This is a genomic window from Christiangramia sabulilitoris (assembly GCF_007050985.1).
In the GTDB taxonomy this organism is placed as follows: Bacteria; Bacteroidota; Bacteroidia; order Flavobacteriales; family Flavobacteriaceae; genus Christiangramia; species Christiangramia sabulilitoris.
Map to the genome: position 1 here is coordinate 1211103 of NZ_VHSF01000001.1, position 57671 is coordinate 1268773.

58 protein-coding genes and 1 tRNA gene (2 of these 59 cut by a window edge) are annotated in these 57671 nt (G+C 38.7%); 15 read left to right on the forward strand and 44 right to left on the reverse strand.

Annotation, left to right across the window (positions count from 1 at the left end):
- The 16 genes from FGM01_RS05500 to FGM01_RS05575 form a co-directional block, all read right to left on the reverse strand.
- On the reverse strand, positions 1–260 hold the 5' end (the start) of the coding sequence (locus tag FGM01_RS05500) for a sugar nucleotidyltransferase (RefSeq protein WP_143410117.1). 751 nt of this gene lie to the left of the window's left edge; only the first 260 of its 1011 coding nucleotides appear in the window; the start codon lies at positions 258–260; its stop codon lies off the left edge, out of view.
- 20 nt (positions 261–280) lie between these two features.
- The gene (gene dut / locus FGM01_RS05505) at positions 281–715 is read right to left on the reverse strand and encodes a dUTP diphosphatase (protein ID WP_143410118.1); all 435 of its coding nucleotides are present in this window, start codon (positions 713–715) and stop codon (positions 281–283) included.
- A 2-nt stretch (positions 716–717) separates the two neighbouring features.
- Positions 718–2160 (reverse strand): oligosaccharide flippase family protein, encoded by a 1443-nt coding sequence (locus FGM01_RS05510; RefSeq protein ID WP_143410119.1) that lies wholly within the window; start codon positions 2158–2160, stop codon positions 718–720.
- Positions 2161–2220: 60 nt separating this feature from the next.
- Positions 2221–2664 (reverse strand): hypothetical protein, encoded by a 444-nt coding sequence (locus tag FGM01_RS05515; RefSeq protein WP_143410120.1) that lies wholly within the window; start codon positions 2662–2664, stop codon positions 2221–2223.
- Between the two features lie 162 nt (positions 2665–2826).
- Positions 2827–3687, reverse strand: coding sequence for an ATP synthase F1 subunit gamma (gene atpG / locus FGM01_RS05520; protein ID WP_143410121.1), 861 nt, complete (start codon positions 3685–3687; stop codon positions 2827–2829).
- 115 nt (positions 3688–3802) lie between these two features.
- Positions 3803–5383 carry a F0F1 ATP synthase subunit alpha gene (gene atpA / locus FGM01_RS05525; RefSeq protein ID WP_143410122.1) on the reverse strand — a complete coding sequence of 527 codons (1581 nt, stop codon included), beginning with the start codon at positions 5381–5383 and terminating at the stop codon, positions 3803–3805.
- A gap of 45 nt (positions 5384–5428) precedes the next feature.
- Complete coding sequence (atpH, locus tag FGM01_RS05530; RefSeq protein WP_143410123.1) at positions 5429–5983, reverse strand: ATP synthase F1 subunit delta; 555 nt, start codon at positions 5981–5983, stop codon at positions 5429–5431.
- Positions 5984–5986: 3 nt separating this feature from the next.
- Complete coding sequence (locus tag FGM01_RS05535) at positions 5987–6481, reverse strand: F0F1 ATP synthase subunit B (RefSeq protein ID WP_143410124.1); 495 nt, start codon at positions 6479–6481, stop codon at positions 5987–5989.
- An 81-nt stretch (positions 6482–6562) separates the two neighbouring features.
- Positions 6563–6784: an ATP synthase F0 subunit C gene (gene atpE, locus FGM01_RS05540; protein ID WP_011711113.1), complete on the reverse strand. Its 222-nt coding sequence runs from the start codon at positions 6782–6784 to the stop codon at positions 6563–6565.
- A 23-nt stretch (positions 6785–6807) separates the two neighbouring features.
- Complete coding sequence (atpB, locus tag FGM01_RS05545) at positions 6808–7911, reverse strand: F0F1 ATP synthase subunit A (RefSeq protein ID WP_143410125.1); 1104 nt, start codon at positions 7909–7911, stop codon at positions 6808–6810.
- A gap of 135 nt (positions 7912–8046) precedes the next feature.
- Positions 8047–8430, reverse strand: coding sequence for a hypothetical protein (locus FGM01_RS05550; RefSeq protein WP_143410126.1), 384 nt, complete (start codon positions 8428–8430; stop codon positions 8047–8049).
- Entirely contained in the window at positions 8431–8646 is a 216-nt protein-coding gene (locus tag FGM01_RS05555) for an AtpZ/AtpI family protein (RefSeq protein ID WP_143410127.1), read from the reverse strand.
- Positions 8627–9025 (reverse strand): bactofilin family protein, encoded by a 399-nt coding sequence (locus tag FGM01_RS05560; protein WP_143410128.1) that lies wholly within the window; start codon positions 9023–9025, stop codon positions 8627–8629. The genes FGM01_RS05555 and FGM01_RS05560 overlap by 20 nt, the downstream gene beginning before the upstream one ends.
- An 11-nt stretch (positions 9026–9036) precedes the next feature.
- Positions 9037–11568 carry a type IX secretion system periplasmic lipoprotein PorW/SprE gene (gene porW / locus FGM01_RS05565; protein WP_143410129.1) on the reverse strand — a complete coding sequence of 844 codons (2532 nt, stop codon included), beginning with the start codon at positions 11566–11568 and terminating at the stop codon, positions 9037–9039.
- Between the two features lie 96 nt (positions 11569–11664).
- On the reverse strand, positions 11665–12375 hold the full coding sequence (locus FGM01_RS05570) for an ABC transporter ATP-binding protein (RefSeq protein WP_143410130.1): 711 nt from the start codon (positions 12373–12375) through the stop codon (positions 11665–11667).
- Between the two features lie 10 nt (positions 12376–12385).
- Positions 12386–13870, reverse strand: a complete 1485-nt coding sequence (locus FGM01_RS05575) for a DUF5687 family protein (RefSeq protein WP_143410131.1) — start codon at positions 13868–13870, stop codon at positions 12386–12388.
- Positions 13871–13965: 95 nt separating this feature from the next.
- Here FGM01_RS05575 and FGM01_RS05580 point away from each other — a divergent pair, with 95 nt between their 5' ends.
- Positions 13966–15015: a ferredoxin--NADP reductase gene (locus FGM01_RS05580; protein ID WP_143410132.1), complete on the forward strand. Its 1050-nt coding sequence runs from the start codon at positions 13966–13968 to the stop codon at positions 15013–15015.
- A gap of 3 nt (positions 15016–15018) precedes the next feature.
- Here FGM01_RS05580 and FGM01_RS05585 read toward each other — a convergent pair whose 3' ends face one another.
- The 3 genes from FGM01_RS05585 to FGM01_RS05595 form a co-directional block, all read right to left on the reverse strand.
- Positions 15019–16086, reverse strand: a complete 1068-nt coding sequence (locus tag FGM01_RS05585) for a glycosyltransferase family 9 protein (protein WP_243735764.1) — start codon at positions 16084–16086, stop codon at positions 15019–15021.
- A gap of 4 nt (positions 16087–16090) precedes the next feature.
- Entirely contained in the window at positions 16091–16699 is a 609-nt protein-coding gene (locus FGM01_RS05590) for a DUF4254 domain-containing protein (protein ID WP_143410133.1), read from the reverse strand.
- Between the two features lie 119 nt (positions 16700–16818).
- Entirely contained in the window at positions 16819–17742 is a 924-nt protein-coding gene (locus FGM01_RS05595; protein WP_143410134.1) for a DUF6427 family protein, read from the reverse strand.
- Between the two features lie 43 nt (positions 17743–17785).
- On the opposite strand from FGM01_RS05595, the gene FGM01_RS05600 reads away from it, so the two are divergent.
- Positions 17786–18016, forward strand: coding sequence for a DUF6341 family protein (locus tag FGM01_RS05600; protein WP_143410135.1), 231 nt, complete (start codon positions 17786–17788; stop codon positions 18014–18016).
- Here FGM01_RS05600 and purD read toward each other — a convergent pair.
- Positions 18008–19279 (reverse strand): phosphoribosylamine--glycine ligase, encoded by a 1272-nt coding sequence (gene purD / locus FGM01_RS05605; protein WP_143410136.1) that lies wholly within the window; start codon positions 19277–19279, stop codon positions 18008–18010. The genes FGM01_RS05600 and purD overlap by 9 nt on opposite strands.
- An 84-nt stretch (positions 19280–19363) precedes the next feature.
- Between purD and FGM01_RS05610 the strand changes: the two genes are divergently transcribed.
- Positions 19364–20674 (forward strand): phenylacetate--CoA ligase family protein, encoded by a 1311-nt coding sequence (locus FGM01_RS05610; protein WP_143410137.1) that lies wholly within the window; start codon positions 19364–19366, stop codon positions 20672–20674.
- On the opposite strand, the gene FGM01_RS05615 is transcribed toward FGM01_RS05610, so the two are convergent.
- The 7 genes from FGM01_RS05615 to FGM01_RS05645 are packed head-to-tail and all read right to left on the reverse strand — an operon-like array spanning position 20655 to position 27922.
- Positions 20655–21440: a glycosyltransferase family 2 protein gene (locus tag FGM01_RS05615; protein ID WP_143410138.1), complete on the reverse strand. Its 786-nt coding sequence runs from the start codon at positions 21438–21440 to the stop codon at positions 20655–20657. The two genes, FGM01_RS05610 and FGM01_RS05615, sit on opposite strands and share 20 nt — an antisense overlap.
- A 2-nt stretch (positions 21441–21442) precedes the next feature.
- Positions 21443–22432: a UDP-glucuronic acid decarboxylase family protein gene (locus FGM01_RS05620; RefSeq protein ID WP_143410139.1), complete on the reverse strand. Its 990-nt coding sequence runs from the start codon at positions 22430–22432 to the stop codon at positions 21443–21445.
- Between the two features lie 25 nt (positions 22433–22457).
- Complete coding sequence (gene rfbD, locus FGM01_RS05625; RefSeq protein WP_143410140.1) at positions 22458–23306, reverse strand: dTDP-4-dehydrorhamnose reductase; 849 nt, start codon at positions 23304–23306, stop codon at positions 22458–22460.
- Positions 23303–23848, reverse strand: a complete 546-nt coding sequence (gene rfbC / locus FGM01_RS05630; protein ID WP_143410141.1) for a dTDP-4-dehydrorhamnose 3,5-epimerase — start codon at positions 23846–23848, stop codon at positions 23303–23305. Before rfbC ends, rfbD begins: the two co-directional genes overlap by 4 nt.
- A 9-nt stretch (positions 23849–23857) precedes the next feature.
- A complete protein-coding gene (locus FGM01_RS05635; protein ID WP_143410142.1) occupies positions 23858–25546 on the reverse strand; it encodes a DUF6909 family protein in 1689 nt (562 codons plus the stop codon).
- A 9-nt stretch (positions 25547–25555) separates the two neighbouring features.
- Positions 25556–27049 carry a GH3 auxin-responsive promoter family protein gene (locus FGM01_RS05640; RefSeq protein WP_143410143.1) on the reverse strand — a complete coding sequence of 498 codons (1494 nt, stop codon included), beginning with the start codon at positions 27047–27049 and terminating at the stop codon, positions 25556–25558.
- Positions 27050–27052: 3 nt separating this feature from the next.
- Positions 27053–27922 (reverse strand): M23 family metallopeptidase, encoded by an 870-nt coding sequence (locus FGM01_RS05645; RefSeq protein ID WP_143410144.1) that lies wholly within the window; start codon positions 27920–27922, stop codon positions 27053–27055.
- A 156-nt stretch (positions 27923–28078) separates the two neighbouring features.
- Between FGM01_RS05645 and tatA the strand changes: the two genes are divergently transcribed.
- Positions 28079–28276, forward strand: a complete 198-nt coding sequence (gene tatA / locus FGM01_RS05650; protein ID WP_143410145.1) for a twin-arginine translocase TatA/TatE family subunit — start codon at positions 28079–28081, stop codon at positions 28274–28276.
- Between the two features lie 53 nt (positions 28277–28329).
- Here the strand turns inward: tatA and FGM01_RS05655 are convergent, their stop codons facing one another.
- From FGM01_RS05655 to FGM01_RS05665, 3 genes are read right to left on the reverse strand one after another with little or no spacing between them, the layout of a single operon-like run.
- Entirely contained in the window at positions 28330–29310 is a 981-nt protein-coding gene (locus tag FGM01_RS05655; RefSeq protein ID WP_143410146.1) for a DUF4837 family protein, read from the reverse strand.
- A 25-nt stretch (positions 29311–29335) separates the two neighbouring features.
- Positions 29336–30919 (reverse strand): lytic transglycosylase domain-containing protein, encoded by a 1584-nt coding sequence (locus FGM01_RS05660; protein ID WP_143410147.1) that lies wholly within the window; start codon positions 30917–30919, stop codon positions 29336–29338.
- Positions 30920–30967: 48 nt separating this feature from the next.
- A complete protein-coding gene (locus FGM01_RS05665; RefSeq protein ID WP_143410148.1) occupies positions 30968–32152 on the reverse strand; it encodes a phosphoglycerate kinase in 1185 nt (394 codons plus the stop codon).
- Positions 32153–32220: 68 nt separating this feature from the next.
- Here FGM01_RS05665 and FGM01_RS05670 point away from each other — a divergent pair, with 68 nt between their 5' ends.
- Positions 32221–33378, forward strand: coding sequence for a DNA polymerase III subunit (locus FGM01_RS05670; protein WP_143410149.1), 1158 nt, complete (start codon positions 32221–32223; stop codon positions 33376–33378).
- A gap of 3 nt (positions 33379–33381) precedes the next feature.
- On the forward strand, positions 33382–33777 hold the full coding sequence (locus FGM01_RS05675) for a DoxX family protein (RefSeq protein ID WP_143410150.1): 396 nt from the start codon (positions 33382–33384) through the stop codon (positions 33775–33777).
- A 76-nt stretch (positions 33778–33853) separates the two neighbouring features.
- Here the strand turns inward: FGM01_RS05675 and FGM01_RS05680 are convergent, their stop codons facing one another.
- The 5 genes from FGM01_RS05680 to FGM01_RS05700 form a co-directional block, all read right to left on the reverse strand.
- On the reverse strand, positions 33854–34402 hold the full coding sequence (locus FGM01_RS05680) for an OmpH/Skp family outer membrane protein (RefSeq protein WP_143410151.1): 549 nt from the start codon (positions 34400–34402) through the stop codon (positions 33854–33856).
- 212 nt (positions 34403–34614) lie between these two features.
- Complete coding sequence (locus FGM01_RS05685) at positions 34615–35433, reverse strand: class I SAM-dependent methyltransferase (protein ID WP_143410152.1); 819 nt, start codon at positions 35431–35433, stop codon at positions 34615–34617.
- Positions 35434–35521: 88 nt separating this feature from the next.
- Complete coding sequence (gene mnmG / locus FGM01_RS05690) at positions 35522–37393, reverse strand: tRNA uridine-5-carboxymethylaminomethyl(34) synthesis enzyme MnmG (RefSeq protein WP_143410153.1); 1872 nt, start codon at positions 37391–37393, stop codon at positions 35522–35524.
- Between the two features lie 20 nt (positions 37394–37413).
- On the reverse strand, positions 37414–37845 hold the full coding sequence (gene ybeY, locus FGM01_RS05695; RefSeq protein ID WP_143410154.1) for an rRNA maturation RNase YbeY: 432 nt from the start codon (positions 37843–37845) through the stop codon (positions 37414–37416).
- The gene (locus FGM01_RS05700) at positions 37826–41071 is read right to left on the reverse strand and encodes a DUF4175 family protein (RefSeq protein WP_143410155.1); all 3246 of its coding nucleotides are present in this window, start codon (positions 41069–41071) and stop codon (positions 37826–37828) included. The genes ybeY and FGM01_RS05700 overlap by 20 nt, the downstream gene beginning before the upstream one ends.
- A gap of 117 nt (positions 41072–41188) precedes the next feature.
- On the opposite strand from FGM01_RS05700, the gene gltX reads away from it, so the two are divergent.
- Positions 41189–42706, forward strand: coding sequence for a glutamate--tRNA ligase (gltX, locus tag FGM01_RS05705; protein WP_143410156.1), 1518 nt, complete (start codon positions 41189–41191; stop codon positions 42704–42706).
- Positions 42707–42825: 119 nt separating this feature from the next.
- A complete protein-coding gene (locus FGM01_RS05710) occupies positions 42826–43788 on the forward strand; it encodes an SPFH domain-containing protein (protein WP_143410157.1) in 963 nt (320 codons plus the stop codon).
- A 39-nt stretch (positions 43789–43827) separates the two neighbouring features.
- On the opposite strand, the gene FGM01_RS05715 is transcribed toward FGM01_RS05710, so the two are convergent.
- From FGM01_RS05715 to FGM01_RS05730, 4 genes are all read right to left on the reverse strand, one after another.
- Positions 43828–44064 carry a DUF6327 family protein gene (locus tag FGM01_RS05715; RefSeq protein ID WP_143410158.1) on the reverse strand — a complete coding sequence of 79 codons (237 nt, stop codon included), beginning with the start codon at positions 44062–44064 and terminating at the stop codon, positions 43828–43830.
- A complete protein-coding gene (locus FGM01_RS05720; RefSeq protein WP_143410159.1) occupies positions 44064–44423 on the reverse strand; it encodes a phage holin family protein in 360 nt (119 codons plus the stop codon). Before FGM01_RS05720 ends, FGM01_RS05715 begins: the two co-directional genes overlap by 1 nt.
- 6 nt (positions 44424–44429) lie before the next feature.
- Positions 44430–44801 (reverse strand): YtxH domain-containing protein, encoded by a 372-nt coding sequence (locus FGM01_RS05725; protein ID WP_143410160.1) that lies wholly within the window; start codon positions 44799–44801, stop codon positions 44430–44432.
- A 126-nt stretch (positions 44802–44927) separates the two neighbouring features.
- Complete coding sequence (locus FGM01_RS05730; protein WP_143410161.1) at positions 44928–46607, reverse strand: glutamine--tRNA ligase/YqeY domain fusion protein; 1680 nt, start codon at positions 46605–46607, stop codon at positions 44928–44930.
- A 180-nt stretch (positions 46608–46787) separates the two neighbouring features.
- Here FGM01_RS05730 and folB point away from each other — a divergent pair, with 180 nt between their 5' ends.
- Positions 46788–47144, forward strand: a complete 357-nt coding sequence (gene folB / locus FGM01_RS05735; RefSeq protein WP_143410162.1) for a dihydroneopterin aldolase — start codon at positions 46788–46790, stop codon at positions 47142–47144.
- A gap of 51 nt (positions 47145–47195) precedes the next feature.
- Positions 47196–47266: transfer RNA gene (locus FGM01_RS05740), tRNA-Cys, on the forward strand.
- Between the two features lie 380 nt (positions 47267–47646).
- On the opposite strand, the gene FGM01_RS05745 is transcribed toward FGM01_RS05740, so the two are convergent.
- Positions 47647–48375, reverse strand: a complete 729-nt coding sequence (locus FGM01_RS05745) for a LysE family translocator (RefSeq protein WP_143410163.1) — start codon at positions 48373–48375, stop codon at positions 47647–47649.
- Between the two features lie 95 nt (positions 48376–48470).
- On the reverse strand, positions 48471–50669 hold the full coding sequence (rnr, locus tag FGM01_RS05750) for a ribonuclease R (protein WP_143410164.1): 2199 nt from the start codon (positions 50667–50669) through the stop codon (positions 48471–48473).
- Between the two features lie 415 nt (positions 50670–51084).
- Here rnr and FGM01_RS05755 point away from each other — a divergent pair, with 415 nt between their 5' ends.
- The 3 genes from FGM01_RS05755 to FGM01_RS05765 all read left to right on the forward strand — a co-directional run bounded on the left by FGM01_RS05755 (position 51085) and on the right by FGM01_RS05765 (position 52734).
- A complete protein-coding gene (locus FGM01_RS05755) occupies positions 51085–51327 on the forward strand; it encodes a DUF2007 domain-containing protein (protein ID WP_143410165.1) in 243 nt (80 codons plus the stop codon).
- Between the two features lie 514 nt (positions 51328–51841).
- Positions 51842–52282: a ribose 5-phosphate isomerase B gene (rpiB, locus tag FGM01_RS05760; RefSeq protein ID WP_143410166.1), complete on the forward strand. Its 441-nt coding sequence runs from the start codon at positions 51842–51844 to the stop codon at positions 52280–52282.
- Between the two features lie 5 nt (positions 52283–52287).
- Positions 52288–52734, forward strand: coding sequence for a GNAT family N-acetyltransferase (locus FGM01_RS05765; protein ID WP_143410167.1), 447 nt, complete (start codon positions 52288–52290; stop codon positions 52732–52734).
- Here the strand turns inward: FGM01_RS05765 and FGM01_RS05770 are convergent.
- Genes FGM01_RS05770 through rnpA form a run of 3 tightly spaced genes read right to left on the reverse strand, consistent with a single transcriptional unit; the run spans position 52731 to position 55567 of the window.
- On the reverse strand, positions 52731–53549 hold the full coding sequence (locus tag FGM01_RS05770; RefSeq protein WP_143410168.1) for a sterol desaturase family protein: 819 nt from the start codon (positions 53547–53549) through the stop codon (positions 52731–52733). The two genes, FGM01_RS05765 and FGM01_RS05770, sit on opposite strands and share 4 nt — an antisense overlap.
- A 10-nt stretch (positions 53550–53559) precedes the next feature.
- Positions 53560–55194, reverse strand: coding sequence for a S41 family peptidase (locus FGM01_RS05775; protein ID WP_143410169.1), 1635 nt, complete (start codon positions 55192–55194; stop codon positions 53560–53562).
- Positions 55195–55198: 4 nt separating this feature from the next.
- Positions 55199–55567: a ribonuclease P protein component gene (rnpA, locus tag FGM01_RS05780; protein WP_143410170.1), complete on the reverse strand. Its 369-nt coding sequence runs from the start codon at positions 55565–55567 to the stop codon at positions 55199–55201.
- 117 nt (positions 55568–55684) lie between these two features.
- Between rnpA and FGM01_RS05785 the strand changes: the two genes are divergently transcribed.
- Complete coding sequence (locus tag FGM01_RS05785; RefSeq protein ID WP_143410171.1) at positions 55685–57541, forward strand: CBS domain-containing protein; 1857 nt, start codon at positions 55685–55687, stop codon at positions 57539–57541.
- A 26-nt stretch (positions 57542–57567) separates the two neighbouring features.
- Positions 57568–57671, forward strand: the beginning of a protein-coding gene (locus FGM01_RS05790; protein WP_166435195.1) for a succinylglutamate desuccinylase/aspartoacylase family protein. The gene runs 1069 nt beyond the window's last position; only the first 104 of its 1173 coding nucleotides appear in the window; it begins with the start codon at positions 57568–57570; the stop codon falls past the right edge of the window.

The following is a 57671-nucleotide window of genomic DNA, read 5'->3' on the forward strand; positions in this document are numbered from 1 at the left end:
GGTTTGTCCTGATAATAAATAGTTCCTTTAGCCCCAAGGCTATTGGCAATATTCATCAGGTCCTTTTCCACCTGCTCTCCAAAATCCTCTCCTATAATAAAAGCGACTTCATCTATTTTCTCGTCCAGTACCTTTGCAATATCTTCTACTAATCTATGAACAATAGGTTTACCCGCTATGGGAATTAACGGTTTTGGCACTGTTAAAGTATGTGGACGCAGTCGTGAACCACGACCTGCCATTGGTACAATAATTTTCATTTTATTTTTTTAATTTATATTTATTTGTGCCCGGTGCTACCAAAGCCTCCTGCTCCACGAGATGTTTCGCCAAGAATATCTACTTCCTGCCATGAAATATGCTCATGTTTGGCGATCACCATCTGGGCAATTCTTTCACCATCATTGATGATAAAATCCTCATTAGACAAATTTACAAGGATCACTCCTATCTCCCCGCGATAATCTGCATCAATTGTACCCGGAGCATTTAAAACAGTGATACCTTTTTTAGCAGCCAGACCACTTCTGGGTCTAACCTGGGCTTCATAACCCAGGGGTAATTCCATAAATAGACCTGTTTTCACAATTGCCCTTTCCAAAGGCTTCAAAGTTACCGGATCCTCAAGATTCGCGCGAAGATCCATACCGGCAGAAAAATCTGTTTCGTAGTGAGGCAATTTGTGTGCCGACTTATTTATAATTTTTATCTCCATAATTAAGATTTGATGATTTTCAGAATTTGATCCTTTTCAGAAAAATAGACGATTCCAAGGAATAGTAAAAGTAAAGGACTGGCAACTAAATAATTTCCGGGAAATATATAAAATGAGATGGCAGCAATAAGAGTTGACAGTAATAAATATCCCCCGATGCTTTTCATATCATAAGGCACCGGATAGTATTTTCTGCCAAGGAAATAAGAAACTACCATCATACTACCGTATGCTCCCAACGTGGCCCAGGCGGCTGCTATGAAACCCAAAACGGGGATGAGGGCAAGATTGAGCCCAATAGTGATTAAAGCTCCCAGGATTGATATGTACATCCCTGTGCGGGTTCTGTCGGTCAATTTGTACCAGACCGAGAGATTATGATAAATTCCAAGGAAAAGATTAGCCAAAAGAATGATTGGTACAATACTAATCGCCATCCAGTACTCAGGATCACGTATCACCAGGTTTTTAAAGAAATCAATAAAACATACCAGAACAAGGAAAATAAGACTGCCGGCAATGACGAAATATTTTAAGATATCTGCATAGATGTTTCTCGCATTCTTTTCTTCAGCATGATTAAAAAAGAACGGTTCTGCTCCCATTTTAAACGCCTGTACAAAAATGGTCATGAAAACAGCCAGTTTATAGCATCCGGCATAAGCCCCCATGGTCTCCGCAGAGATCATATCCTTGATTAAAAGTTTATCCAGGTTCTCATTGATCACAAAGGCAATTCCCGCTACCATAATAGGCCAGCCATATTTCCACATCTGTTGGAAAATCTTAATATCAAAACTGATCCTGGTTTTAAAGAAATAAGGTAATAACAGTAAAAAAGTAACCGCACTCGCAACGAGATTCGCGATAAAAATATATCCTACAATATCCCGTGGCCCATAATTATCCAGAACCAATTGCGGAGCAAATTGAGGATAATCCCTTACAAACCATAAAAAGTATAGGTTGAGAAGTACAACAAGTAAAATATTAATGATCTTGATCCCGGCAAATTTCAAAGGTCTGCCTGTAGCCCTTAAATAAGCGAAAGGGACTACTACCAGGGTATCGAGAACCAGAACGCTGAACAGCAGTTTAAAATAGAATGGATCGAGATCCATCAAGCCTATAAGTTCTTCCTGGAATACAAATATCCCTATGGCAAATAAGATGGTACTAAGACTTAATGCAATGAAAGCGGTTGAAAATACTTTCGTGTTTTCTTTAGAAGTACTAAAAAACCTGAAAAAAGCGGTTTCCATCCCGTAAGTGAGCATTACATTGAAAAATGCCGCCCAGACGTAGAAAACCGTATTAACCGAGTATTCCTCTGCCGGCAAGACATCGGTATGCAACGGTACCAGCACGAAGTTCATTAGTCGCGGGAATACCGTTGCAAAACCGTAAATAAGAGTGTCTTGAAAAAATCTTTTTAAAGTACTCAACAGGAGCGGGTTGGTTTACTACAAATATCTGAATAAATCAGGATTATAAAAGCTTTCGCTTTATTCCTTTTCCACAATTCCCGTAAGCTTATAATATTTGATTTTATCGTCCTGGGTGAATACAAGGATCGCTTCGTCTTTGTCTATAGAAAAAGGGCTTTCCTCTGGCATTTGAGGTGGTTGGTTCCCGTACTCTTCTTTTGGATCCTCGTGCATTACCATATCCTTACTACCCATCCTGAAATTGGCTACATATAAATTAGGTTGAGACTCACTTTTTTCCAGGTTAGACTTCATACCATGAAAATAAACCGCGTCCAGGCTTATTCTTTCATTCTGAATAGACCTAACCGGAATATTCAATTCGATACCATTGGAGTCGTAGGTATAGTAAACTTCATTAAACTGCGCCGGTGCCCTGTCCTGAAGGCCTTTATTGCTCATACAGGATGAAAACATGATCAAAGTAAAAATTCCGGTCATAAAAAATAAAATTCGGGTCATAACGATTGGTTTTAAAGATTCGAAGTTATAAAAACAAAACACGTACCAAATAAAAAAGCCCTCCATAATGAGGGCTTTTTTTATTCTTTTGGTCATCCAATATCAGGATCTCAATGATGCTGAATCATCCCGATAGCTATCGGGACAGCATGACGCAGAAAATTATCCATTCAATGCTTCAGCACCACCAACGATCTCAAGGATCTCATTGGTAATAGAAGCCTGTCTTGCTTTGTTATATGATAGTTTAAGATCATCACGAAGCTCTGTAGCATTCTCAGTCGCCTTGTGCATAGCCGTCATACGCGCACCATGTTCTGAGGCAAATGAATCCCGTAGCGCCTTAAAAAGCTGCATTTTTAGAGACTTCGGAATAAGATCCTTAACAATTTCTAATTTAGAAGGCTCAAAAATATAATCCAACTGTTTGTTCTCTTCAGATTCAAATCGCTCGATAGGCAAAAATTGTTCGTGTTTAACAATTTGTGTGGCTGCATTTTTAAATTGATTGTATACAAGCACGATCTTATCATACTTCTCATCAAGGAAAAGTTGCATCAACTCCTCAGCTATCGCAGATGAATTTTCAAAGCTTAAATCGTCGTAGATTTCATTATTGTTCTTACGTACATCATAATCCTTCTTCAGAATATCGTTGGCCTTTTTTCCAAGGGTATAGACATCTACATTTTTGGCATTATAATCATTCTTGGCCTTGTACTTAACCGCTTTAATAATATTAGTGTTAAAAGCACCAGCCAGTCCCTTATTAGATGAAATAGCAACGATCAAAACATTTCTAACTTCGCGTTCCTCGGCATATTTGCTTCCCGCATCATCATCTAGAGTAGCACTTAAATCCTGTAGCAACTGAGTTAGTTTTTCAGAATATGGACGCATCTGAGTAATCGCATCCTGGGCTTTGTTCAATTTTGCAGCCGATACCATTTTCATGGCTTTGGTAATCTGCATCGTTGAAGATACCGAAGTGATCCTGCTACGTAATTCTTTTAAGTTTGCCATTTTTATTTAGTATTGAGTATTGAGTGAATCTTTGTGCCGATCCACTCAATACTTTTATAATTTTCAAATTAAATACATGACCAGAGATTCAAGCCTCAGGGCTGTGTACTCAATACTAGTTCTTGTACTTAGATGAAAGTTCTTTAGCAGCCTGAGTTAAAGTATCAATTACTTCATCAGTTAATTTTCCTGCTTTAAGAGTATCCAGTGTATCTCTGTGCTTGGCATCAAGATATTCCAGATAGTCTCTTTCAAACTCTTTTACCTTTTCTACCGGTACATCTCTAAGAAGGTTCTTGGAACCTGCATAAATGATCGCGATCTGGTCTTCTACGGGGTAAGGATCGTTTTGTCCCTGTTTCAGGATCTCCACGTTACGCTTACCTTTTTCGATCACATTCATCGTTGCAGCATCAAGATCAGATCCAAACTTAGCAAATGCTTCAAGTTCACGATACTGAGCCTGGTCAAGTTTTAAAGTACCCGCAACCTTCTTCATCGACTTGATCTGAGCGTTACCACCTACACGAGATACAGAGATACCCACATCGATCGCAGGACGTACACCCGAGTTAAAAAGATCTGATGTTAAGAAGATCTGCCCATCTGTAATCGAAATTACGTTGGTTGGAATATATGCTGAAACGTCACCCGCCTGAGTTTCGATAATTGGAAGAGCGGTAAGTGATCCGCCACCTTTTACCTTGTCTTTAAGACTGTCTGGAAGGTCGTTCATTTGTTTTGCAATATCATCATCGTTGATCACCTTCGCAGCACGCTCAAGTAGTCTTGAGTGAAGGAAGAATACATCCCCAGGATATGCCTCACGTCCCGGTGGACGACGAAGTAACAGGGAAACCTCACGATATGCAACCGCCTGCTTAGAAAGATCATCATAAACGATCAAGGCAGGACGACCTGTATCTCTAAAGTATTCACCTATCGCAGCCCCTGCGAATGGAGCATAAACCTGCATTGGAGCAGGATCTGATGCATTTGCAGCAACAATGGTAGTATAGGCTAATGCACCTTTATCCTCAAGAGTCTTGGCGATCGCCGCAACAGTGGAAGCTTTTTGTCCAATAGCTACATATATACAATAAACCGGCTCACCGGCATCATAAAATTCTTTCTGGTTAAGAATGGTATCAATACATACAACTGTCTTACCAGTCTGACGGTCACCAATCACCAATTCACGCTGTCCTCTTCCTACCGGTACCATTGCATCGATAGATTTGATACCCGTTTGAAGTGGTTCAGTTACCGGCTGACGGTAAATTACCCCGGGAGCTTTACGCTCAAGTGGCATTTCAAAAGTCTCACCTTCAATTGCACCTTTACCATCAATTGGAGCACCAAGAGTATCAACCACACGGCCTACAATTCCTTCCCCAACATTGATAGAAGCAATTCGCTGAGTTCTTTTCACAGTAGAACCTTCTTTGATCTCCTTTGCAGGACCCAAAAGTACTACCCCAACGTTATCTTCTTCCAGGTTCAAAACGATCCCTTCCAGACCGCTTTCAAACTGTACCAATTCTCCATATTGAGCATTAGCCAGTCCGAAAATGTTAGCAATACCGTCACCTACGGTTAGAACGGTACCTACTTCATCTAAAGAGGCCTTGGATTCAAAACCTGATAATTGTTGTTTTAATATTGCTGATACTTCAGCAGGATTTACTTCTGCCATAATTATTCAAGATAAAATGGTAGGCCTGAGGCATACCGGTTTTAATTAAATTTTTGAAACGTATGTATTGTTTGTCAATTCCCTTTTTAGCCTGGTAAGATTACGGGATACACTTGCATCATATTGCAAATCCCCTACTCTTAGCACAAAACCACCAATGATGCTATCATCAACGATGTTTTTTAAGCTGGCTTCTGAACCTGTTAATTCCTTTACCTTGGCAAGGATCACAGCTTCAAGTTCTTTATCCAGAGGTACTGCAGTAGTGACAACTGCCTGCCGTACATTGTTCAATTCATTATACTGGATGATATACTGCCTGGCCACGATATGAAGAATAGCAATTCTTCCATTTTCTAACAGTATATCTATCGCACCTTTAGTTACCGCGTTCACATCCTTGAAAATTTCAAGCAGAACACTTTTTTTGGTGCTGTTCTTTATTACAGGACTGGTAAGCATATTCTCAAGATCCTTACTGTTTAGAACAGTTTTGGAAATCGAGATCATATCCTCATTTACAGCTTCCGCCGAATTCTTATCCTTTGCTAAAGAAAGGATCGCCTTTGCATATCGTTGTGCGGCTCTGGTTCCTCTCATAACTTAGTTTAGCTTAGCATCACCAATCATCTTCTCGATCATCTGGTGTTGTTCATTTTTGCCTGAAAGTTCTTTACGAACGATCTTTTCAGCGATCTCCACTGAAAGTTCAGCAACATGATTCTTTAATTCTGCCATTGCCGATTGCTTTTCAAGCTCAATGCTTCTCTTGGCATCTGCAACGATCTTATCGGCTTTTACTTTTGCCTCTTCAGAAGCATCTGTAATCACCTTTTCTTTTAACTCACGGGCTTCTCTAAGGATAGCATCTCTTTCTGCACGAGCTTCTTTTAAAAGCTGCTCGTTATCAGATCTAAGATTCTGCATTTCTTTACGTGCATTTTCTGCTGAAGCCAATGCGTCGTTAATAGATTCTTCTCTATTCTTAACAGAGCTAAGAATAGGTTTCCAGGCGAACTTCGCCATAAGGAAAAGTAATACTAAGAAAACGACGGTTTGCCAGAAGAACAAGCCAATTTCGGGAGTTATTAAATCCATAGTTTTATAATATAATCGTTAAAAACATCACTTTAAAAACCCTTCGTAACCAACCGTTACGAAGGGCTTCTGAAACTTTAATTATCTTAATACACCTAGTAAAGAGGCAACTACTCCAAAAAGAGCAACACCTTCTACAAGTGCAGCAGCGATAATCATAGCTGTCTGGATTTTTCCAGAAGCTTCTGGCTGACGTGCGATAGCATCCATGGCAGAACCACCGATTTTACCTACACCTACTCCGGCTCCAAGAACCGCTAGTCCAGCTCCTAAAGCTGCAAGACCTACATACAATAATTCCATAGTTGAAAAATTAAAAATTAAAATTAATGATGTTCATGTTCCTCAACTGCCATCCCGATAAACAGGGCAGACAGAATCGTAAAAATAAACGCTTGAAGGAATGCTACTAACAATTCCAATACTGTTATAAATAAGGCAAAGGGAACCGAAACTCCGGCGATGCCTGCATTTTCCAAAATAAATATCAGTCCAATTAAACTCAGGATGATAATGTGCCCTGCGGTAATGTTCGCGAATAAACGAATCATCAATGCAGCAGGTTTAATAAGTAACCCCAGCCCTTCTACGATCGCAAGGATAGGCTTTACCCACGTTGGGATACCCGGCATCCAGAAGGTATGCTTGTAAAAATCCTTATTTCCATTAAAAATCATGATCAACATGGTAAATAGACCTAAAGAAACCGTCACGGCAATATTCCCGGTAACGTTGGCAGCTCCCGGCAAAAGACCCATTAGGTTAGTAATCCAGATAAAGAAGAACACGGTTAAAAGAAACGGCATGAACTTCATATATTTTTTCTCTCCTATTTGAGGAATAGCGATCTCATCTCTAACGAATAAAACCAGGGTTTCAAGTACATTATTGAACCCCTTAGGAGCACTTTTACTTTTCTTATGATGCCTGGCAAGACCTACAGAGAAGAACAGGATCATTAAGATTACCGTTAAGAACATTGCAGCAACATTCTTGGTAATAGAAAGGTCCCATGGTTTAGAAGCATTTACTGGGTGATGCTCTGCATCAAACTCCACTACTTCAGCCCCTTCATCCAGTTTGTAAATATCCTCATGAAGATTCACAAAACGCATTCCGTCTTTTTCAACTATATGCGTCCCGTCTGTATCATGGTGAAACTCGCTGGACATAAAACTTACGAGTCCGTTTTCTGTATAAAGAATCACAGGTAAGGGTAAAGTCACTGAACTCTCACCTTCACCAAAGAAATGCCACTCATGAGCATCCCCGATGTGGTGCATGATCATTTCAGTTGCATTAAACTCCTCTTCAGCTTCCTCGAGCGAAGTATGCTTCTCATTACGCTCCTGCGCAAATGTAAATAAAGGAAGAATGGCCAAAGCCAATGTAAAGTACACCCTAATCACTAAAGATTTTTGTGCTGTCATAGTACCTGTTCTACTTAAAAATTGTGGGCTCTAAATTTCCGTGCAAAGGTATACTTTTAATTTTTATCTGAAAGTCCACTGTATAATTTTTTAGCAGTTTCAGTAATTTTAACGATTTTACTGAAATACAGATAGTTATTTGGTATTAATAAGTTTTACAGCGTAAAAAGTTTCGAAAATCAGGAATAAAAAATACGGGATAAAAAATGCCATTAAATCAAGAAACGGCCTGGCTACATCGTTCAGCATCATAGGTAAAAGAAACAATACCGCGGCGAGCATCTTTAAGAGGCTGCAGGCCATAAAGGCAAAGCCTGTTTTATCGCTAAAAGTTTTATGCACAAAGGCCAGGAAAAGGAAAATTAAAAAAGTAGCTATAACATGAAACCCATATATGGCTATGGTTGAGTAATAAAGTTCGGTCTTAAAAACATAGTTAACAAGTCCAAACTGGATTAGAATTAGGAAAATAGAAAATGGTATAAATACTTTAAGGAAAGATAGGATTTGTGCCTGCATTTAATCGTCTTCATTAAGATCTTTTACTCCCCTGTATACCTGGTACAACGCAATAAAAACTCCCAGCAATGATAGGGAAATTGTATAAACTGAATATTTATTCGGGAATTTACCGTCCAGCCAGATTCCAAGAAATACTCCTGCCGCGATAATAATCCCCATTTGAAAGGCAATATTAACAAAAACAAGATACCTGTTACGCTGATCTTTTTTCATTTTCTTTATTCAGAGGCTTTACACCCCCATTCATTTCACAGGTTGCGTTGAAGACGGCACCCGCCTCCACGGCAAGCTTACCGGCAATGACCTCACCTTCGATATTTGCAGGACTGCGCAGGGTTAGAATGTCTTTAACCAGCAGTTTGCCCTTAAAATTCCCCTCTATATCGGCACTTGTGCATTCCAGGGTACCATTAATAAGACCGCCTTTACTAATAACAACCTTTCCCGGTGTTTTTAAACTTCCTTCAAGCGTACCTTCGATTCTAAAACATCCTTTACCGGAAATTTCGCCTTTAATAACAGTACCTGCAGCAAGCCGGTTTTGTTCGTTTTGATTGGAGGAAGGTTTATTTTTCTTGGTCTCTGAAAACATGATAGCAGGGTTTAGAAATTGTCCAGAAAACTTCTTAAAGTTTTCTTAATTTGTACAATTCTATAATTTTCTGCCGACATGACAAAAGACTCCCTCTCTATTTTATACTTTTTATTTTTCTGTAATAACTCCTGGAAGCCCAGACCTCTGGATTTATCAGAGAATCCATGAACCACAACAAAATTCTGTTCAACATCATAAATATCTACAGAAACCTTTAATTTATTGTAGTCTAAATCTGACAAGGATTTTTCTATGGTCATTTTCAGTTCTTTAGCTTCTTCCTTTTTCTCTTTATCGAGAGGATAGACCAGCTTAAAATTATTTTGAAGACTATCTGCAACGAATTCCAGTTGTTTTAATTCCCGTATACTAGTGTTGAGTGTATTCTGCGCCTTTTGTCCTTCAGAAGATTGCGGATAAGTCACTGCCAGATAATTCAGCGCCTGCTCATAGGCATCTAATCCCATTAACCTGGCTACCGCCCGTGCTTTTAAAAGTTCCAGTTTTGGAACTATTGGATCCCCGGTAAGCCGCGAAACATATTCATTAGCCTGATCTATTACTTCCTGGTATTCCTGTTCCTCGTATTTTCTAAAAAGAGCCTTATACAGAACTTCAGGGCTGTTCTCATCTGTTTGGATACTCTCAGGGTTTCTGATAAAGGCAGCATACCGTGAATCTGAATAATTCTGAAGTATATCATTTTTCATCACCTCCCGGGCTTCGAAATTCTCCTGGGCACCGTAGATGTTGTAAAGATTATATTTTGCAGGAAGAATAAGACGTTCCTGGGGATCATTATCCAGCAGAAACTCCAGTTTTTCTGCAGCGAGGTCGTATTCCTTATAATTTTCATTATAAATCACGCCCAATTGAAAATAAGCCAGGTTTCTTTGCGTCGCCAGGCTATCCAAAACAGATCGTTCTCCGGGAATCTGATTTATATAGGTCATCGGATCATAAAAAGGATCGTTATCTAGGTTGATATCCATCAAAGTACCCCGAGCATTTATAGAGCTTTGATTTAAAGCGGTAGAGCCCCATCTCCAGTTATCCTTTAGTTCTCTGGTCCCCCAGATACGCAGAAATTCCTGGGCTCCCCTGGAAACACGCAATGGATTGTAGAAATAAAATGAATTACCTTCACCTGCAGGTGGCAATCCTGCCGATGGAAAATTATTCTCGGGCCCTATACTGGCCGTGTAAACCGGTAATTCTCCCTCCTCAATATCTTTCATGGCCTTCTCCCTAAGATCATTCGTATATTTGGTAAAATAGGCCAGTAACTCGTCTTCAGACAGGCTGGAAAGTTTTAGAATACTATCGGTTTCCTCTGCGATCTTCTCAAATTTAATTACATCCTCAAGGTTGGTTCTTTTCTTTTTAATAATTCTGTATTCCAAAAGACCGGGTGACATGAAAGTAAGGGTACTATCATAATATTTACCTGCTTCCTGATAGCTGGCCAGATCAAAATTTATATCGGCAAGGATTTCGTAATTAATTGATTTCAGGAAAACATCACTGGAAGGCGATCTCAGCGATTTATTGTAATATTCTATGGCCAGGTCTGTAGAGTCAAGTTTCTGGTAATATTCACCCAGCTGAAAATATATTTTATCAAGGTAAGGCCGGTTTTCCCTGTCTTTTTCGAGTTCTGTGAGTAACTCCAGTAAATATTGATCATTCCCGGAATCTTTATTAAAATTTCTAGCCTTTTGAATATAGGCATTCACATAATAAATACGTGGAGATTTGCGATGTAGCTCAATAACCTCATCAAAAGCCGCATTGGCTTTGGATTCCTCTCCCAGCCTTTCATAAAGCTGACCGAGAATATAATAATATCTTCCTTTTTCAGCATTCTTACCTGTAAATTCAGCCGCATTCCTCAGGGGCACTGTGGCAGAATCTATATAGGTGAGATTAATATAGGCCTGCGCCAGGCTCGCATTCGCATCTGCCACATCCTGGTCTTCAATTCTGTCTGAATCAAGGATCTTTTTCAGGTTTTTGATCGCAAGTTTTTCGTTGCCAATCCTCACGTTCGTTTTTTCCCTCCAGATACGGGCATGATTTATATTATCACTGGCGGGATAGCGATAAAGAATATAATTGAAAGCATCAAGTGCCGGGATAAAACGCTGATCGAAATATCTCGCTTTTCCCAGGAGAAGATATGCATCATCCATTTTTGGATTACGCTCCTTTCCCTTGATCTGCATGGAATGTTTTTGAATTGCTTTAACCGCTTTTTCTTCGGCTCTGCCAAAATTCTGGTTTCTGATGCTGTCTGGAAGAATGATCTTATCATCTACGTCCAGGCGCTCTACCGGCAGGATGTCCCAGTAATTATCCGCATAATTCTGGTTGATCTCCTCTTTGCCCTGCTCAAAAGCTACTTCGCCATTGTAGAGGGTATTATATTCGGCCGTAACGGCGTGATAATTCCGGTTTATAAATGAATCTTTCTTTCGGGAACAGCTAAAAACAGCTGCCGAAAGTATGAGAAAAAGAGTATAACGGGTAAACCTATTCAAACTGAACCTTTTATGGGTATCATGAATAACTTTGATACAGCTAGTTTAGTATGTAAAAGTAAACTTCTTTTTCTAAAGTCCAATAAACGGCAATTACTAGATTTGGGTGACCTCGGCAGAAAAGTAAGCTTCCAGTTCGTTCAGGGTAGCTTCTGAAGTCTCCAGGTCACGTACAATCACACCTTTATCCAGGACGACGATCCTTTCACATACTTCAGTCACATGAATAAGATCATGACTGGAGATCAAGATCGTTGTACCTGAAGTCTGAGAAAGACTTTTTAGTAATTGCTTTAACCTGATCTGGGTTGTTGGATCAAGATTAGCAAAAGGCTCATCGAGAATAACAACTTCAGGGTTACCAATCAAAGCTGCTACAATTCCAACTTTCTTCTGGTTTCCTTTGGAAAGGTCCCGGAGATATTTTTTTCTGCCTATAATCTCCCCGTTGAAAAGGTCTTCAAACTGGATAAGAAATGAATCAATATCAGCTTTATTCTGGTTTCTAAGCTCTCCGATAAAATAGAAATATTCCTCTGGCGTGAGGTAACCAATCAAAAAGCTTTCATCAATGAAGGAATTGGTAAAAGGTTTCCAATCTTCACTCTCACTTACGGTTATATCCTTGTTGAAGATATTTCCGGAAGTTGGTTCAATAAGATCTAATAAAAGACTAAAAAAAGTGGTTTTCCCGGCGCCGTTGTTTCCAACCAGGCCAAAATTCTGTCCAGACGGAATATCAAGATGCTCAATATCCAGCACTTTAGTGCCATTATATACTTTCGAAAGATTCGTTGCTGTAATCATGATAAATTTTTTAGTCTCCTTTTTGTTTAAATCCCTGTATCATTACATATTTTCTTCGGCGGTACCGTTGAGCCAGATAGGTAAGCAGGGCTGGTCTTAAAATAAGTCCGATAATTCCAAGCCCGGCTAAAACGCCAACTGCAACTTCATAATTAATAAACTTATTAATAATCCAGAAGAAAAATATTGGCACCAGTAATAAAGGTAAACCAACCAGCCATTGCGAGGCTCCGGTACCCTGGTAGTTCATAAAAGGACTTTTATCCAGGTCGATTCTCTTTTTGTTGAAAGACCCTGAAAATAACAAAAGAGGTATATTCACCCCCATATTGTAAATAGCGCAGGCAAGGTTAAGCAATAAAATGTTCCATCCAAAATAGACATAGGGAGTAGATAATATCGCCAGGACCACCACGCTAAAGGTTATAAGTCCCATTTTAGAAGCCAGATATTGCCTCATCGGGATATTCTGTGCCATGATCATAGGGTAATAAGATGCATCCCAGGATGGGATAAACTGCCCGAAATTGATCATAAAAATACCGGTGATGAATATTCCCACAAATACGAAAAATGCCGGCATATCCTGGTAAGTATCATTGGGGTAGAATATTAAACCATAGGCCAGGAATATGAAAGAAAGATATATCGTGGTTTTTGGTCTTTTATTTCGCCAGATCAATTTCAGATCCTGCTGAAGAAAGGGTGCGATACTCCCAAATCTTTTAGTCCAGCCAAATTCCTTGGTGTTCACCGTCTTATTTTTCCCTTTCAACCCGGAATCAAGGTAGAATTTACTCTTTAAATTCTGAAAGTTCCAGCTATAAAGCATTACCAGCAATACAACAGGAACCAGGAACAGTATTGGGAATTCCAATACATAATTTAAAAGACTTCCGAAGTAAGCGGTAATATCAAATATTCCCAGATAGTCCAGTAAAGCGATCCCAATACCAACAATTACAATAGGAATAAGTGCTTTGAGGTTCTCAGTAAAGCGTTTCTTGATAATGAAATTGAAGTAGTTCATACAAAGTGTGGTCGCATACATGGCGGCCATCCAGGCAATCATATCGCCTGCCGCGTAACCTTCTTTGAGAATACTGTATAGGGTAAAAGGAATGATCAATAATAAAGGCAGAAAATTATAGAATGAGAAAAGAGATTTGATCAAAACATAATTCACCACTTTAGACCTTTTAATAGGTAATACCATAAGCGGCTTAATATCCATCACAGGCAGGGTTTGCAGCATAAACCTGAATAAGAGGTCGAAGGTGAAATATACCAGTGCAAAATTATTTACGATCACCAGGGGATCCTGCCCTGGATATACCTTTTTAAGAATTGGAAAAAGGGCAACACCAAAAAACAGGAACATTGCCGAGAAGTATAAAGCAAGAAATGCCATCAGGATCTTAAGACCCAGACTTTTTCCAAAACTGGCCGATCTTAGAAAGGATTTCCATTCGAGCCAGGTAAATTTTCTGAACATAAATACTGTATTTGGTTAATTGGTATGGAAATTTAAACTTTTGTTACATTTTTAAAAGCATCAGACTTTGTATTTTTGCGCACAAATAAAAAATAATGAGCAAGTTCTATCCGCTTAAAATAAAGGAAATAATTCGTGAAACTTCCCAGGCGGTAAGTTTATCTTTTGATATCCCCGAAAATCTGATAGAGGAATTTAGTTTTTCTGCAGGTCAATATATTACCATCAAAACCGAAGCTGACGGTGAAGAGATACGCAGGGCATATTCCCTGTGTTCCGCTCCAAATTCAGATGAGTTCAAAGTAACTGTAAAAGAAGTTGAAGGCGGCCGATTCTCTGTTATAGCCAATAATAAGCTGGTTGCCGGCGATATTCTCCAGGTACATCCTCCGGAAGGAAAATTTGTATTTGAGCCAGGAGATAAAATAAAAAATTATGCGGCTTTTGCTGCAGGAAGTGGGATCACCCCGGTTTTGTCTATTATAAAATCTGTATTAAGAGACGAACCTCACAGCAAATTTGTGCTTACCTACGGTAACAAATCCATAGACGATACCATATTCTTTAAAGAACTATTGAAACTTCAGGCCGAATTCCCGCACAGGCTATTCGTGGAGTTCATCTATAGCCGTACCCGCGAGGATAATGCACATTTTGGGCGTATAGAGACCAGCACGGTAAATTATATCGTTAAGAATAAATTCAAAGATCATCCTTTCGATAAATTTTATTTGTGTGGTCCCGAGTCCATGATCAACCACGTATCTGAAGTTCTACTGGCTAACGGAGTTAAAAAAGAACAGATCCTTTTTGAACTCTTTACCACCACCGATGAAGAAAAAGAGATACAGGGTGATACCGATGGTGCTACCCAGGTGACTATACTTGTAGATGATGAGGAGTACACCTTTTCTATGGATAGAAAATCTGTTGTTCTGGATGAAGCTCTGGAGAATGATATCGATGTTCCCTATTCCTGCCAGGGTGGAATTTGCAGTAGCTGCATGGCCAGGATTACTGAAGGTAAAGCTGAAATGAGTAAGAACCAGATCCTTACAGATGAGGAGATAGAAGAAGGTTTTGTGCTAACCTGCCAGGCGCATCCAACAACTCCTACCCTAAAAGTAGATTTTGATGATGTTTAATCTTTAAAGATTATCCAGGATCTTAGCAATAACATTTTCCGGGGGTATGCTGCGCATGACGTCTTCGTAGCCCTCCGGAACTTTATCACCGTAGACCGAAGTTGGGATCTTGGGATATTTATCCAGGTCTGGCAGGATACAGTTTTCCATAGGCTGATTAAACGCTCTGAAACCAGCATAGGGATGAGTTACCCCCCAGAGACTTATTACAGGAATTCCAAAGATAGCTGCCAGGTGAGCATTTCCGCTATCCATAGACACCATAGCATCCAGATTAGAAATTAAGCTTAACTCCTCTGCAAATCTGAGCTTTTTTACTACACTTATACAATTTTCAAACTTCTCTTCCCATTCTTCCAACTGTTCCTTTTCTGAATCGCCTCCTCCAAACATAATGATCCTGATGGTGGCCAGATCAGAAAGTTGAGACAATACCTTTTCCATCAGGTCTTTTGGATAGCACTTGGATTGATGTTGCGCAAAAGGAGCTACTCCGAGCCACTTCAAAGACTGCTTCCCAATTATTTCATATACAGAAGGCAGTAATTCCCTGCGTGCAGGTGGAGTATATTCTGAAAGATCTATAGGATAGCCTAATTTTTCAAAAACATCAGCATAACGCTGGTGTGTGGATTTTAACTGGCGAAACTCCTTGTTGTTTTCTCTCGTTAAAGCCTTTTTTTGGGACCTTCCTTTATCGATCTGTTCGAATGGAATTCCGTAAAAATAGAAAAGCGACCTTAGTACATTGGTACGCAAAACGTCGTGTAAGTCTGCAACTGCGTCAATCTCTTCTTCCCGAAGTTCCCTGGCCAGTGTACCAAGACCCAGGACCCCTTCGTGAACACCGGTTAGATCTGCTTCGTAGATCCTTACATTAGACAGGTGACTGAAAAGAGGGGCAAAAAAATTCCGGGTAAGCACAGTGATGGTGAGTTCAGGATATTTTTTTACCAAAACACTTAGAACGGGAACGATCATAGCGATATCACCCATGGCCGAAAATCTAATCACCAGGATGTGCTTTTCTTTTCCGCCGTTTTTAGCTAAAGAATTGCCGGAACCCTCCATAAATCTATTTATTACCTCGAAGAACCGGGTTTAACTCGTCGTCATTATACATCTTCATTTGCTTGTAGACTTTCATATATTTCTCGCCATTGGCGATATCTTCCAGCAATTGATTGATCGCTGTAGAAAGGTCTACTCTCTGCTCAAGCAAAACATCGAGCTTGGCTTTGCACTTCATCTGGTGTTCCTGAGATGCATCCTCCCTGTTCGCCTCTTCATGCATATGATAGATCTTCAAGGCAAGAATTGACAGCCTGTCTATAGCCCAGGCAGGGCTTTCAGAATTAATAGTAGCATCTGTATTGGGCTGTACATCTTTATATTTCTCAAGAAAATAACTATCAATATATTCAACAGTGTCTGTACGATCCTGGTTAGAAGCGTCTATCATTCTCTTTAGCTTCAAAGCTTCCACGGGATCGATGTTCTGGTCACGAATGATGTCTTCGTAATGCCATTGCACGGTATCTATCCAGCATTTTCTATATAAAAGGTGTTCTATAAGATTTTCTTCAGCGGTATACGGATTATTAAATTCCTGATCTACGCTGTCTTTTTCATGATACTTCTCAATTACTTCTCTAAAAATCGTGTTGGCCTTATCTGAAAACATATATTTTATTTCTTCTTTAACTATAATTATTAGTGTGTAACCACGGGCCCTGTAAACGCCTATGCAAAGATATTATTTTTCAAAAGAGTAAACCTTAAAAGGGCTGTAAACATTCAGGTTTAAACGAAAAAAGCTAAAATTATCGGCATTAATATAAGGGTGGCCAGGATGATTTCCTTAAACAGTTTATCTCTTTTCCCGTCAAAATAGTTGGAAGAGATTATACTTAGAGGGACAAAGAAAAAGATTAGTTCGCTTCCATTCTTGTAAGGTGAAAAAATGGCTACAGCTGCAGAGATCCCTAAGCTGAACAAGATCATACTAAGAACCGGCCTCCTGGTTATACTCGCCTTTTGGATTGCTGAAAAATACTGGAATAATGTCCAGAGCAACAGGCCAAGAAAAACGCTTAAGGGTATCAACATTCCAATTTCTCCATATTGGGAGAAATCAAAGTTGCTGGTCTGGTACCAGTCATTGAATGTATAGAAGCTATCATTAGCAATTAAATGATAGCACACAGTGAGAAGAGCTACAGCAAGAAAAGCAGTTAGCGGCACGAGCCAGTTTTTAAATGCGGCAGCAAAATTTAGTATCGCCAGGAAAACCAGGATCAGGAATAAAACTGTCCAGAAATGGTAAAGTGTTGCAATACAGATCCAGAATGTAGCATCAAAGATCTTTTTTTGCACCGCGATATGTGACTTTAAACTAACGATTCGTCGCAAACCAAAAAGCACACATAAATTCGCGATGATAATGGATTCATTTTGTAATAAACTTGAAAATGAGATACAAAAAAGCGCAAAAAGAAGGGTTTTATAGGCACTCCTTTTGGTGAGCTCATTCTTCTTTGCAATGAAATTCAACACAAGCAGACTCAAAACTAAAACAAGCAGAACTCCTGTTTTTTCCACCAGTTCCAACCAGTCAAAACCATTATTCCAATCATTGATATTGGCTCCAATGTAAAAAAGACTCATCAGTAAAATGATGACAGCAAGATTAAAAGGCTTGGATTTGCTAAAAAAGCTTGTTAGCATTGGCGTTTTTTATATTTTTGTAATCACAAATAAAGTTCAGACAATGAAAGATTTTTTTGAGGGAATACAGTATGTTGTTGAATTGGTACTATTAAACCCACTTGACGAATTAAGATCACTTGAATTAGACTCCTGGTTTCTTGCTAATATCCTTAACTGGGCATTCATGATCATTGGTTTCTTGGCTTTCCTTTACTGGATGAAGCAATTGAAAACTTTCAACGACAGGAATGAAGAAAACAGAGAATCTACTTCTCACTCCTTCCTAGGATAAATCAAAACCTATATCGTTTCTAAAATACATCTTATCAAATTGCAGCATTCCTGCACTTTGGTAAGATTTTTTTAGTGCCATACGGTAATCATCCCCAAAGGAAGTTAATGCTATTACCCGGCCTCCACTGGTCACTACCTTATCACCATCATTGGTGGTACCGGCATGAAAAATGATCGAATCTTTCACATTTTCCAACCCGCTTATCACTTTTCCTTTTTCATAAGATTCCGGGTATCCTCCTGAAACTAACATGACTGTTGTCGCAGATCTTGGGTCTATTTCCACACTGGCCTTATCCAGGTCTCCAGACCAGGTTTTTTCCAGTAATTCCACCAGGTCTGATTGAATTCTAGGCAGAACAACCTCGGTTTCCGGGTCTCCCATCCTAACGTTATACTCGATCACATAAGGCTCTTCACCTACTTTTATCAGACCAATAAAAATGAATCCTTTATAATCTATTTCTTCTTCCTGTAACCCCTTTACGGTAGGCTTAACAATGCGTTCCTCAATTTTTGTCATCAGGGTTTCATCTGCAAATGGAACCGGAGAAATAGCTCCCATCCCGCCTGTGTTTAAACCGGTATCCCCTTCTCCTATTCGCTTATAATCTTTGGCGGTTGGCAGAATCTTATAATTTCTACCATCGGTAAGCACAAACACACTCAATTCAATACCATCCAAAAACTCTTCGATCACCACCTTTTGGCTCGCTGCACCAAATTTCCCCGATAACATATTCTCCAGCTCTTTTTTGGCTTCGTCCAAATCATCGATGATCAACACACCTTTGCCAGCGGCCAGACCGTCTGCTTTGAGTACATATGGGGAATTCAGCGTTTCCAGAAAGTTTTTACCCGCTTCCAGGCTTTCAAAACTAAAGCTTTCATAGGCTGCGGTAGGTATTCCATGAATGGCCATAAATTCCTTGGCCCTTTCCTTACTCCCTTCCAAAAGTGCACCACGGCTGGAAGGACCAATAATCTGGATGTCTTTTAGACGCTCATCATTTGCAAAAAAATCTACTATTCCTTTTACCAGTGGGTCTTCAGGACCAACCACGATCATATTAATCTCCTTTTCCAAAGCGATATTTGCAACTGCAACGAAATCTATCGGGTTCAATGGAATATTTTCAGCGATACTAGCAGTACCGGCGTTTCCGGGAGCAACATATAGCTTCGAACATTTACTACTTTGAGCGATCTTATAAGCAAATGTATGTTCACGGCCACCTGAGCCAAGGATTAGAATATTCATTAGTTGTGGTTTTTAATATTGCTTCAAAAATAATTGTTTGTAAATTGAAGCACGAATAAATTCGTTAAAAAAGCTTCCCTGCCCTTGGATTGGTTTAAACTTTCTTTACAGCTTAACAAATTCCCCATCAAAAGGGCTCAGAACAAACTGAAGGAAATTCAAAAGATTCCAGAGGAAGAATATGCAAAGTATCAGCAGAAAAGGAGGAATGCTATTTTAGATTATCACATCCAACATAACGAATTCTACCGCGAATTCTTTAATTGGGATGGGTTTGATAACTGGGAGAAGGTTCCCATCATGAAAAAGTCTGATCTGCAACAACCGCTTAGTGAAAGACTAAGTAAAACTTTTAATACCAGGACCGCCTATATAGGGAAGACTTCGGGCAGTAGTGGACATCCGTTTATTTTTGCCAAGAACAGGTTTGCGCATGCTTTAAGCTGGGCAGGCTTCCAGGATAGATACAGCTGGTATGATATAGACCTCAACAAATCATTACAGGCAAGGTTTTATGGAATTCCCCTGGATTTCTTCGGAAATGTTCAGGAACGTTTAAAAGACCGGATAAGCCTGAGACGCCGATTCAACATTTTTGATCTCAGTGAAAAAAAGATGGAGATCTTCCTGGAGCGTTTTAAAAAGTCAGATTTCAATTACCTCAACGGTTATACCAGTGCCATCCTTCTTTTTGCACGATTCCTTAAGGATAAAAATATTGTCCTGAAAGACCTCTGCCCCAGCCTTAAGATCTGTATCGTGACTTCTGAAAGGCTTTTTGAAAAAGATAAACAATTAATAGAAGCTGCCATAGGTGTCCCGGTGATCAATGAATATGGGGCAAGTGAAGTAGGCCTTATTGCTTTTGAGGATTTGGAGAATCACTGGATTGTGAACTCAGAAGATCTTTATATCGAGATTCTGGATAAAAATGATAAGATTCTACCCTATGGAGAGGAAGGTCGCGTAGTGATAACATCCATGTACAATCATGCCCACCCCATGATACGCTATGATATTGGCGATATTGGCTGCCTTTCCACGAAAAGTACCTTAAAAAAGCCTATTCTGGAGAAATTGATCGGCAGGACCAATGACATTGCCAGGCTGCCCGACGGTAAAGTTGTACCGGGCTTAACATTTTACTACGTTACCAAAACTATTATTGAAGATAACGGTAATATCAAGGAGTTTGTCATTATTCAGACGAAGATCGATGAATTTAAAATAGAATATGTAAGCGAAAAAGAACTCTCTGCAGAGCAAAAAAATAAGATTCTGGAAGCGGTAGGAACTTATGTGGGGAAAAATCTAAAGATCATTTTTGAAAGAAGGGATCTCCTGAAGCGCAGTGTAAGTGGGAAATTGAAGCAATTCACTTCTCAAATTTCGTAGGAACAATTTGTTTGGACTTAACAAAAAATTGCTCATTTAAGAATACGAGCATTTTCCATAGGCTTTCATACCTGTTGTACCCCAGAATATCATGATAGACCCTGTAATTATATCTCAGCATCTCCAGTTTGTTCCGGGAAATTGAATTCTTTCTTATTCGGTAAACCGCCAGAGCTTCCTGAATGCCTTGCATAGACCCTCCTTTTTTTATCACCTCCAGCCATAAAGCCCAATCCTGCCTTTTCGAAATCTGGGGAGAGTAGATCTTACCCAACATTTTTGAATTATAAATGCCCGTAAGGTTACCTACATAGTTTGCCTTCAACAATTTTGCATAGCTAAGTACAGGTAAGGCCATCACTTTCTTATTGATCCTTTCCCCATTTTCAGAGATCAACTCATAAGATGAGTAACAGGCATTGAGATCATGTTCAGAAAGAAAATTCAGCTGTGTTTTAAGCTTTTCTGGCTTCCAGAGGTCATCTGCATCAAGAAATGCAATAAAATCTCCCTGCGCAGCTTTAATACCTTTATTACGGGTATGATGAGTACCCCGGTTCGTGGAATTTTTCAGAAACCTGATTCGATAATCTTTACCTAAAAACTCCTGAATTATACTGGGGGTAGAATCTGTAGAGGCGTCATCAATGATCAAAAGTTCCCAGTTTGAATAGGTTTGATCCAGAACAGACTGGATAGATTCGGCTATAAAGGCCTCTGAATTATAAGCCGGCATTATAACTGAAACCAATCCCTGATCTTCCATTTCTACCTGCGGATATGTTCAGAAAAATCCTTGTGTTCCCTTTTTTGAAGTTCATCCTGGCTAAGGCCTCTAAAATAATCATAAGTGATCTTCATTCCCTCTGCCCTGCTCACTTTAGGTTCCCAGTTTAATATCTTCTTTGCCCGGCTAATATCCGGCTGTCTCTGCATGGGATCGTCCTGGGGAAGTTCTTTATAAACGATCTTTTGATCTGTTCCGGTAAGTTTTATGATCTCCCGGGCAAAATCCAGAATGCTTATCTCATGTGGATTACCAATATTTACGGGATCTGAATAGTCGCTTAGAAGCAGCCTGTAAATACCTTCCACCTGATCGTCAACAAAACAAAAAGACCTGGTTTGTGATCCATCTCCAAAAACGGTAAGATCTTCGCCTCTCAAAGCCTGTCCTATGAAAGCCGGGATCACTCTGCCGTCATTTAGCCTCATTCTTGGACCATAAGTGTTGAAGATCCTGGCGATCCTTGTTTCAAGGCCGTGGAAACGATGATAAGCCATAGTTATGGATTCCTGGAATCGTTTTGCTTCGTCATACACTCCTCGCGGTCCTATCGCATTTACATTCCCGTAATATTCTTCATTCTGGGGATGCACCTGTGGATCTCCATAAACTTCTGAAGTAGACGCGATTAGGATACGTGCGTTCTTTTCTTTAGCCAGGCCCAGGCAATGATGTGTGCCTACAGATCCAACTTTTAAGGTCTGGATAGGGATCTTCAAATAGTCTATAGGACTTGCCGGTGAAGCAAAATGCAGGATATAATCTAAATTACCGGCTACATGAACAAACTTTGTAATATCATGGTGATGAAACTCGAAATTCTTTTCTTTTATAAGATGCTCGATATTTCTAAGATCCCCGGTTATTAGGTTGTCCATTCCAATTACCTCGAACCCTTCTTTGATAAAACGGTCACAAAGATGCGAGCCTAAAAATCCGGCAGCACCGGTGATCAAAATTCTTTTAGCCATAATTATAATCCTGGTTAAAAATTAATCAATTTTCATCAATTAACTGATGCAGACTAATTTTCCAATTTTGAACAGGTCCAAATGTCCTGTTCGTCTTTTTCTTTGAAAGTACACTATATCCAGGTCTTTCTGCCAGGGTTTGATAAAAACCTGTTTTATTCAGGGTTACCCCCTCTTTTTTCCCGGAATAATCCAGGATTTCTTTGGCAAAGTCATACCAGGTCGCCTCCCCTTCATTACTAACATGATAAATACCATATTGCGCTGACCCGCTATTGATAATCTGGAGGATATATTTAGCCAGATCGTTCGCATTCGTAGGAGTTCCAACCTGAGAGGTAGTAATATTTAATTCAGCTTTTTCTTCTGCTTTTTTCAGGATAGTATTATAGAAATTATGCCCGAATTCCGAATACAACCAGGACGTACGAAGGATGAAAAATTCTTTTAATATCTCCTGAATTTTTTCCTCTCCCTTGAGCTTGGATGCACCATATACGTTGATAGGATCCACTTCATCTGTCTCCAGGTAAGCTTCATCTTTTCTGCCATTAAAAACATAATCTGTAGATATATGGATCAATTTGGCTTGAAATTCCCGGCAAAATTCTGCAATATCTGCTGCTGCATCAGCATTTACCCTGAATGCTTTTTCCCGCTCTTTTTCTGCCTGCTCCACATTCGTATATGCCGCGGCGTTAATACAATAATCAATTTTATTGCTTTTAAAAACAGATTCAAGTTGCTCTTTTGAAGTTATGTCCAGTTCCCTGGAAGAACAGAACAGAAAACTAAAGTCTGGATAAAGTTTTGAATGCTTCTGAAGGCATTGTCCTAACTGACCTGTTGCACCGGTGACTAATATAGTTTTCATCCAAATGTTGCCTTTAAGGTTGGCAGTACACTATCTTTTTCTGAAAGGATCATTTTTTCTTCTGGAAAATTCCAATCTATATTAAGATCAGGATCGTTGAAGATAATACCTCCTTCAGAACCGGGTTTATAATAATCATCGCACTTATAAGCGAAAACCGACTTTTCTGAAAGGGTTAAAAATCCATGCCCGAATCCCTTTGGAACATACAATTGATGTAGGTTCTCGTCGTCAAGAATAGTTGAATAAGTCTGCTTATAGGTTGGAGAATCTGGTCTAAGGTCCACTACCACATCCAGGACTTTTCCAAAGATTACTCTAACCAGTTTGGTCTGGGCAAAATCACCCTTTTGATAATGAATACCACGAAGTACTCCATGAGAAGACACTGATTGGTTATCCTGTACAAATTCTGTATCTATTCTCACCAGTTCAGCAAACCGCTCCCGGTGATAGGTTTCCAGAAATATCCCACGCTTATCCTCGAAAATGCGGGGCTTGATCAAATAGCAATCTTTTAAAGGCGTTTCTTCTACCTGCATTCTACCGGTTTAAGAGTTAAAAATTTGATCAAGAATTTTTTCAGTGATTAAATAAGTTGGTTTTACCCCCGAGGTTCCCAAACCACCTGAAGCGAGCGTACTACCGGTTTCCAGCGGATTATCTGAAGCATAGTAAGCATATCTCACCTTAACGTCTTCAGAAATACTTCGCCTTAGTCTTGAGGCCGCCTGTATTGCTTTTTGATAATGCGCTCCTTCCATCTCCAGCCCACATACATTCCAGGTAGATTTGTGAAAGAATCTCAAAATATCCTTATTCTGCAGGGATGTTCCCAGCACAGTGATCATTGCACCATCTACCACTTCAATTCCATGACCTTCAAGATCTGATTTTTTAAGCTGGTTTTCAAAAGGATAATTATCTGCCGTCCCCTCAAAAAGGTGGGCATCAGGAATCATAATATCACCTTTTCCACCAACAAGAATCCCGGCTTTACCCATTATTGAAATAGATTTCACGTTCATCTTGATGTCTTTGCCCTTATTGTTGTATGGTTTTAAGAGTTCATCCATGGTTTCATAGGCCTGCTCTCCAAAGGCATAATCCATCACTATGATCACCGGCTTATCTTCCGGTTTGAGATCTTTGAATTTAGTACCGCTAAATCCATCTTCCAGCTTTGCAGTATCAAAGATCTGTACGTCGATATTGGTGCCGCTCTTATCTGCAATAAAAGACATGCCTTTATCCAGGGCAGCTTTATTTACTTTATTCCGCAGCGAACCATTGCCACTGTCACTAAGTTCTTCGTAAATATCCAGCGCCTTCTTTTTCTTTAATTCAGTTTTAAGGGCATAAGGAGTGTAAAGGGTATTCATCACACTGTGCATATTGGCGCTAATGATATGCAGAGGTCTATCCATTAATCCGTTTTCCAGCAGACAATGCTTGATGTCATTGGCCCAGATCTCTCCATGGATATGATGCCCCAAACGCTCTCGCAAGACCGGGCTAAAAGTTATGATTCGTTTTTCATTCTTCACACCTTCCCTAATTGCCATATTTCCTAAAGACCATACCAGTCTTAAGAAACGATCAGGGTTATCTGGGGTGGAGAATTTTGGATACAATTTAGAGATCTCATGGAAGGTTCTTCCAAGTATGCTCGCTGTATGGGTTAAAGCTACTTCGCGCTGAGCCTGGGTAAGATCACCCTGGTGCTTAACTGCAAATTCCAGTTTTTCCCAATCCCGGTTTACACTTCCGTCTTCATCGATCAAAACTCTTTTCATGATCTTATGAGACTCGATAAACATAAAAGTCAGGTGAGTTAGAATATCATAGATCTCAGATCTACCTCTGGTAATCTCAATATTCATTTGTTCCTCATCAATGCGGTAACAGTTTCTTCTTCTTTTTGGGGGAACAATGGCCTTAAAATGTGAATTTCCATAACCTTCATCGCTGGTAAGGTTAATAAAGCGACATTCCTCAATCCCATGCGGAAGTCTGTCTATAACATATAAAAGGCCTTCCAGTTCTGCTTTATCATTGGCAATTGAACCATAAATCTCCGGTCTTAGAGTTAATAGAGATTCTCTCAAAGTATCTCCGGAAACACCCATAGGTTTATAAAAACCACGGTTAAAAAGGTGTCGCATGGTTATATACATACGTTCTATAGCTCCTGAACTCTCCTGTGCTCTCGTACGTCCCTGTAATTTTAATATCGACATAGTAATTTTTTAAATAATCTCTTTAAGTTGATCTGCTATCTTGCGATCGTTGGATAATCTCGGCAGTTTATTCTGTCCTCCCAGCTTCCCTATGGATTTCATATAATCCTGGAAACCATTGCGCGGGACCTTAGCGATCTTTAATCTCTGCAAAACATGACCTTTGATCAGGTCCTGATAATACGAGTTTTGTCGCTGAAGTGAACTGTCGATTATTTCAGCAAATCTATTTAAATCTTCCGGTTCCTGTTCAAATTCAATAAACCATTCATGGAAGGGCAGCTGTTCTCCTTCGGGATTTATCTGCGGGGCTACCGTAAATTCACTAATTTCTGCCCCTGTTTCGGCAACGGCATCCTGCATAGCCTCTTCTACTTCTTTCGCGATCACATGTTCTCCAAATGCTGAAATAAAATGTTTAATCCTTCCTGAAACAATCACACGGTATGGATTAACCGAGGTAAACTGAATGGTATCCCCGATATTATACGCCCATAATCCAGCGCTGGAAGAAATGATCATCACATAATTTACACCAATCTCAACCTCCCTGAGCAAAAGTCTTTTTGGTTCCTGCTCATAAAATTCATCAGCCTTTATAAACTCATAAAACATCCCGGAATCCAGCTGTAAGAGCATCCCTTTCACGTCCTGCTTGTCCTGAAATGCAAAGAAACCTTCTGAAGCGGGATAAAGTTCTATACTATCCACTTTCCTGCCTATCAGCGTTTCGAATTTGGATCTGTATGGTTCATAATTTACCCCTCCATAAATGAAGAGGTTAAAATTTGGAAATATATCGCCAACCTTTTTCCCGGTCTTATCTATTAGCCGTTCAAAATACATCTGTACCCAGGATGGAATCCCGCTAATGACCGACATATCTTCCTGTACCGTCTCTTCAACAATGGCGTCCACCTTTGTTTCCCAATCTTCTATGCAGTTCGTTTCCCAGCTGGGCATCCTGTTCTTTTGCAGGTAGGCCGGCACATAATGTGCTACGATCCCGGATAATCTACCCAGTTTCACGCCATTCTTTTCTTCCAGTTCCGGGCTGCCCTGTAAAAAAATCATTTTGCCATCCACAAATTTAGATTTTCCCGTATCTGCGATATAACAAAGAATGGCATTCCTCGCAGCATTAATGTGAGTAGGCATAGATTCCCGGGTTAGGGGAATATATTTAGCGCCGCTGGTAGTACCTGAAGTTTTAGCGTAGTACAAAGGTTTACCCGGCCATAGAATATCTTCCTTCCCCGCAACCATAAGATCTACGTAATCCTTCAATTCCTCGTAATCCCTAACCGGAACTTTCTGAACAAATTCCTGATGCGTTTTTATATTACTGAAATCATGGTCTCTTCCAAATTTGGTATCCCTGGCCTTTTTTATAAGCTCATTGAATACTTTATGTTGGGTATCATGAGGATTTTCAGCCCATTTATTAATTTTTTTCCTGATGTGAGAAGCAAATATTTTAGCTGCTAACGATTTTATCGACATATTCTAATTAAAATCAATGTATTCTGAAGGATCCACCGGGTTTCCTTCATTCCATAATTCAAAATGCAGGTGGGGACCGGTAGTGAATTCACCGGTGTTTCCGGCGGTTGCGATCACTTCTCCGGCTCTTACCATATCACCCTGTGTGCGGTTGATAGAAGCATTGTGTTTGTAAACGGATATTAATCCATAACTGTGTTTAATAATGATCACATAGCCGGTATCTGCAGTCCATTCAGCAAAGATCACCCTTCCATCTGCCACAGACTTTACCGGGGCATTACGGGAAGTAACCACATCTACGGCATAATGCTTTTTCTTTATGCTATATGGGTCTGAAATGGAACCTTTAACCGGAGGAAAAAGGGAAAAATTTATATTTTCTGTAGCGGTAGGCAAAATATTGTACTTATCCTCCTGTTCCACTTCTTCTCTAAGCAGCGAATCTGCTTTTATACGATTTATCTCTTCATATTCAGCATCAGTGATAGGTTCGCTCAAAATAGAATCCCGGTTCAATTGATCCAGGTCCAGTTCCCCGGTTAAAGCGTTTTTAATTGAAGAAAGATATTGGTCATTCATCCTGATTACTGTTTGCAGGGAGTCTGAAACATAGGACAGGTTGGCGGCTTTTTCCTTTAATTCTGCAGAAGAATACCCTGGAATATATTCCCGAAGCGGTGTAAAAGCTATAAGAATAGTGGTAATCGCTATTAAAAAGATCGCCGAAAGGCCTACGGTTACAAAAACATTCAGTCGGGTTAATCTAAAAGAAAAGCGTTCTTCAAAGGTATCCTCATTTAGAAGGACCACACGATATTTATGCAGAAGTTTTTTCGTGAACTTCTTTTTTTCCTTTTTATTTTCAGCCATAGCTATAATTAGGTCTACAAAGATAAATTAAAAAAATTCCCTTGATATAGCGCCTTAAAAGTAATTAATCAGGCGGTTCGTCAAAGTCAATTTATTGCCTTCTTAACGTTTAAATTGCTGAATTCTTGTTAAGTTTGTAAAACTAAATAATAAGACATGAACGCAATTATTTTGCCTTTGGCTATAGGAGCTCCACAAATCATCTTAATTGTGGTGGTTATTTTATTGCTCTTTGGAGGTCGTAAAATTCCTGAATTGATGAGAGGATTAGGTAGTGGAATTAAAGAATTTAAGGACGCTTCCAAAGATGATGATAAAGCACCGGACGATAAAATGACCGAGGAAAAAAAGTAAAACTCAAATTTTCATAAAAATAAAAAACCCAACTGAAAAGTTGGGTTTTTTATTTACTCGAATTTCGCCGATTGCAGTATGGCATCGAGTTCAAATATATTGTCCCGCTTTCCTCTTGAAGGAGAAAAGACAAATCCTTCCAGGATCACGAACCTGTTGTTTTCTTCATCCTTTACAGCGTAGTTAACAAACGGGCCAGCCATAAAATCATTTTCTACTTCCCAGGTACCGCGTGTTTCATAAGCGAATTTGCCGTCAATCTCGGTTTCGAACAGGTAAGGTGCATATGCTTTTTCAGTGATCATATAAGAACCTTTAAGACGTCCCGGAACCTTTGCCGCACCTATGGAATCTCTCATTTGAATTATATTGGCTATAACACTGGAATCATTTTCAATCTGGCTTATAGGTACTTCGTAAACCAGGATCTCCATACTCCCTTTAGGGATCTCCTTTCTTATCCATGAGAATTGCTCATCCTCTTTGGCATATCTGTAGGCAGAAGGAAACTTAAGGTTAATCCCAAATTTTTCACTTAAAGCATCATCCTTCTTCAGAGACTTTCGAATTCTTCGCTGTTTTTCGGTTAATTCAGTCTTTTTAAGAAGTTTTACAATAGAATCTGACTTCTCATTGATAACTTCTATCAGGTCTTCAGAATTGCTACCCATAATCACCACACCGGTCTGCGGCCTGGCGAATTCATTCTCAATTAGCTGCATCCCTTTACTGGAATTGTCTTCGATCTTTAAAAAGATACGGCTGTTTCTAACGAAACCGGTAAAGGTTTCAGGAGGAATCTGGCTTAAGCTGAATAATGGTTCTTCCTGCGGCAATCCATCAACAGGGGCTGCAAGGTTGTTCCTGATAGCTTCTCCTACTTCCCCTTCCCAGAGGTCATTTTCAATTACTACGGTTAATTGATTTATGTTACCAGAGCTATCTGACAGGATTCTGTCATCTTTCTCAGATTTCTGGTTATTACAGGAAATTAAAAGGAAAATACTGGCTAGCAGGATAAAACTACGTTTCATTTTTTCGGTTTTGATTGGAAGTCCTTTACCCTTTTGAGATCTTAATTTTCATTCCGGGTTTAAGACTTGAAGTGTTCATATCATTCCAGGACTTCAAATTTTGTACCGTAACGCCCGGGAACTTCTTAGAAATACTCCAAAGTGAGTCTCCACTCTTTACTGTATAGAATCTAGGATTAGAATTTTTACTGCTTTTAGAGGAATTATCAGAAGCTACGCTTACCGGTTTATTAGGGTAAATGGTAAGGTACTGCCCAACTCTAATGTTGTTACTTCGCATATTATTCCATCTCCTTATACTACTTACTCCAACCCCATATTTCCCGGCAATTTTACCCAGGTAATCGCCATTTTTCACCTTATACCTAATACGATCATTAGTTTCAACATATTTAGGCAGCTCCTTTTTTTCTTCTTCTATCTGAGTTTCTGCAAAGTCATAAATAGCAGTTTCGTTTGCTACAAATTTCCCTGTCGCCGGTTTGGGAAGTCTTAAGCTATACCTTTCTTTTTCAACATAAGGGATAATATCAAGTTTATAGGAAGGGTTAAGAAATTGCAGCATTTCTTTTTCTACTCCGGTTACTTTAGAAATTTGATCAAAAGTAAGTAGCTGTTTCACGTGAATGGTATCTGTCTCAAAATAAACCACATCTGGCTTATTTGGCTGGAAATTATGCTCATCTGCATACTCAAATAAATATAAGGTAGCCAGGAAAGCAGGAACATAACCTGCTGTTTCACGTGGAAGATATCTTCTTAATTGCCAGTAATCTGTGGCTCCGCCGCTTCTTCTAATCGCTTTGGAAACATTTCCCGGCCCAGAATTATATGAAGCAAGTACCAGGTCCCAGTCTCCAAAAGCCTTGTAAAGATTAGATAAATACTGCGCTGCCGCCTCGGTAGACCTTTCAGGATCCATACGCTCATCTACATACGAGCTAACATCAAGACCATGCATTTTCCCCGTGGTAAACATAAATTGCCATAAACCGGTTGCACCAACCCTGGACTTGGCCCTGGGATTTAGGGCAGATTCCACGATAGCAAGATATTTTATCTCTAAAGGAATATCATATTTATCAAGTTCCTGCTCGAACATGGGGAAATAATAATTACTCAAAGCCATAAGGCGCTCCATACCCTGCTTATTCCTTTTCAGGTAAGATTTTATAACACTTTCAAGGATAGGATTATATTCTATATTGAACGGGGTTCTTGCATTTAGTTTAGCCAGGCGCGCTTTTAAAGTATCTGTAGGCAATTCCTTATAAACCACATCTTCATAATCCTGTTCCCGGATACTTTTTTGCATGCTCTCATACAAATCTGAATTAGTCAACTCCAGTTTCCACAGGGAATCTATAGTTTTAGCATGCGGCAAATCCTGCAGTTTAACTTTTGCAGAATCGGTGATCACAACAGATAAAGGCAGTTTATCCCTGAATTCTGGATCTGGTTGTGCAAGTTTGATCTCTGTATCATCGCTCTTCTGGAATATCTGAACTCTGAAATTGGCTTTTTCCACCCGTTCTTTGTTCTTTTTTTCCTGGGCCAGGGTAGACATCCCGGCAAGAAGCAATAACATTAAATATTTTCGTTTCAGCATAAATTCATTTTTCAATAACAACGTCTGCGTATCAAACTTCGTACCCGTTTAATTTTTTATTGCCTCAATTCCAGGTAAAGATTTACCTTCCAGCATTTCCAGCATAGCTCCACCACCGGTAGAAACATAACTTACCTTGTCATCGAATCCGAATTTTTTAACAGCTGCTACCGAATCTCCGCCTCCAACCAGGGAAAAAGCCCCGTTTTTAGTAGCTTCAACGATCGCTTCTCCTAACTGAATGGTTCCTTTAGCGAAGGTGTCCATTTCAAAAACACCTAAAGGACCATTCCATAATATGATCCTGGATTTTTTAATTACTTCTGAAAAATTCTCGATAGTCTTTGGACCAACATCAAGTCCCATCCAGCCATCAGGAATATTATCCACACTTTCGGTTTGTGTACTCGCCTGTTCAGAAAAACTATCTGCAATTACAGAATCTACCGGTAGATGAACTTCTACGCCTTTTTCTTTCGCCTTTTTAAGTATTTCCAGGGCCAGTTCCTGCTTGTCATCTTCCACCAGTGAGGTTCCAATGTGCCCTCCCTGGGCCTTGATGAAAGTATAGGTCATACCACCACCAATGATAAGGTGGTCAATTTTATCAAGAATATTCTCTATAACGGTAATCTTAGAAGAAACTTTGGCTCCGCCTAAAACGGCAGTAACCGGTTTTTCATCACTGTTCAGGACCTTGTCCAGACTTTTAATCTCTTTGGCCAGTAAGTATCCAAAACATTTTTCCTCAAAGTATTTCGCCACAATTGTAGTAGATGCGTGAGCTCTGTGAGCCGTTCCAAAAGCATCATTTACATAGATATCACCCAGTTTCGCAAGTTTTTTTGCAAACTCTTCATCACCGGCTGTTTCTTCCTCGTGGAAACGAAGATTTTCCAAAAGCAGGATTTCTCCAGATTCAAGATCGTTAGCAGCATTTTCTACCTCCTCTCCTATACAATCTCCAACAAACTTAACTTCCACTCCAAGTACCTCAGAAACCTTTCCTGTAATATGCTGAAGCGAATATTTGCTTTCCTTTCCTTTTGGTCTTCCCAGATGCGACATTAAAACAACACTTCCCCCATCTTCCAGAATTTTAATAATAGTTGGCCTGGCAGCTTCGATCCTGTTCGCATCGGTAACTTTCATCTCTTCATTTAGCGGAACATTGAAGTCAACCCGGATAAGTGCCCTTTTATTATTAAAATTGTAATCATCTATAGTTTTCATAGTATTGCTTTCTTACAAATATAAATTTTTCCCAATATATTAAAGCGTATATAATTTTATATTTGCCTATGCTTTTTAACGATGTAATTGGTCTTCCACACATAAAAAATCACCTGACGACCACCGCCGACAGAAACCGGATTCCACACGCCCAACTTTTTACCGGGCAGCCGGGAAGCGGGGTTCTGTCTATGGCGATAGCTTATGCACAATATATTCTTTGTAATAATTCTGGAGGAGAAAATGATAATCCGGAGGCTTCCGCCTGTAATTTAAAATTCAGGAACTTTTCTCATCCAGATCTGCATTTTGTCTTCCCCGTTGCTGCCAACGAAAAGATAAAAAAGCACCCTATCTCTTCTCATTTCCTGGAAGAATGGAGAGGCTTTTTAAACAATAATCCTTACGGCAGTTTATATGACTGGTATCAATACGTGGGAATTGAAAAAAAACAGGGTCAGATAAGTGTTTATGAAGCTCAGGACGTAGTAAAATCTCTTTCCTTAAAAGCTTATGAAGGAGGTTTTAAGGTGATGATCATCTGGATGGCTGAAAAAATGAATATCGCGGCCTCAAATAAGTTACTTAAGCTCATAGAAGAGCCTCCGAATAAAACCGTTTTTATCCTGGTGGCAGAAGATGAAGAAAATATCATCCAAACCATCAGGTCCAGGTGCCAGAGCCTGCATTTCCCTCCTTTAAGCGAAACAGATATAGAAGAAGCCCTGATTAAAAGAGAGGATTGCGAACCGGCATTAGCCCGCAAAATAGCCCACCAGGCTAACGGTGACTATACCAAGGCTATACATATCTTTAAAAAGAATGCCGGCTTCGAGCAGTTTGAAGCCTGGTTCATCAGCTGGATAAGAAGTGCTTTTAAAGCAAAAGGAAATAAAGGAACAATATTGGAATTAGTAGCCTGGAGCGAAGAAATAGCCGCGCTGAACCGGGAGACTCAAAAAAGTTTTTTATTGTATTGCCTGGACTTTTTCAGACAATCTCTTTTGCTTAACTATAAAGCAAAAGATCTTGTATACCTGGAGCCTTCCGCTGAAAAATTTAAACTTGAGAAATTTGCACCTTTCGTTCATGGTAATAATATTATGGATATAACCGAAGCGCTTGAAAAAGCGATTTATCATATAGAACGTAACGGAAATGCCAAAATAATCTTGACCGATCTTTCAATTAAACTAACCCGATTTTTACATAAAAAAGCCGCTTAAAAAATGGATAGCATTAGCACAAATTTTACTGAATTACTTATCCTGGTATTCATCCTGATCACCTTTCTACAGTCTGGTATAGACAAAGCCACCGATTGGGGAGGTAATACCGGGTGGTTAAAAGATCATTTTTCCGGAACATTTCTTTCGGGAATGGTTCCCTTAATGGTAGGTATAATACTTATCATAGAAGTTATTACCGGTTTAATGGCAATTTTAGCTATTTGGTGGTTAATTGCTTATGGCGACACCAGCATGACACTATACACCTGTGTACTGGCCTGTGTCACTTTATTGATGCTCCTCTTCGGGCAGCGTGTAGCTAAAGATTATGCCGGCGCATTTACCTTGACCGGTTATTTTATCGTATGCATGTTTGGAGTTTATATCACGAGTTAAACTTCTCATTTTAAAGCATAAAAAAGCTTCAGATCTCTCTGAAGCTTTTTTATTTTGACATTGTTACAGCTCTAGTCTATTCTTCTTCTGTAGTTTCTGCTTCTACAGCTTCGTCTCCACCATACTTTGCATTTAATTCCTTAAGAATATCCTGGGTTATATCAAGACCTTCTTCAGCATACATAATGTTTGCGCTTTCGTTTGAACCGAAAATGTAAGTATAGTTGTTTTCTTTACCGTATTCCTTCACATAATCCTTGATCCTGGTAACGATAGAATCCATTACCGCAGTGCTCTGCTCTCTTAGCATATTGCTCTGCATTTGCTGTTGCTGCTGAAGCATCTGTTGCTTCTGCATTAACTCCTGCTCTTTAGCCTGACGTTGAGCATCAGACATAGAATTCATTTCAGACTGGTAAGCCTGTACTTCCTGTTGAAAATCGCGTGCTACGGAATCCAATTGTTTTCTTACTGAATCTGATTTAGAAGTGAACTCGGCTTCCACATCTTTCATCTCCTTATATTCCTGAATAATTTTTGTGGTATCCACATAAGCCGTTTTTTGCTCGTTACATGAAACCATCATAATTGCAACTGCTGCAACTCCAATAAATCTTCTGATCATAATTTTTTCGTTTTGAATGGCAAATGTATAAAATCATTTTTTCTACAAAAGCCTAATATTAATCTGTTATAATTATTTTTTATACACTCAACCACATCTATAGTATTCCCTTATTAAGAAATAGGGATTTTAAGCGCCTAGAACGCAAAAATATCAATTTCACCTATAATTAGCCCATTTGCAAGCTTAAAAGGCCTTTAAAACCCTTTAAATTAAGAATTAGGTGATTTTTTAAAGAAATAGGTGAGTGACGAGTACTCCCCACTGCTTGCGGCCTTAAAATTAGAAATCCATCCACGGTAAACCGCATTCAACAAACTAAGGGTTGTGTTATTATTTTTTTCACTTAATAGACTTACATAATAAGAATCAAACTTCAATGGTTTTTCATCTATAAGTTGAAAATTGTGTTTGGCTAACTTTTCTTTCAGACCCGTTCTTGAAAAATGCCAGAGGTGACGAGGCACATCCCAGGCAGCCCAATTCTCTTTATAATATTCTGCATCGTAAGATTTAAAATTTGGAACGGCAATGATAAGTACTCCATCATCATTTAAAAGTTCCCGTAATTCATCGATCTTTTTCTCAAGGTCTGGCAAATGCTCCAGAACATGCCAAAGACTTATTACATCAAATTTCTGATCTCTAATTTCTGAAAGATCAGGTCTTAGATTAAGACCTTTTAATATCGCAAGTTCTCTTGCAGTTTGATTAGGCTCTACTCCTTCTACTGTCCATAAGAAGGTTTTCATCTTATTTAGAAATTCTCCGGTTCCGGCGCCTACATCTAAAATTCTTCCCTGCTTGAAATATCGTCTAACCCATTTTGCTTTTTTTGAAAGCATATGTGATTTAACAAATTGATAAACTTTATCCTGAAGGTTATTTTTAGAATCGTTATGGGAAATATAGTTTTCACTCTCGTAATATTCAGAGAGATTTTCAGGAACCGGATAAGTCTTCAGGATCCCATTTTCATATTCAGAAATCTCAAATTTTTCACCGGTAACCAAATGATCTTTACAAATCATATTGGTAGGTTTAGAGTTTCCCGAAAATTGTTTTTTAGTTGCTGTAGCCAAAAATAAAAGCAATATGTTCCACGTGGAACAGTGAAAATTATCTACCCATATAAACCAGTAGTACCGATACATCGTTAGGGCTTACGCCGCTAATTCTTGATGCCTGGGATACGGTAGCAGGTTGTACTTTTTTCAATTTTTCCCTGGCCTCGTAAGACATGGATTTGATCTTAGAATAATCAAAATTATTAGGGATCTTTACGTCTTCTAACCTGTTTAATTTATCAGCATTGTTTTTTTCCTTTTCTATATAGCCGGAATATTTAACCTGTATTTCTGTTTGCTCGATCATTTCCTGATCTAATGAATTTTCAGAAATGAATTCCTCCACTCCACTAAATTGCTTTACATCCTCCATCGTGATCTGTGGCCTGGAAAAAACTTTAAAAACCTTATCACTTTGCTTCATGGGGGAAGATTTACGTTTCTCCAGAACTGGATTTGCTTCTTCCGGCACCACGCTAAGATCTTTCAGGAATTGAACGAATTTAAAAGATTTCTCCTTTTTATCCTCCATTTTTCTCATACGCTCTTCAGAAGCCAAACCAATATTATATGACTTTTCAGTCAACCTGAAATCAGCATTATCCTGTCTCAACAAGGTTCGGTATTCAGCACGGGATGTAAACATTCTGTATGGCTCCTCTGTTCCCTTCGTAATTAAATCGTCGATAAGTACACCTATGTATGCCTCATTACGCTTAAGAATAAATTCATCCTTCTCCTGCACCTTCAAGGCCGCATTTATTCCCGCCATCATTCCCTGGCAGGCTGCTTCCTCATAACCCGTTGTTCCGTTTATCTGCCCAGCAAAATATAATCCTTCCACAAGTTTGGTCTCGAGAGTATGCTTCAATTGTGTTGGCGGAAAATAATCATACTCAATCGCATATCCCGGACGGAAAAATTTCACGTTTTCAAAACCAGCAACAGAGCTTAATGCTTTAAATTGAACATCCTCTGGTAAGGAGGTAGAAAAACCATTTACATACACTTCTACCGTATTCCAGCCTTCCGGTTCTACGAATAATTGATGCCTGTCTTTATCTGCAAACCTATTTATTTTATCCTCAATAGAGGGACAGTACCTTGGACCAATACTTTTAATCCTACCATTAAACATTGGTGACCTATCAAATCCTTCTTTCAGAATTTCATGCACCTCATTAGAGGTATAGGTCATGTGACAGGAGCGTTGTTTTGAAAGCGGTCTGGTTTCGTCTGAATATGAAAACTTCCCGGGAATCTCGTCACCCGGCTGCTCAACCATTTTGGAATAATCCAGAGATCTTCCATCTACCCTTGGTGGGGTTCCGGTCTTCATTCTTCCTGCTTCGAAACCAACTTCAATAAGATCTTTAGTTATTCCTGTTGCGGCTCTTTCTCCTGCTCTACCGCCACCAAATTGTTTATCTCCAATATGGATCAAACCATTGAGAAATGTGCCATTAGTACAGACTACAGATTTACCGAATATCTCCAGACCAAGTGAAGTTCTAACTCCAACAATTTTTTCATTTTTGATAATAAGACCAGCAACCATTTCCTGGTAGAAATCAAGATTCGGTGTTTGCTCCAGTTTTAATCTCCAGTCCTCTGCGAACCTCATCCGGTCACTTTGAACCCGGGGGCTCCACATTGCCGGCCCCTTGGATTTATTCAGCATTTTGAATTGAATAGCGCTGGTATCACTAACAATACCACTATAACCCCCCATAGCATCGATCTCCCTAACGATCTGCCCTTTTGCAATACCACCCATAGCAGGGTTGCAGCTCATTTGAGCAATATTTTGAAGATTCATGGTAATAAGAAGCGTTTTGCTACCCATATTTGCGGCCGCAGCGGCTGCCTCACTTCCGGCGTGCCCAGCCCCGACAACAATAACATCATACTGCTTTTCGAACATAAACTGATCTTTGATTCTAACTATTGTTCCACGTGGAACAATTTAATTTTTTCCTCTTCCATATGTCGCATTGTCTCCTTCTCCCTTTCAGTCTTATCCTTATATCCACAAAAATGCAACACACCGTGTATGATTACACGCTTTAATTCTTCGATAAAATTTACATTGTAATTTGAGGCGTTCTCCTCTACTCTTTCGGTACTAATATAAATATCTCCGTGTAAGGTATTTCCTAAAGAATTATCGAAGCTTATAATATCTGTATAGGTATCATGGTTGAGATATTTTAGATTGATGTCGTGTAAATAATCGTCATCACAGAAAATAAAATTTATATCTCCAATAAATTTATTTTCAGATTCAATCACCTGTTCCACCCAATTGCGAAAATCATTCTCCTCTTCTAAAACAAAGTTATTTTCGCTAAAAAAATTAATCTCTCCCTTTTCCAAAATAGTCCTTTACTTTCTCTCTGTAAATTTGGCGCAAAGGTAAGGTTTGTCTGTTTAAAATTTCAGTAGAATTAAAATATTCTTTAGCCCTATCAATCTGATCTTTAAGCCGGTTCTGGAAGTCTTTTCTATTGGTTTCAGATTTACGTTTATCATCACTTCCCTGTAGTTTGAGTGCTTTCTCATATTTGAGAAGTTCATACTGCAGTTGCTCCATTCTTTTCTGGGTTTCAGGATCAAAACCTTTATCAAGCAATTGCTCTTCTATACGTTTCATTTCTTCAACGGCCCGGTTGCCAGTTTTCATTCCATTCTGTTCCATTAACTGCTCCATCTGCATCCTGAGCATTTGCTGCTCCTTATAAATCTCGTACAATTCCCCGCTTTGGCCTTCACCTTCCCCTTGCGGCATCCCTTCAGGCTGTTCTTTTTCACCCTCAGATTTCCCTTTCATTTTATCATTTAACTGCTGCTGCTCATCAATTATATCCTGCAACTGGAATTCCATATCTCCTTTACCGTTCCCGGGTTGTGGATTGGCCATCATCTGTTGCATGGATCCTAAAATATTATCCAGTAAATTAGCCAGATCATTAGCCCCGGTAACTACATATTGCTGACTGGATGTTCCCTGGGGGATCTGGTTATCTGATAATCTTTCGATAGATTTCTCGATATCGAATTCAATATTGGTAAGTTTATCGGTAATTACTTCATTCACCATAGGATTTCGCATTGCCAGGGTATACAAGCTGTCATCAATATGTCTGAAATTTTCTCTTAGATTACTTTGTTCTTTCAACCTGCCCGCATATTTTGGATTATTCTGTTGTATGACCTTAAAGTCCTTGAGTAACTCTTCCTGCTCAAAAGAAAAGACAATAAGATTGTCCAGAATTTGCCGCAAGGTTTCCGCGTCGGCCTCTAGTTGTTCCTGTTGCTGCATGGAAGAAGATTGCTGCATCTGCTGACTCATCTCCAACATCTTTTTCGCGGCATCCTTTTGTTTTTGCTTTGCGCCCGCTTTGTTTTCCTGTTCAAGATCTTCTTTGGCGTCCTTTTGTTCTTTTTGAATACTCTCCTCTTCTACCTCTTCCCTATTTAAATCCTGAGGTTGTTTTAGCTGCTCATTTTCCTTTTCAAGTTCATCCATTTCCTCCCGGAATTCTTCAAAAGCTTTATTTTGTTGTTCCTGTTCCTCGGGAGAATTCTTTTCATTATCTTCTGCAAGCTTCTCCTGCTCGCTGGCTAGTTTCTCAAGTTCACGGGCTAATTTTTGCTTCTTTTCTTCGATATAGAACCGCTTGGTGAGTTCAAGCAGCTGTTCCAGATTTCTCTGGTTGTTCTTATTTTTTTTAGATAATTCATCAAGCTTTTTCCCCAGATTTTCCTTCTTTATCTTTTCAGCGTATTCTTCAAGCTCCTTAAGTAATTCTTCGTTTTCTTCCAGTCGCTTTTCGTTATTATCTAACCTTTCATTCAATTCCTTTTCCATTGGAGACATTTCTTCATCCTGGTTTTTCTCGAGACTTTTTTTCAGTTTCTCAGAGTAACTCTTCATCATCTCATTCTGCTTCTTTTGCCTTTTGATAAATTCTTCAAGCTTTTTCCTTTCGTTATAATTTAATTCTTCCTTCTCTTTATCGAGATTGGAGATCTCCTTTAACTCCTCCTCACTTTTTTCATATTCATCAATTCTTTCACTAATGTTTTTTATAGCATCATTCTGCTCCTGTAATTTTTCGTCCTTAATCTCTTCCAGGGTTTTTTTCCGGTAAGTAAAAACATCAGACCGGGCAGATTTAGATCCATTTACCGCATCATTATCATAAATTCTGAAAAAATAACTATAGCTCATCCCGGGAGTTAATTCTATGTCGCCGGGAAAACTGAAATGAAATTCATCAAAACTTTCTTTTGAAACCGGAATCTTCAATCTTTCGGGATCGCTCTTCTTCTCTTCAGTATAATAAACCAGTTCAAGCATTTTTAATCCATAGTCATCTGAAACTTCTCCTTTAAAATACTGAATATCAGAGTCTAATGAATCTATTTGTGCAACAACCTCTATTTCAGGATATTGATCCTTGATCACTTTGATAGCATAATCAAGGTTTTCAAAATCTGTAACCAACTGGTTGGAAGCACTAATTTCGTATGGAAGGTTCTTAAGTACTTCTTTGCTGAAATTTGCTGAATTATCCTTTACTGGAAGACTAACTAAAGAATCGGTAGTTTTAAATTTAATCAGATCTGTATTGCGGGTCGTAAAATTCCAATTCACCATGGTACCTTCAGGAATAGTTATGTTACCAGTGCCGGTTATTTTTTCATCCCTGAACCCGGTGTAAGACGGATAATCAAGCACCATTTCAAAATTCAGAAGTTTCGGAACTTTTATGACCCTAAGTGTATAATCTTCCGAAGTCACCTCATTAGATCTTAACCGAAATTTTAAATCTTCAGAGGCTTCAGAAAAAGTATATTCAAAGACTCCAGGTTGGGTCTGCTTCATGAAATTTTCGTTTCCGTCAAGCAGGAGTTGTACATTTTCAGGATTATAATCGCCAACGGTTTTAACCTGGAATTTAAAACTCTCCCCTTCCCTAACCTCTAAATTGTTATTCTGAATGATAAAACTAAAAGGAGCAGGTTTTAAGTAAGCGGTATTATAATTAGTTATCCTTCCAAAACTATTTGTGATCACCTCACTCTTACCGGCTACGATAAGACCTGCAATAATTAGAAAAGGTAAAATAATATACTTCAGGTACCGTTTGTTACCGGAAAAATCCACGGCATTGGAAAAAGGAACCGGGTTAAGTTCTTTAGACCGCTGATCGATACTGGCTATTAAAAGATCTGATTCTTTGCTGGTATGCTTTAACTGTAGAAGGTTTGTAAGTTTATCATTCACCCCAGGAAAATGCCTGCCAATAATTTCTGAAGCCTGAAATTCATCTATACCCTTTTTAATTTTGAATAGCTGAAATAAGGGTATCCCGATAAATTTATAAACCAGGAGAATTTCCACCAGGATGAAAGCCCAGAAAAGAATGCTACGACCGGTAGTAGATAGCCATAGAAAGTGTTCCAGACCAACAATTAAAAGAAAATAAAGCAGGCCGACAGACAGAAATAATATACTCCCCTTTAGTATTAAATTGAGATAATACTTTTTAATGAAAGCCTCCAGTTTTTGCTGCACCATTCCAAAATTCTCCATTTTCCAGCCAATGTTTTCTTAAAAATACAATAAAAATCCTTCTCGGGCCCGATGAGCAACGGCAGGTTTAGGATTGCTTTAATAAGGTTGTATCTTTACCCTCAAAAATTAAATATCATGTCTTCAAAAGTAAGAGTAAGATTTGCTCCAAGCCCAACAGGACCATTACATATTGGAGGGGTAAGAACAGCTTTATATAATTATTTATTTGCTAAAAAGCACGGTGGTGATTTTGTATTAAGGATCGAAGATACAGACCAAAACCGGTATGTTGAAGGAGCTGAAGATTATATCATTGAAGCCCTGAACTGGTGCGGAATTCCTTTTGATGAAGGTCCCGGAAAAGAAAAAGGTTATGGCCCGTACAGGCAGAGTGAACGCAAGGAAAAATATAGAAAGTATGCTGAAGACCTGATTGCTTCGGGTAATGCCTATTATGCATTTGATACTGCAGATGAGTTGGATGCACACCGGAAAGATCATGAAGAAAAAGGCAAAACCTTTATATATAACTGGCATAACAGAGAAAAATTAAAAAATTCCCTTTCTCTTTCTCAGGAGGAAGTTCAGCAGAAACTGGAAGCGGAAGAACCTTATGTGATCCGTTTTAAATCTCCTCAGGATGAAGTACTTCTTTTAAAGGACGTGATTCGCGGGAATATGGAAATAGATACCAATATCCTGGACGATAAAGTACTTTTTAAAAGCGATGGTATGCCTACCTATCACCTGGCAAATATCGTTGACGATCATCTTATGGAAATCACCCATGTTATTCGTGGTGAAGAATGGTTGCCTTCCCTGGCCCTGCACTACATGCTTTACAGAGCATTTGGCTGGGATGCTCCGGAATTTGCCCACCTTCCTCTAATTATGAAACCACAGGGAAAAGGTAAACTAAGTAAAAGAGACGGTGATAAAATGGGCTTTCCGGTATTTCCTTTAGAATGGAAAGATCCTAAATCTGGGGATGTTTCAACTGGTTACCGCGAGGAAGGTTATTTCCCGGAAGCGGTGGTTAATATGCTCGCATTTTTAGGCTGGAACCCGGGTACAGAGGAAGAATTCTTTAAAATTGATGAGCTAACCCGGGCTTTTGAATTGGAAAGGGTACATAAAGGAGGGGCTAAATTTGATCCTGAAAAAACCAAATGGTTTCAGCAGCATTATATGCAGCAAGCAGATAATGATAAGCTTGCTGATGAATTTCAAAAGCTTCTGGAAAAAAAAGAGATCAAGGCAGATAAGGCATATATCAAAGAAGTGGTCGCATTGATCAAAGAAAGGACAGTCTTTGCTGAGGATTTCTGGGATCAGGGATATTTTTTCTTTATACCTCCTACTTCATTTGAGCCAAAAGATTCTAAGAAAGCCTGGAAAGAAGATACCGGAACTTTAATGGCAGAATTAAAACAGTTCTTGAGTACCGAAGAAAATTACGAAGCCGAAAATTTACAGAGCACCGTAAAAGGCTGGATTAAAAGTAAGGAGATAGGTTTTGGGAAGATAATGATGCCATTACGTGTGGCCTTAGTAGGAGCTTTACAGGGACCAGACCTATATAAGATCGCAGAATTCATAGGGAAGGAAGAAACATTATCCAGGATACAAACAGCCATAGATACTATGGACTAGTACTTTAGATATACAATTGGTTAAACCGGCTCTGGATTTTATTCAAAGCCGGTTTTTTTATAGACCAGATATCAGGCAATTGTCTTAAATTGAAGCATTCTTAATTTAATTTTAATCTCATGCTCAATTTAGTATTAATACCCGTTTTAACGGTTATTACCTTATTGGTGGTATTTTCAGGAATATTCATCGTAAAACAACAAACTTCTGCTATAATAGAAAGATTTGGAAAGTTCACCAGTATTAGAAATTCTGGTTTACAGCTTAAAATTCCAATCATAGACCAGGTTGCCGGAAGAATAAACCTTAAAGTTCAGCAACTTGATGTACTGGTAGAAACGAAGACCAAGGATAATGTATTTGTAAAACTTAAAATTTCAGTGCAATTCCAGGTTAGGAAAGATAACGTCTATGACGCCTTCTACAAGCTTGAAAGCCCGCATGACCAGATCACAGCCTATGTTTTCGACGTAGTGCGCGCAGAAGTGCCTAAAATGAAGCTGGATGATGTATTTGAACGCAAAGATGACATAGCTATAGCGGTTAACCGTGAATTAAATGAAGCTATGCAATCATACGGTTATGATATCATTAAAACCCTGGTGACAGATATAGATCCAGATGTTCAGGTTAAAGCTGCCATGAACCGTATAAATGCTGCTGAAAGGGAAAAGGTAGCTGCAGAATATGATGCAGAGGCAGACAGAATCAAGATCGTGGCTAAGGCAAGAGCTGAAGCTGAAAGCAAACGTTTGCAGGGACAGGGTATTGCCGATCAAAGAAGAGAGATCGCCCGCGGACTGGAAGAAAGCGTGGACGTTTTAAATAATGTGGGGATAAATTCGCAGGAAGCCTCTGCCCTTATCGTGGTAACCCAGCATTATGACACTTTACAGGCTATTGGAGAAGAAACCAACAGTAACCTGATTTTATTGCCTAATTCACCGCAGGCAGGGAGCGATATGTTGAATAATATGGTTGCTTCCTTTACAGCATCTAACCAGATAGGTGAGGCTATGAAAGAACAGAACCGGAAACAACGGGGAGATTCCAAAAGAAGATCTGATAACGATGAAGCATAAAAAAAGCCCCGGTTGGGGCTTTTTTTCTTTATACCTATTTTATTTTTTCCTGGTAGAAGCTACAACCCGCTTTACCCCCATTATCTTAGAAACTGCCTTTAAAACCAATGCTTTTTGGATAATTGAACCTATAGTACTCCCAATAAGGGAAACAGGAGACAGACTTTCTTTGGTTTGATCTATGCTAAGTTTGATCTCTTCCTTGTCTATTTCTGTCTGAAGCTTCAGGATCTTAAGATCTTTATCTATTTCGTCGAAGGAGGAATATATACGCATTACTCTTCTTTTTCATTAAATACGGTTTTAGAGAATTTCCTTAAAACTAATTTCTCTATTGGTTCTTTACCAAAAATAAATATCAGGACGAACACAATTAAATAGAAGCCGCCCACAATAAAATATCCGGAACTTGGTTCCCCAATTGCTTCACTAATAATAATTGCCAGGGCAAAAGAAAGCATCATTCCAGCCACGCTCAAAAGAAAACCCATAATGAGGAATCGAACCAGAGCGGTCCCTCCTTTCATTCCCTGTTTAAAGGCTAAGAGTTTATAATATTCAGAATTGCTATGCATATAGCTCTGAATATTAGAATTTAGATCATGTATACTGTTGGATATTTTCTCAAATGCCATAAACGATTATACTACTGCTTTATCTGGAGAACTACCTGATGATTTACCAGTTTTATCTTTTTGCAATTTAGCATTCTGCTTTCTCAATTCTTCCAACTTGGTCTCCATTGCAGCTAAAATATCATCTGCTTTATGACTGGCAGTAGACAAAGTTTCTTCCAGTCTTTGCTCAAAATCCATTCTCGCTTTTTTGGCTTTTTCGCTCAAATTAGAGCTTGTCTCCTGATAACGCTTATTCAGGTTATCCTGAGCCTTCTGTGCATCTTTTTTCAGCTTTCCACGGGTCTTTTCGCCACTGTCTGGTGCATAAAGTAATCCTACTCCGGCACCAATAGCCGCTCCAGTAATTAATGCCAAAAGTGTATTTCCAGTGCTCATAAGTTTTTGAATTTTAAGTTAATATTCTATCAAAGGTAACGGATGCGTCTACTATAGGTTGTTAACAACCGGTTAATATGTTAAAAAACCTGTATTAAAATATTCTTAAAATACAGTAATCTACTCCTAGTTACTAATCTTAGCCCAGGAATCACGCAAGCTCACAGTCCTGTTAAATACAGGCTTCGCCGTAGTTGAATCCTTATCCACACAAAAATAACCAATACGCTGGAACTGTACCTTATCCTGCACCTGTGCATCTGTAAGGCTTGGTTCCAAATATCCGGTTACCACTTTGAGTGAATCTGGATTTACAAATTCAAGATAGTCTTTATCTTTAACACCGTCAGGGGTTTCTTCAGTAAATAACCTGTCATAGAGCCTTATTTCAGCTTTTATAGCATGCTTCACAGATACCCAATGCAGCGTACCTTTTACTTTTCTAAGAGATTCCTCAGTACCACTACCACTTTTACTTTTTGGATCATAAGTACAGTGGATCTCTGTTATATTTCCTTCGCTGTCCTTTACTACATCCTCACCTTTAATAATATAGGCGTTTTTTAATCTTACTTCTTTACCCAGGGTAAGCCTGAAGAACTTGCGATTAGCACTTTCTTTAAAATCTTCCCTTTCAATATATAATTCTCTTGAAAACGGAACCTGTCTGCTTCCTGCAGATTCATCTTCAGGATTATTTTCAGCCTCCAGCCATTCCTCTTCTCCTTCAGGATAGTTGGTAATTACCAGCTTAACCGGATCCAGAACACCCATGACCCGGGGAGCGATCTTATTCAGGTCTTCACGGGCACAGAACTCTAGGTGCGAAACATCAATTAGATTCTCTCTTTTACCAACTCCTATGGAATCTGCAAATTTCCTGATTGCATCGGGGGTATATCCCCTTCTTCTCAATCCTGAAATAGTTGGCATTCTTGGATCATCCCAGGAATCTACAATACCTTTTTCCACCAATTGAAGCAATTTTCTTTTGCTTACCACAGTATGACTAAGGTTTCGTCTGGCAAATTCGCGCTGCTTAGGCTCAAAATCGCCGGGTTTACTTACTTTACTAATAAACCAGTTATATAATTCACGGTGGGGAAGAAATTCGAGGGTACAGAATGAATGCGAAACCTGTTCAATAAAATCACTTTCACCATGAGCCCAGTCATACATAGGATATATTTTCCATTCGGTCCCGGTACGGTGGTGACTTTTATGAAGACAACGGTACATTACAGGATCTCGCATCAACATATTCGAAGCCGCCATATCTATTTTGGCTCTGAGCACGTCCCCTTTTTCCGGAGTATCTCCGTTCTTCATTTTCTCGAAAAGCTCCAGGTTTTCCTCCACAGACCGGTTTCTGTAAGGACTTTCTTTACCCGGCTGGGTAGGAGTTCCTTTCTGTTCTGCTATTTCTTCTGAAGTCTGGCTATCCACATAGGCATCCCCATTTTTTATCATTTCTACAGCCCAGTCATACAACTGCTGAAAATAATCTGAAGCATAACATTCCCTGGCCCATTTAAATCCAAGCCATTCTATATCTGCTTTTATAGCATCCACATATTCCTGCTCTTCCTTTGCGGGATTAGTATCATCAAAACGAAGATTAACCGGGGCGTTGTAACGCTCGCCCAATCCAAAATTTAAACAGATCGAGGAAGCATGCCCTATATGTAAATATCCATTAGGTTCTGGTGGAAACCTGAACTTAAGCTGATCCTTTTTATATTCCTTTTGCAGATCTTCTTCAATAATTTGTTCAATGAAATTAAGCGACTTTTTCTCTTCGGCCATAACTAATATAAAATGAAGAGCAAATTTATCAAATTTTAAGTCGCCCGCATACTAAACCTGGAGAAAGCTTACTAATTATAAACTATCTTCATAATCAGAAAAATCCTTTCTATAACAAGTTGGAATAGTTTGTTCTGTGATAAAGCATATTTATTGGATATTTTAGCAAAAAAAAAAAAAGTGGGAGTAATAAAACTGAAGAACATCAAGGTATTTTCCTACCATGGATGCCTGGATGAGGAAAGTAAAATTGGCAGTGAATACCGCGTAGATCTAAAGGTTCACGGTGATCTTTCACACTCAGCCAAAACAGATGATTTGAGTGATACCATAGATTATGTACATTTAAATAAAATCGTAAAAGAAGAAATGGCTATAAGGTCAAAATTACTGGAAAGTGTGGCTGAAAGAATATTGAAACGTATCATGAACGAACTCATTATGGTTCAGAAAGCTAAGGTTGATGTTTCAAAAATAAACCCGCCAATAGGCGGAAATGTAGCTATGGTAACGGTAAGCAGAACGAAATCCCGTTAGATTTTAGTTTTGAAACTTAAAATTTTTATTACATTTGCCATCCTGTAAAAGGGCATCGTGGCCGAGTGGCTAGGCAGAGGTCTGCAAAACCTTGTACAGCGGTTCGAATCCGCTCGATGCCTCAAAAAGCTTCCTGTAATCAGGGAGCTTTTTTTATTTATAAAAGTTAGGTAATACAGCGGTTCTCCCGAAGCATCGGGACGCTCGATGCCTCAAAAAGCTTCCTTTAATCAGGGAGCTTTTTTATTTATATAAGTTAAGTAGTACAGCGGTTCTCCCGAAGCATCGGGACGATCGATGCCTCAAAAAGCTTCCTTGAATAAGGAAACTTTTTTTATTGATTATCATCACAATTAGTACATAACTACTTCCAAACCATAGAGGTTTCTATATGGAATTACTATTGGGAAAAGTTACCTTGCCTCTTCAAATTCAGAATATAAGACACAGAGTAAACCCCTTTAAGTTATATTCTTCAAATTATTCTTTATAAAAATATTGACTATTCTTCCCCGGAAGTGAAGTTTTCAATTTTGCCTATAAGTGAATCATTTGGGGTGATCTCTTCGATCTGGTCTTTGATCTCATTTACCTGTTCTGGAAAAACTCCCTGGAAAATCAATACACTGCCAAAAACGATCAATAAGACACTTATCGCTTTTTTCATTATATAGATTCTGTTAGGCGTGAGTTTTCTGTTTAGTTTCTTAGCAAGGAGGATCTTGGCGATATCAACGATAAGGTAAGTAAGCAAAACACTACCTAAAAAAACTGATATCCGGTTTGGGACCATATCCAGTTTAGGGCCAAATACAATGATTACTCCCAGCCAGAAACCCAATACACCAATATTGATAAAATTTAGAATAAAACCCTTCGCACACAGACTGAAATAGTCGCTTTTACCAAGTTTCCTTATCTCTGGAGTTTCCTCATCTGTAATAAGCACTTTCTTGGTCTGTATAAAACTCATCAGGCCATAGGTCGCAAGGATCATCCCACCGAAAATAAATAAGGCAGGATCATCTTTAAGCCTTTCGAGAAGTTTTGTGGTACTAAAATAGGCAATGAAGATAAAAACAACATCGGCAAGGATTACCCCAACATCTAAGGCAAAGGCTGCTCTAAACCCTTTTATTGCAGCTGTTTCCAGCAATACAAAGAAAACCGGACCAAATAAGAAAGCCAGGAAAAATCCAAGTGGTAGGGCAGCTAAAACGTCCTGTAACATACAGTTAAGTTGTTTTGCAAATGTAAACTTTTTGTTCTTTTTACAGAATCAGGGTTTTCAAAGCAAATCCTTCGGAACAGATTAAAAGATACCCGTTAACTCGCTTCAACCTCTGCCCTGTTCCCCAGCAAGGTAAAATCAAGGTGTCTTCTTATCAGATCGGCATTTTTAACTTTTACATATACTTCATCCCCAAGGGTATAAGACTGGCCTGTCTTTTTACCTACAACTGAGAATTCATCCGGATTAAATTCATAATGATCATCGTTCATATCTCTCAAACGTATCATTCCCTCGCATTTATTTTCTACGATCTCTACAAAAATACCCCATTCGGTTACCCCGGAGATCACACCAAGGAATTCTTCATTTTCGTGATCCTGCATGAATTTTACCTGCATGTATTTAATAGAATCCCTTTCGGCATTGGTTGCCAGGTTTTCCATTTCACTACTATGATGACATTTTTGTTCGTATTCTTCCTCGCTGGCAGATTTCTGGCCGTCAAGATAATGTTGTAATAACCTATGCACCATCACATCAGGATATCTACGAATAGGAGAAGTGAAGTGGGTATAATAATCAAAAGCTAAACCATAATGCCCTATATTTTCAGTTCCATAATAGGCTTTACTCATGGTTCTTATGGCCAGCGTATCCACCATATTCTGTTCTTTCCTGCCTTTTACATCTTCCAGTAAATTGTTTAAGGAAGCAGTGGTGGTACTACGATCCTTTAAATTTAATTTATGGCCAAACCTGCCCACTATGGTTTGTAAGGCAGCTAGTTTCTGGTCGTCTGGTTCATCATGACAACGATAAACAAAAGTCTTTTTAGGGCTTTGTTTACCTATGAATTCTGCTACTTTCTTATTGGCAAGCAACATAAATTCTTCTATTAATTTATTTGCATCTTTAGCAGTTTTAAAGAATACCCCAACCGGTTCATTTTCTTCATTTAAGTTGAATTTCACCTCAACCTTATCAAAAGAGATCGCTCCATCACGCATTCTGCGGGAACGCATCTTTTTAGCCAGCCTGTTTAAGGTTACTACAGCTTCAACTAAAGCACCACGCACACTGTAAGCATGGTTTCTTATAGAAACATCATCAGGAATAGTCCCGGTTCCTGTTTCAATAATATGCTGAGCTTCTTCATAAGCAAAACGTTCATCAGAGTAGGTTACTGTTCTTCCAAACCATTGGTCTACAACTCTTGCATTATCATCAATTTCAAAAACGGCTGAAAAAGTGAACTTTTCTTCTTTCGGTCTTAAAGAACAGGCGTTATTAGATAAGATCTCGGGTAACATAGGCACTACCCTGTCTACAAGATATACCGAAGTTGCCCGGTCATATGCTTCATCATCCAGGATCGTTCCCGGTTGAAGATAATGTGATACATCTGCAATATGGATCCCGATCTCGTAATTCCCATTTTCCAGTTTTTGAAAACTTAAAGCATCGTCAAAATCCTTGGCATCCTTAGGATCAATAGTAAAAGTAAGCACGTCACGCATGTCCCTTCTTTTATTGATCTCTTCCTCATTTATGGAAGTATCTATTTCATTGGCAAAATTTTCTATTTCCTCAGGGAATTCATGGGGTAATCCATATTGAGCCAGGATAGAATGAATTTCAGTATGATGTTCACCGGGAGTTCCAAGCACTCTGGTGATCTTTCCAAAAGGAGAATCAGCTTTTTCAGGCCATTCTTCGAATTCAACCACCACTTTATCTCCGTTTTCTGCTCCATTAAGTTTATTACCGGAAACAAAAAAGTCTGTATACATAGATTTATCATCTATAACTACAAACCCGAAATCCTTCTTTTGCTGAAGAGTTCCTACGAATTCTACCCTTTTTCTTTTAATGATCTTGGTTATCTCACCTTCAGATCTTTTCCTTCTGCGTCTGTTATAAACATAGATTTCTACCGTATCACCATCAAAAGCCGCATTGAGATCCTTTTGAGCGATGAAAATATCATCGGCGAATTCTTCTACCATCACATAGCCATAACCCTTTGTGGTTAGGTCCAGTACACCGGTAAAGTAATTCTTATTTTCTTCGATTGTGAATTTTCCACGATCTATCTCTTTTATCTCTTTTTTAGCCGCTAACTGGGCTAATTTTTTGATAATCTGATTCCTACTGCTGGCATCGTTAACTCCAAGGACTGAAGCTATTTGTTTGTAGTTGTAAGTTTTTCCGGAATTTTTGCGAAGTATGTCAATGATACTTCTTGATAAGTTTCCTGGTATTTTAGGACTACTCTTTTTCTTTCTATTCATTATCACTTAGTATACGATAAAATTACGTCAATATAATAACACCTGATGAAATTCATTTTAAAGTTTTGTTAAGTCATTGAGGATTAATTAGGTACATTAAATAGTCAAAAAATAAAAAATTTATATTTTTTTTATTTCTTTTAAGATTTATTCTTAATAATTTCTTAATTTTACTTTAACATTCCCCCCGACTACTAGCACTATTTTGGTTGTAACATTATGAAAGTCAGCAAGTCAGTCAAATTCTCCGCATTATTTTTCCTGATATTTATATTTGGAATTCTCTTTTTTGTGAACAGCATTAACAAAACTCTGGACAAAAATTCGCAATCTTTTGAAAAAGAGCATTTCCAGCAAACCTTAGCTTCTACCTTATCTGAATAAATCCTACCTTTAAGGTAGTTAATCCTTGAAGATGAAAGAATATTTATGCCTGGCGACCTTTACCTATCCCCACGAATATTTTGTTGTTAAATTAAAATTCGAAGAGGCAGGGATACGTCATTTCTTTCAGAACGAAACTCTCATTGGTCTTTTACCCCTTTCTTCAGTAGCCTTTGGCGGAATCAGGTTAATGGTCCACCCTGCAGATCTTACCATAGCAAAAGAAATCATAGATTCTTTAAATGACAAATCTTCTCATCTAAGGATAGTTTAGTTATAAACATTATATATCATATTTATTATTTCTTCTTTTTAAAAAAATTTAAATGATGTTATATGATGGTGTGTTCATTTGTACAACAATTTTTTTAAGCTTTGTTTGGTATTTCACTTGTAAACTTTTGGTAACAGGTTATCAACACAGCTGTTAATTGCTAAGTCCTTGAGCCTCTAGTGATTTTAAGAATTACTTAACAAAAGTTCATAAAATTTATACAATAGATTTTATTGAAAAGTTAGAAGTTAACAATTGTGAATAACCTGTTTTTGGGTGCTCATAAGTATCTTAAAAATTCTATAGTTATAATTTGATTTATTCAACCCAATTCTGGTATTGTTATTATTATCTTAAAAAACAAATTTCTTTGTGAGATTTTCATCAAAGGTTTTGAACAATGTACTGTCAATTTTAAAGCACTGGAAAATAAGAGATTCTATAAAGTAATTAACAATCAAAATTAAGCCGGTTAACAGCCTCTTTTTTTAACTTTGTCACAAACAACTCAACTATGAAAATATCAATTGGAAATGATCATGCCGGTACAGGTTATAAGGAAATGATCAAGGAAAAGCTGGAATCAATGGGACACACTGTTACTAATTATGGTACAAATTCTGAAGACAGCGTTGACTATCCAGATTTTGTACATCCTGTCGCTGAAGATGTGGAAAATAAAAAAGCAGATCTTGGTATCATTATATGTGGTAGTGGCAATGGAGCTAACATGACCGCTAATAAGCACCAGGGCGTTCGTTCTGCCTTATGCTGGAATGTGGAGATCGCAAAGCTTGCCAGGGAACATAATGATGCTAATATTATAAGTATTCCTTCCAGATTTGTGGCAGAAAATCTGGCTACAGAAATGGTAGAAACCTTTGTCAACACAGATTTTGAAGGTGGTCGTCACCAAAGAAGAGTAGATAAGATCCCGGCAAAAAAGTATTGTTAATAAGCATGGATCTAACCATAGAAGTAAAAAAGTTCAGTGATTTGAAGCTCACTGAACTTTACGATATTCTGCAACTACGCTCAGAAGTTTTTGTAGTCGAACAGGATTGCGTTTACCAGGATATTGATGGTAAGGATGATAAGGCCTTACATATAATTGGATTCAAAAATGGTAATATAGTAGCTTATACGCGGTGTTTCGAACCCGGTTATTATTTCGACCAGGCCTCTATAGGCAGAGTCGTGGTAAAAGAATCTGAAAGAAGGTATGGTTACGGTCACGAGATCATGAAAGCTTCAGATAAAGCCATCAGGCAGAATTACCAAACTTCAAATATTAAACTTTCAGCTCAGCAGTATTTGATCAAATTTTATCAGGCTCACGGTTATGTAACCACCGGTGAAGGTTACCTGGAAGATGGTATTCCACATATCGCCATGATCAAGGATTAATTCCTTGTTTTGATACTTCGGTTAAATGGAATTTTTAACTGGTAGCTTATCTTATCTGAAGTACTGTCTTCGATTAAATCTATTCCGTAGCGTATCTTTTGAGTTTGATCATAAACGAATGTTCCAAAGATCCTGTCCCAGATACTAAGCATATTGCCATAGTTACGGTCTGTCCAGGGTAGCTTATAGTGATGATGGAATTTATGCATATTAGGAGTTACGAAAATATAACTTAAAGTTTTATCTATTCTTAGCGGCAAATTGATATTTGCGTGTGTAAAATATGTAAAGAAAACGCTTAGGATCCTGTAGAAAAAATAAAAGGCTACCGGCATACCCATTATGATTACTGCAACAAGAGCGAAAGATTCACGAATTATAAAATCCAGGGGATGATGTCTGGTTCCCGTAGTTGCATCAACATGCGTGTCTGTATGATGAATTAGATGTAACCGCCACATCCATTTGACCTTATGTAATAGAAAATGCACAAAATATTGAGCTATCAGGTCAAGAACAATAATAGCTAATACTAGTTCTATCCAGGTGGGTAATTCTATAAGTTGAAGTAAGCCAAATTGTGTTTTATCCAGCCAGATAAAAATCCCGGCAGTGAGTATGCCAAAGAGTGTATTTATAAGCAATACAAATCCCAGGAAAATAAAATTGGTCCGGGCATGTTTCCATTTATCGTAGTTGAATTTTACCAGAGCATAATAACCTTCCAGAATCCAGAATCCACCAAGGATCAATACTATCCAGGACAATTTTTGCCAGACCGGCATTTCCTCGAAGAATAGTAAAAAATTATTCAAAACCTTAGATCTACTTTAAAATCCTGGAGTATTCTGATGGATTATTCAATATGGATTTCGCTTTATTGATCTCCGGATTGTTTTGGGTATAAAACTCATATAAACCTTCCTTGTAAAAATATCTTTTAATGATCTCGTCGGTAAGAAGGCTCACAATCTCAGGTTTTTTGTTTTCCAGTTCCTGAGCTTTAAATTCATTTATCCGGGCTTTTATTTTATTGACTTCTGAAGCTATTTTACTTTTCAATTCTTCATCTTCAGCTTTATCCATCATTTCGCTTAATTCTTTCTCTGTTGCCGTTTGATATTCAAAATCTGAATTTTTCAGGAAGCTTTTAAAGTCTTCATAATCTGAATCTGTAAAGCTGAAATTCTCCGGATCCTCCAGATTATGGGAATAAAAATACTTAGTGGCATAATCAAAAATAGCATCCTGTAATAAAAGAGAATTGGTGATATCACTAAACTCTGAGGTTTCCAGCTTTACATCTGGCAATACGCCTCCTCCATCAAATACCTTACGGCCGTTTCTTGTTTTAAATTCATTATAATCTTCCACTTTTGTTCTTACAGCTTTACCGTCTTCATTTCTCCTTCTATAATCCAATGCCTGTATGCAACGCCCGCTGGGAGTAAAATATCTCGATATCGTTATCTTTAACTGAGTGCCGTATGCCAGCTCACGTGGTCTTTGTACAAGGCCTTTTCCAAAACTCCTGGCGCCAACAATAACTCCGCGATCTAGATCCTGGATCGCCCCGGCTACTATTTCACTGGCAGAGGCACTCCTGCCGTCAACCAGAACAACCAATGGAATTTTAGTATCTACAGGCTCTTTTTTAGTGTAGTACTCCCGGTTATATTTTTCAATCACAGATTTGGTGGTTACTATAAGTTCGCCCTGATTAATAAAGATATTACTTACGTTGATCGCTTCATTTAATAATCCACCGGGATTACCCCTCAGATCCAGGATGATCTTATCTGCTCCTTTGTTTTTTAGATCTTTCAATGCACGGACAACTTCAGTGGATGCCTTGGCATTAAATCTCGAAAGAACGATATAACCAGAATTATCTTCTAAAAGTTTATAAAATGGAACTGCCTTAAGATCTACGGAGCTTCTTCTCAAAGAAGTTTCTTTAATTTCTCCCTGTCTTTTATAAGTAATATTAATATCGCTGTTAGGCGCGCCATTAAGGAGCTCTCCTGCATCTTCTTTAAAATCTGCTACATCGATATTCCCTATCCTGATTATCTCGTCCCCGGCCTTTAAACCTGCTTTATCTGCAGGATAATCTTTATATGCCTCGATAACTGTAATACTGGTAGGACCTGCTTTTACCAAAGCACCTATCCCGGTATATTCCCCGGCACTGTTTATCCTTGCTGCCTCCACATCCTGCTCATTCCAGTAATTGGTATAAGGATCCAGGTCTGTAAGCATGGATTTAATAGCCGTATCCATCAGGGCCGCAGGATTGGTTTCATCTACATAATTCATATTGATCTCTTTGAACAGCGTGGTAAAAATCTCTATCTGTTTGGCGATCTCAAAAAAGTCTGATTTAAAGCTGATCGTACCAAAAAAAATTCCAATTAGTAAGACCGGCAATAGGATGATTTTATTAAAGCGTTTTTTCATAAACTTAATTTTTATGACTGAAGTTCTTCAGAAGTTTGATCATGCTCGCTTCCAGTTTATCATAGGGCATTTCCTCACGGGAAATATAAATAAACATAAAAGCATGTGAAGAGGATAAATCACTGGTAACAAGATACTTATTTTTTCTGAAAACCTCCCGCATCAACCGCTTAATTCTATTGCGCTTTACGGCAGTTTTAATCAGTTTCTTTGGTACTGAGACCCCGGTTTTAAGGACTCTTCCTTCAACTTCTTCAATAGAGGTATATACCAATTTAAGCGGGAAAGACTTTATACTCTTTCCTTCTATAAATAAGCTGTCTATTAATTTCTTACTTTTTAAACGCTCCTGCTTTCCGAATTCCTGGTTCATGTTGTTCAATATGCCGTAAAAGTAGCAATTCCACGAGGAAATAAAATAAATCAAACATGACAGGAATCATTTTTTTATTCTTTGATTGTCAGTTACTTGTAATTATAATTTATAAGTATGGGAAATCTGGAAGTTTTGGTATTGGAAAAAAAGAAAGACAGGGCAAAGTATGTGCACCAGCTTATTAATGATCTGGAAGCCCTTGAATATATGATCAGAAATGGTTTGATCGAAAAAGAACCTGTCAGGATTGGTGCAGAGCAGGAGTTTTGCCTCGTCAATAATTCTTTCCTGCCTGTTAATACCTCCATGGGAATACTGGAAGGTCTTAATGACAATCATTTCACCACTGAAATTGGTAAATTCAATCTTGAGTTGAATCTGGACCCACTGGAACTGGGAGGAGACTGCTTTTCCAGACTGCATAAAGATGTAGTAACATTTCTGGATAAGGCCAAAGAGATCGCAAAAAAACATCAATCCAGGATTTTATTAACCGGGATACTTCCCACCCTCAGGCTAAGGCATATTTCTGAAGAATATATGACTCCAAAAAAACGATATTTTGCTTTGAATGAAGCTATAAAAAGATCCCGGCAACAGGATTTTCGTATTCATATCAAGGGCGTGGATGAGTTAAATCTCTTAAACGATTCTGTTATGCTGGAAGCCTGTAATACCAGTTTCCAGATGCATTTACAAATTAATCCAGATGAATTTATAGATAAGTATAACTGGGCCCAGGCTATTGCAGGTCCTGTACTTAGCGCATGTGTAAACTCCCCAATACTCTTTGGAAAGGAATTATGGTCAGAAACCAGGATCGCAGTTTTCAATCAAAGTACAGATACCAGGGCGAATTCGTTTGTTCTAAATGAAAAGCAGGCCAGGGTAAGCTTTGGATCACATTGGGAAACCAAAGGTATCTCAGATATTTTTAAGGATAATATATCCAGGTTCCGCAGTCTTTTAACTTCAGATTTTGAAGTCGACAGTATGCGCCAGCTCGCAGATAATAAGATCCCGCATCTGAAGGCACTAAACCTGCATAATGGTACGGTTTACAGGTGGAATAGGGTTTGCTATGGAGCAGCCGGGAATAAAGCTCATGTTAGGATAGAATGCCGCTATATTCCTGCAGGTCCCAGTGTGGCAGATGAAATTGCCAATATGGTATTTTGGGTAGGTCTAATGCAGGGACAGCCAGAGGAATTTAAGGATATCGCCAATAAAGAAGATTTTAAGAATGTAAGGGCGAATTTCTACAAAGCCGGAAGAACAGGATTGGATTCAATTTTCACCTGGAATGACAGGCAGATTTCAGCCAAAGACCTGATCTTACATGAACTTTTACCTATTTCGAGAAGAGGCCTGAAAAATTCAGAAATTTCAGAAGCAAATATAGATCTATACCTGGGAATTATTGAAAAAAGATTAAAATCATGGAATGGAGCCGAGTGGATGGTAAAGAGCTACAGAAATCTTCAGCATAAGAAAAAACCGCTTGAAGCAGTGCAGGTATTGACAGCTTATATTTATGAAAATCAGGAAAAAGATCTACCCGTACATAACTGGCAGATCCTGCAGCCAGAGCTTCAGACACATTTTCATATTCAGAGAATAGTCAAACATAATATGAATACCAATATTTATACGGTTGATGAAAAAGATAGTCTTGAACTGGTCATAAATATGATGCAATGGAATAATATACATCACATGCCGGTCATTAATTCTAAGAAAATGCTGGTAGGTCTGTTAAGCTGGAAAGATGTGGAAAAGTTTATAAAGGATACGGGATCCCGGCATCAATGTGTGAAGCAAGTGATGAAGAAGGATCTAATTACCACGACTCAGGATAAACCTTTAGAGGAAGCTATAGAGCTTATGAAGATTAATGAAATTGGGTGTTTGCCGGTAATTAACAAAAATAAACTAATTGGTATTTTGACCAGGAATGATATTCACACATGACCCGGAATTTTTCAAGCCTACCTGAAATGAAAGAAACCAGGAACCCCAGACTTCTTAAAGTAGTCAAAAGAGCAAGCCAATCTCCTGCAATTATATTTTTTGCCGGTATTCATGGTAATGAAAAGGCCGG

What these genes read in the sequence shown, in the direction of transcription:
- FGM01_RS05555 (WP_143410127.1), bottom strand. Translation starts at nt 8,646, where the DNA reads ATGAAAAAAGATCAGCGTAACAGGTATCTTGTTTTTGTTAATATTGCC.
- gltX (WP_143410156.1), top strand. Translation starts at nt 41,189, where the DNA reads ATGTCTTCAAAAGTAAGAGTAAGATTTGCTCCAAGCCCAACAGGACCA.
- FGM01_RS05730 (WP_143410161.1), bottom strand. Translation starts at nt 46,607, where the DNA reads ATGGCCGAAGAGAAAAAGTCGCTTAATTTCATTGAACAAATTATTGAA.
- FGM01_RS05560 (WP_143410128.1), bottom strand. Translation starts at nt 9,025, where the DNA reads ATGTTTTCAGAGACCAAGAAAAATAAACCTTCCTCCAATCAAAACGAA.
- FGM01_RS05580 (WP_143410132.1), top strand. Translation starts at nt 13,966, where the DNA reads ATGAGCAAGTTCTATCCGCTTAAAATAAAGGAAATAATTCGTGAAACT.
- FGM01_RS05665 (WP_143410148.1), bottom strand. Translation starts at nt 32,152, where the DNA reads ATGAAAACTATAGATGATTACAATTTTAATAATAAAAGGGCACTTATC.
- atpH (WP_143410123.1), bottom strand. Translation starts at nt 5,983, where the DNA reads ATGAGAGGAACCAGAGCCGCACAACGATATGCAAAGGCGATCCTTTCT.
- FGM01_RS05710 (WP_143410157.1), top strand. Translation starts at nt 42,826, where the DNA reads ATGCTCAATTTAGTATTAATACCCGTTTTAACGGTTATTACCTTATTG.
- FGM01_RS05775 (WP_143410169.1), bottom strand. Translation starts at nt 55,194, where the DNA reads ATGAAAAAACGCTTTAATAAAATCATCCTATTGCCGGTCTTACTAATT.
- FGM01_RS05660 (WP_143410147.1), bottom strand. Translation starts at nt 30,919, where the DNA reads ATGCTGAAACGAAAATATTTAATGTTATTGCTTCTTGCCGGGATGTCT.
- FGM01_RS05725 (WP_143410160.1), bottom strand. Translation starts at nt 44,801, where the DNA reads ATGAGCACTGGAAATACACTTTTGGCATTAATTACTGGAGCGGCTATT.
- FGM01_RS05755 (WP_143410165.1), top strand. Translation starts at nt 51,085, where the DNA reads ATGAAAGAATATTTATGCCTGGCGACCTTTACCTATCCCCACGAATAT.
- dut (WP_143410118.1), bottom strand. Translation starts at nt 715, where the DNA reads ATGGAGATAAAAATTATAAATAAGTCGGCACACAAATTGCCTCACTAC.
- FGM01_RS05680 (WP_143410151.1), bottom strand. Translation starts at nt 34,402, where the DNA reads ATGATCAGAAGATTTATTGGAGTTGCAGCAGTTGCAATTATGATGGTT.
- FGM01_RS05700 (WP_143410155.1), bottom strand. Translation starts at nt 41,071, where the DNA reads ATGGAGAATTTTGGAATGGTGCAGCAAAAACTGGAGGCTTTCATTAAA.
- mnmG (WP_143410153.1), bottom strand. Translation starts at nt 37,393, where the DNA reads ATGTTCGAAAAGCAGTATGATGTTATTGTTGTCGGGGCTGGGCACGCC.
- atpB (WP_143410125.1), bottom strand. Translation starts at nt 7,911, where the DNA reads ATGACAGCACAAAAATCTTTAGTGATTAGGGTGTACTTTACATTGGCT.
- FGM01_RS05590 (WP_143410133.1), bottom strand. Translation starts at nt 16,699, where the DNA reads ATGTTTTCAGATAAGGCCAACACGATTTTTAGAGAAGTAATTGAGAAG.
- FGM01_RS05515 (WP_143410120.1), bottom strand. Translation starts at nt 2,664, where the DNA reads ATGACCCGAATTTTATTTTTTATGACCGGAATTTTTACTTTGATCATG.
- rfbD (WP_143410140.1), bottom strand. Translation starts at nt 23,306, where the DNA reads ATGAAAACTATATTAGTCACCGGTGCAACAGGTCAGTTAGGACAATGC.
- FGM01_RS05585 (WP_243735764.1), bottom strand. Translation starts at nt 16,086, where the DNA reads ATGGAGGGTTCCGGCAATTCTTTAGCTAAAAACGGCGGAAAAGAAAAG.
- FGM01_RS05615 (WP_143410138.1), bottom strand. Translation starts at nt 21,440, where the DNA reads ATGGAAGATCAGGGATTGGTTTCAGTTATAATGCCGGCTTATAATTCA.
- FGM01_RS05550 (WP_143410126.1), bottom strand. Translation starts at nt 8,430, where the DNA reads ATGCAGGCACAAATCCTATCTTTCCTTAAAGTATTTATACCATTTTCT.
- FGM01_RS05675 (WP_143410150.1), top strand. Translation starts at nt 33,382, where the DNA reads ATGGATAGCATTAGCACAAATTTTACTGAATTACTTATCCTGGTATTC.
- FGM01_RS05640 (WP_143410143.1), bottom strand. Translation starts at nt 27,049, where the DNA reads ATGTCGATAAAATCGTTAGCAGCTAAAATATTTGCTTCTCACATCAGG.
- FGM01_RS05595 (WP_143410134.1), bottom strand. Translation starts at nt 17,742, where the DNA reads ATGCTAACAAGCTTTTTTAGCAAATCCAAGCCTTTTAATCTTGCTGTC.
- atpE (WP_011711113.1), bottom strand. Translation starts at nt 6,784, where the DNA reads ATGGAATTATTGTATGTAGGTCTTGCAGCTTTAGGAGCTGGACTAGCG.
- FGM01_RS05570 (WP_143410130.1), bottom strand. Translation starts at nt 12,375, where the DNA reads ATGATTACAGCAACGAATCTTTCGAAAGTATATAATGGCACTAAAGTG.
- FGM01_RS05685 (WP_143410152.1), bottom strand. Translation starts at nt 35,433, where the DNA reads ATGATTTGTAAAGATCATTTGGTTACCGGTGAAAAATTTGAGATTTCT.
- rnpA (WP_143410170.1), bottom strand. Translation starts at nt 55,567, where the DNA reads ATGAACCAGGAATTCGGAAAGCAGGAGCGTTTAAAAAGTAAGAAATTA.
- FGM01_RS05745 (WP_143410163.1), bottom strand. Translation starts at nt 48,375, where the DNA reads ATGTTACAGGACGTTTTAGCTGCCCTACCACTTGGATTTTTCCTGGCT.
- FGM01_RS05765 (WP_143410167.1), top strand. Translation starts at nt 52,288, where the DNA reads ATGGATCTAACCATAGAAGTAAAAAAGTTCAGTGATTTGAAGCTCACT.
- FGM01_RS05535 (WP_143410124.1), bottom strand. Translation starts at nt 6,481, where the DNA reads ATGGATTTAATAACTCCCGAAATTGGCTTGTTCTTCTGGCAAACCGTC.
- FGM01_RS05600 (WP_143410135.1), top strand. Translation starts at nt 17,786, where the DNA reads ATGAAAGATTTTTTTGAGGGAATACAGTATGTTGTTGAATTGGTACTA.
- FGM01_RS05645 (WP_143410144.1), bottom strand. Translation starts at nt 27,922, where the DNA reads ATGGCTGAAAATAAAAAGGAAAAAAAGAAGTTCACGAAAAAACTTCTG.
- rpiB (WP_143410166.1), top strand. Translation starts at nt 51,842, where the DNA reads ATGAAAATATCAATTGGAAATGATCATGCCGGTACAGGTTATAAGGAA.
- FGM01_RS05670 (WP_143410149.1), top strand. Translation starts at nt 32,221, where the DNA reads ATGCTTTTTAACGATGTAATTGGTCTTCCACACATAAAAAATCACCTG.
- FGM01_RS05575 (WP_143410131.1), bottom strand. Translation starts at nt 13,870, where the DNA reads ATGTTCAGAAAATTTACCTGGCTCGAATGGAAATCCTTTCTAAGATCG.
- FGM01_RS05720 (WP_143410159.1), bottom strand. Translation starts at nt 44,423, where the DNA reads ATGGCATTTGAGAAAATATCCAACAGTATACATGATCTAAATTCTAAT.
- rfbC (WP_143410141.1), bottom strand. Translation starts at nt 23,848, where the DNA reads ATGCAGGTAGAAGAAACGCCTTTAAAAGATTGCTATTTGATCAAGCCC.
- atpG (WP_143410121.1), bottom strand. Translation starts at nt 3,687, where the DNA reads ATGGCAAACTTAAAAGAATTACGTAGCAGGATCACTTCGGTATCTTCA.
- FGM01_RS05655 (WP_143410146.1), bottom strand. Translation starts at nt 29,310, where the DNA reads ATGAAACGTAGTTTTATCCTGCTAGCCAGTATTTTCCTTTTAATTTCC.
- purD (WP_143410136.1), bottom strand. Translation starts at nt 19,279, where the DNA reads ATGAATATTCTAATCCTTGGCTCAGGTGGCCGTGAACATACATTTGCT.
- FGM01_RS05785 (WP_143410171.1), top strand. Translation starts at nt 55,685, where the DNA reads ATGGGAAATCTGGAAGTTTTGGTATTGGAAAAAAAGAAAGACAGGGCA.
- atpA (WP_143410122.1), bottom strand. Translation starts at nt 5,383, where the DNA reads ATGGCAGAAGTAAATCCTGCTGAAGTATCAGCAATATTAAAACAACAA.
- FGM01_RS05715 (WP_143410158.1), bottom strand. Translation starts at nt 44,064, where the DNA reads ATGCGTATATATTCCTCCTTCGACGAAATAGATAAAGATCTTAAGATC.
- FGM01_RS05635 (WP_143410142.1), bottom strand. Translation starts at nt 25,546, where the DNA reads ATGTCGATATTAAAATTACAGGGACGTACGAGAGCACAGGAGAGTTCA.
- tatA (WP_143410145.1), top strand. Translation starts at nt 28,079, where the DNA reads ATGAACGCAATTATTTTGCCTTTGGCTATAGGAGCTCCACAAATCATC.
- FGM01_RS05620 (WP_143410139.1), bottom strand. Translation starts at nt 22,432, where the DNA reads ATGGCTAAAAGAATTTTGATCACCGGTGCTGCCGGATTTTTAGGCTCG.
- rnr (WP_143410164.1), bottom strand. Translation starts at nt 50,669, where the DNA reads ATGAATAGAAAGAAAAAGAGTAGTCCTAAAATACCAGGAAACTTATCA.